This is a genomic window from Enterobacter sp. LM3 (assembly GCF_046622475.1).
Lineage (GTDB): Bacteria > Pseudomonadota > Gammaproteobacteria > Enterobacterales > Enterobacteriaceae > Enterobacter > Enterobacter cloacae_P.
This window is the reverse complement of record NZ_JBJURN010000006.1, coordinates 137,991-195,288: the sequence shown is the minus strand read 5'-3', so window position 1 is coordinate 195,288 and position 57,298 is coordinate 137,991. Positions and strand designations below refer to the sequence as shown.

The 57,298-nt window shown below is 50.5% G+C and carries 53 protein-coding genes and 3 pseudogenes (2 of these 56 only partly in view); 30 read left to right on the top strand and 26 right to left on the bottom strand.

Annotated elements, in window-relative coordinates; translation table 11 throughout:
* Positions 1–334, top strand: partial view of an HNH nuclease YajD gene (gene yajD, locus ACJ9N4_RS09835; protein ID WP_182271284.1) — the 3' portion only. Its footprint begins 14 nt before the window's first position; only the last 334 of its 348 coding nucleotides appear in the window; its start codon lies off the left edge, out of view; the stop codon is at positions 332–334.
* Positions 335–450: 116 nt separating this feature from the next.
* On the opposite strand, the gene catA is transcribed toward yajD, so the two are convergent.
* The 7 genes from catA to ACJ9N4_RS09800 all read right to left on the bottom strand — a co-directional run bounded on the left by catA (position 451) and on the right by ACJ9N4_RS09800 (position 8,736).
* On the bottom strand, positions 451–1,128 hold the full coding sequence (gene catA / locus ACJ9N4_RS09830; RefSeq protein WP_182271283.1) for a type A chloramphenicol O-acetyltransferase: 678 nt from the start codon (positions 1,126–1,128) through the stop codon (positions 451–453).
* A 182-nt stretch (positions 1,129–1,310) separates the two neighbouring features.
* Positions 1,311–3,242, bottom strand: coding sequence for a putative bifunctional diguanylate cyclase/phosphodiesterase (locus ACJ9N4_RS09825; protein WP_411500433.1), 1,932 nt, complete (start codon positions 3,240–3,242; stop codon positions 1,311–1,313).
* Positions 3,243–3,259: 17 nt separating this feature from the next.
* Positions 3,260–3,754 (bottom strand): molybdopterin-dependent oxidoreductase, encoded by a 495-nt coding sequence (locus ACJ9N4_RS09820; protein ID WP_182271281.1) that lies wholly within the window; start codon positions 3,752–3,754, stop codon positions 3,260–3,262.
* A 481-nt stretch (positions 3,755–4,235) separates the two neighbouring features.
* Complete coding sequence (locus ACJ9N4_RS09815; RefSeq protein ID WP_182918501.1) at positions 4,236–5,621, bottom strand: FAD-binding oxidoreductase; 1,386 nt, start codon at positions 5,619–5,621, stop codon at positions 4,236–4,238.
* A gap of 258 nt (positions 5,622–5,879) precedes the next feature.
* Positions 5,880–7,034, bottom strand: a complete 1,155-nt coding sequence (locus ACJ9N4_RS09810; RefSeq protein WP_182918502.1) for an NADH-dependent flavin oxidoreductase — start codon at positions 7,032–7,034, stop codon at positions 5,880–5,882.
* Positions 7,035–7,113: 79 nt separating this feature from the next.
* The gene (locus ACJ9N4_RS09805; protein WP_182918503.1) at positions 7,114–7,749 is read right to left on the bottom strand and encodes an SDR family oxidoreductase; all 636 of its coding nucleotides are present in this window, start codon (positions 7,747–7,749) and stop codon (positions 7,114–7,116) included.
* A 66-nt stretch (positions 7,750–7,815) separates the two neighbouring features.
* Entirely contained in the window at positions 7,816–8,736 is a 921-nt protein-coding gene (locus ACJ9N4_RS09800; protein WP_182918504.1) for an alpha/beta hydrolase, read from the bottom strand.
* Between the two features lie 161 nt (positions 8,737–8,897).
* Here ACJ9N4_RS09800 and ACJ9N4_RS09795 point away from each other — a divergent pair, with 161 nt between their 5' ends.
* Entirely contained in the window at positions 8,898–9,821 is a 924-nt protein-coding gene (locus ACJ9N4_RS09795) for a LysR family transcriptional regulator (protein WP_182271277.1), read from the top strand.
* A 127-nt stretch (positions 9,822–9,948) separates the two neighbouring features.
* Here ACJ9N4_RS09795 and ACJ9N4_RS09790 read toward each other — a convergent pair whose 3' ends face one another.
* From ACJ9N4_RS09790 to ACJ9N4_RS09780, 3 genes and pseudogenes are all read right to left on the bottom strand, one after another.
* The gene (locus ACJ9N4_RS09790; RefSeq protein WP_182918505.1) at positions 9,949–10,311 is read right to left on the bottom strand and encodes a cupin domain-containing protein; all 363 of its coding nucleotides are present in this window, start codon (positions 10,309–10,311) and stop codon (positions 9,949–9,951) included.
* A gap of 76 nt (positions 10,312–10,387) precedes the next feature.
* Positions 10,388–11,205: pseudogene (locus ACJ9N4_RS09785) on the bottom strand (AraC family transcriptional regulator).
* Positions 11,206–11,334: 129 nt separating this feature from the next.
* The gene (locus ACJ9N4_RS09780) at positions 11,335–11,817 is read right to left on the bottom strand and encodes a glutathione peroxidase (RefSeq protein WP_182918506.1); all 483 of its coding nucleotides are present in this window, start codon (positions 11,815–11,817) and stop codon (positions 11,335–11,337) included.
* Positions 11,818–12,485: 668 nt separating this feature from the next.
* On the opposite strand from ACJ9N4_RS09780, the gene ACJ9N4_RS09775 reads away from it, so the two are divergent.
* Together ACJ9N4_RS09775 and ACJ9N4_RS09770 are read left to right on the top strand one after the other, a co-directional pair.
* Complete coding sequence (locus ACJ9N4_RS09775) at positions 12,486–13,691, top strand: serine hydrolase domain-containing protein (protein WP_182274504.1); 1,206 nt, start codon at positions 12,486–12,488, stop codon at positions 13,689–13,691.
* Positions 13,692–13,858: 167 nt separating this feature from the next.
* A complete protein-coding gene (locus ACJ9N4_RS09770; RefSeq protein ID WP_182918507.1) occupies positions 13,859–14,128 on the top strand; it encodes a hypothetical protein in 270 nt (89 codons plus the stop codon).
* A gap of 59 nt (positions 14,129–14,187) precedes the next feature.
* Here the strand turns inward: ACJ9N4_RS09770 and ACJ9N4_RS09765 are convergent, their stop codons facing one another.
* Positions 14,188–15,054 carry an aldo/keto reductase family oxidoreductase gene (locus ACJ9N4_RS09765; RefSeq protein WP_182271272.1) on the bottom strand — a complete coding sequence of 289 codons (867 nt, stop codon included), beginning with the start codon at positions 15,052–15,054 and terminating at the stop codon, positions 14,188–14,190.
* 141 nt (positions 15,055–15,195) lie between these two features.
* On the opposite strand from ACJ9N4_RS09765, the gene tcp reads away from it, so the two are divergent.
* Positions 15,196–16,860: a methyl-accepting chemotaxis citrate transducer gene (gene tcp, locus ACJ9N4_RS09760; RefSeq protein WP_182918508.1), complete on the top strand. Its 1,665-nt coding sequence runs from the start codon at positions 15,196–15,198 to the stop codon at positions 16,858–16,860.
* 40 nt (positions 16,861–16,900) lie between these two features.
* Here the strand turns inward: tcp and smrA are convergent, their stop codons facing one another.
* The 5 genes from smrA to ACJ9N4_RS09735 form a co-directional block, all read right to left on the bottom strand.
* Positions 16,901–17,464, bottom strand: coding sequence for a DNA endonuclease SmrA (smrA, locus tag ACJ9N4_RS09755; RefSeq protein ID WP_182918509.1), 564 nt, complete (start codon positions 17,462–17,464; stop codon positions 16,901–16,903).
* 586 nt (positions 17,465–18,050) lie between these two features.
* Positions 18,051–19,043: a fimbrial protein gene (locus tag ACJ9N4_RS09750; protein WP_411500432.1), complete on the bottom strand. Its 993-nt coding sequence runs from the start codon at positions 19,041–19,043 to the stop codon at positions 18,051–18,053.
* Positions 19,040–21,544 carry a fimbria/pilus outer membrane usher protein gene (locus tag ACJ9N4_RS09745; protein ID WP_182918511.1) on the bottom strand — a complete coding sequence of 835 codons (2,505 nt, stop codon included), beginning with the start codon at positions 21,542–21,544 and terminating at the stop codon, positions 19,040–19,042. The genes ACJ9N4_RS09750 and ACJ9N4_RS09745 overlap by 4 nt, the downstream gene beginning before the upstream one ends.
* Positions 21,545–21,583: 39 nt before the next feature.
* Positions 21,584–22,294, bottom strand: coding sequence for a molecular chaperone (locus tag ACJ9N4_RS09740; protein ID WP_182918512.1), 711 nt, complete (start codon positions 22,292–22,294; stop codon positions 21,584–21,586).
* Positions 22,295–22,353: 59 nt separating this feature from the next.
* Complete coding sequence (locus ACJ9N4_RS09735) at positions 22,354–22,896, bottom strand: fimbrial protein (protein WP_182918513.1); 543 nt, start codon at positions 22,894–22,896, stop codon at positions 22,354–22,356.
* Between the two features lie 332 nt (positions 22,897–23,228).
* Here ACJ9N4_RS09735 and ACJ9N4_RS09730 point away from each other — a divergent pair, with 332 nt between their 5' ends.
* The 4 genes and pseudogenes from ACJ9N4_RS09730 (at position 23,229) to fnr (ending at position 24,994) form a co-directional block, all read left to right on the top strand.
* Entirely contained in the window at positions 23,229–23,366 is a 138-nt protein-coding gene (locus ACJ9N4_RS09730) for a hypothetical protein (RefSeq protein WP_182920087.1), read from the top strand.
* A pseudogene (locus ACJ9N4_RS09725) lies at positions 23,347–23,532 on the top strand (AbgT family transporter); the annotation flags it as partial. The gene ACJ9N4_RS09730 and the pseudogene ACJ9N4_RS09725, both read left to right, overlap by 20 nt.
* 10 nt (positions 23,533–23,542) lie before the next feature.
* Positions 23,543–24,058 carry a methylated-DNA--[protein]-cysteine S-methyltransferase gene (ogt, locus tag ACJ9N4_RS09720; protein ID WP_182271264.1) on the top strand — a complete coding sequence of 172 codons (516 nt, stop codon included), beginning with the start codon at positions 23,543–23,545 and terminating at the stop codon, positions 24,056–24,058.
* A 183-nt stretch (positions 24,059–24,241) separates the two neighbouring features.
* A complete protein-coding gene (gene fnr / locus ACJ9N4_RS09715; protein WP_182271263.1) occupies positions 24,242–24,994 on the top strand; it encodes a fumarate/nitrate reduction transcriptional regulator Fnr in 753 nt (250 codons plus the stop codon).
* A gap of 457 nt (positions 24,995–25,451) precedes the next feature.
* Here the strand turns inward: fnr and ACJ9N4_RS09710 are convergent, their stop codons facing one another.
* Positions 25,452–25,607 (bottom strand): hypothetical protein, encoded by a 156-nt coding sequence (locus ACJ9N4_RS09710; protein WP_182918515.1) that lies wholly within the window; start codon positions 25,605–25,607, stop codon positions 25,452–25,454.
* Positions 25,608–25,780: 173 nt separating this feature from the next.
* Between ACJ9N4_RS09710 and ACJ9N4_RS09705 the strand changes: the two genes are divergently transcribed.
* The 3 genes and pseudogenes from ACJ9N4_RS09705 to uspE all read left to right on the top strand — a co-directional run bounded on the left by ACJ9N4_RS09705 (position 25,781) and on the right by uspE (position 27,688).
* Positions 25,781–26,089, top strand: a complete 309-nt coding sequence (locus ACJ9N4_RS09705; protein ID WP_182271260.1) for a hypothetical protein — start codon at positions 25,781–25,783, stop codon at positions 26,087–26,089.
* Between the two features lie 239 nt (positions 26,090–26,328).
* Positions 26,329–26,601, top strand: a pseudogene (locus ACJ9N4_RS09700) (site-specific integrase); the annotation flags it as partial.
* A gap of 136 nt (positions 26,602–26,737) precedes the next feature.
* Positions 26,738–27,688: a universal stress protein UspE gene (uspE, locus tag ACJ9N4_RS09695; protein WP_182918517.1), complete on the top strand. Its 951-nt coding sequence runs from the start codon at positions 26,738–26,740 to the stop codon at positions 27,686–27,688.
* A gap of 69 nt (positions 27,689–27,757) precedes the next feature.
* Here uspE and pntB read toward each other — a convergent pair whose 3' ends face one another.
* Positions 27,758–29,146 carry a Re/Si-specific NAD(P)(+) transhydrogenase subunit beta gene (pntB, locus tag ACJ9N4_RS09690; RefSeq protein ID WP_182918518.1) on the bottom strand — a complete coding sequence of 463 codons (1,389 nt, stop codon included), beginning with the start codon at positions 29,144–29,146 and terminating at the stop codon, positions 27,758–27,760.
* Positions 29,147–29,156: 10 nt separating this feature from the next.
* Positions 29,157–30,686, bottom strand: a complete 1,530-nt coding sequence (gene pntA, locus ACJ9N4_RS09685) for a Re/Si-specific NAD(P)(+) transhydrogenase subunit alpha (RefSeq protein WP_182918519.1) — start codon at positions 30,684–30,686, stop codon at positions 29,157–29,159.
* A 535-nt stretch (positions 30,687–31,221) separates the two neighbouring features.
* Here pntA and ydgH point away from each other — a divergent pair.
* The 3 genes from ydgH (at position 31,222) to folM (ending at position 34,498) form a co-directional block, all read left to right on the top strand.
* Positions 31,222–32,166, top strand: a complete 945-nt coding sequence (ydgH, locus tag ACJ9N4_RS09680; RefSeq protein WP_182271255.1) for a DUF1471 family protein YdgH — start codon at positions 31,222–31,224, stop codon at positions 32,164–32,166.
* Between the two features lie 186 nt (positions 32,167–32,352).
* Complete coding sequence (locus tag ACJ9N4_RS09675) at positions 32,353–33,735, top strand: amino acid permease (protein WP_182271254.1); 1,383 nt, start codon at positions 32,353–32,355, stop codon at positions 33,733–33,735.
* Between the two features lie 40 nt (positions 33,736–33,775).
* Complete coding sequence (gene folM / locus ACJ9N4_RS09670; protein WP_182918520.1) at positions 33,776–34,498, top strand: dihydromonapterin reductase; 723 nt, start codon at positions 33,776–33,778, stop codon at positions 34,496–34,498.
* On the opposite strand, the gene ACJ9N4_RS09665 is transcribed toward folM, so the two are convergent.
* The gene (locus ACJ9N4_RS09665; protein WP_182271252.1) at positions 34,495–34,830 is read right to left on the bottom strand and encodes a GlpM family protein; all 336 of its coding nucleotides are present in this window, start codon (positions 34,828–34,830) and stop codon (positions 34,495–34,497) included. The two genes, folM and ACJ9N4_RS09665, sit on opposite strands and share 4 nt — an antisense overlap.
* Positions 34,831–34,959: 129 nt before the next feature.
* Between ACJ9N4_RS09665 and rstA the strand changes: the two genes are divergently transcribed.
* Complete coding sequence (rstA, locus tag ACJ9N4_RS09660; protein ID WP_182271251.1) at positions 34,960–35,676, top strand: two-component system response regulator RstA; 717 nt, start codon at positions 34,960–34,962, stop codon at positions 35,674–35,676.
* Between the two features lie 96 nt (positions 35,677–35,772).
* Here the strand turns inward: rstA and ACJ9N4_RS09655 are convergent, their stop codons facing one another.
* Entirely contained in the window at positions 35,773–36,231 is a 459-nt protein-coding gene (locus ACJ9N4_RS09655; protein ID WP_182918521.1) for a hypothetical protein, read from the bottom strand.
* Positions 36,232–36,506: 275 nt separating this feature from the next.
* Here ACJ9N4_RS09655 and ACJ9N4_RS09650 point away from each other — a divergent pair, with 275 nt between their 5' ends.
* The 3 genes from ACJ9N4_RS09650 to tus all read left to right on the top strand — a co-directional run bounded on the left by ACJ9N4_RS09650 (position 36,507) and on the right by tus (position 40,126).
* Entirely contained in the window at positions 36,507–37,391 is an 885-nt protein-coding gene (locus ACJ9N4_RS09650; protein WP_411500431.1) for a transcriptional regulator, read from the top strand.
* Positions 37,392–37,823: 432 nt separating this feature from the next.
* Complete coding sequence (gene rstB, locus ACJ9N4_RS09645) at positions 37,824–39,122, top strand: two-component system sensor histidine kinase RstB (RefSeq protein ID WP_182271248.1); 1,299 nt, start codon at positions 37,824–37,826, stop codon at positions 39,120–39,122.
* Positions 39,123–39,196: 74 nt separating this feature from the next.
* Complete coding sequence (gene tus, locus ACJ9N4_RS09640) at positions 39,197–40,126, top strand: DNA replication terminus site-binding protein (protein ID WP_182271247.1); 930 nt, start codon at positions 39,197–39,199, stop codon at positions 40,124–40,126.
* On the opposite strand, the gene fumC is transcribed toward tus, so the two are convergent.
* Complete coding sequence (fumC, locus tag ACJ9N4_RS09635; RefSeq protein WP_411500430.1) at positions 40,127–41,521, bottom strand: class II fumarate hydratase; 1,395 nt, start codon at positions 41,519–41,521, stop codon at positions 40,127–40,129. It lies immediately after the preceding gene.
* Between the two features lie 144 nt (positions 41,522–41,665).
* Positions 41,666–43,312, bottom strand: a complete 1,647-nt coding sequence (gene fumA / locus ACJ9N4_RS09630; protein ID WP_182271245.1) for a class I fumarate hydratase FumA — start codon at positions 43,310–43,312, stop codon at positions 41,666–41,668.
* 197 nt (positions 43,313–43,509) lie between these two features.
* Here fumA and manA point away from each other — a divergent pair, with 197 nt between their 5' ends.
* Together manA and ACJ9N4_RS09620 are read left to right on the top strand one after the other, a co-directional pair.
* Positions 43,510–44,685 carry a mannose-6-phosphate isomerase gene (manA, locus tag ACJ9N4_RS09625; protein ID WP_182918524.1) on the top strand — a complete coding sequence of 392 codons (1,176 nt, stop codon included), beginning with the start codon at positions 43,510–43,512 and terminating at the stop codon, positions 44,683–44,685.
* Between the two features lie 99 nt (positions 44,686–44,784).
* Positions 44,785–46,317, top strand: a complete 1,533-nt coding sequence (locus tag ACJ9N4_RS09620; protein WP_182918525.1) for a YdgA family protein — start codon at positions 44,785–44,787, stop codon at positions 46,315–46,317.
* A gap of 70 nt (positions 46,318–46,387) precedes the next feature.
* Here ACJ9N4_RS09620 and ACJ9N4_RS09615 read toward each other — a convergent pair whose 3' ends face one another.
* Both ACJ9N4_RS09615 and ACJ9N4_RS09610 read right to left on the bottom strand, forming a co-directional pair.
* On the bottom strand, positions 46,388–46,687 hold the full coding sequence (locus ACJ9N4_RS09615) for a DUF1889 family protein (RefSeq protein ID WP_182271242.1): 300 nt from the start codon (positions 46,685–46,687) through the stop codon (positions 46,388–46,390).
* Between the two features lie 172 nt (positions 46,688–46,859).
* Complete coding sequence (locus tag ACJ9N4_RS09610; protein WP_411500429.1) at positions 46,860–47,888, bottom strand: Mal regulon transcriptional regulator MalI; 1,029 nt, start codon at positions 47,886–47,888, stop codon at positions 46,860–46,862.
* A 178-nt stretch (positions 47,889–48,066) separates the two neighbouring features.
* Between ACJ9N4_RS09610 and malX the strand changes: the two genes are divergently transcribed.
* The 3 genes from malX to add all read left to right on the top strand — a co-directional run bounded on the left by malX (position 48,067) and on the right by add (position 51,978).
* Positions 48,067–49,659, top strand: a complete 1,593-nt coding sequence (gene malX, locus ACJ9N4_RS09605; RefSeq protein ID WP_182918526.1) for a maltose/glucose-specific PTS transporter subunit IIBC — start codon at positions 48,067–48,069, stop codon at positions 49,657–49,659.
* Between the two features lie 48 nt (positions 49,660–49,707).
* On the top strand, positions 49,708–50,880 hold the full coding sequence (locus ACJ9N4_RS09600) for a MalY/PatB family protein (RefSeq protein ID WP_411500428.1): 1,173 nt from the start codon (positions 49,708–49,710) through the stop codon (positions 50,878–50,880).
* A 96-nt stretch (positions 50,881–50,976) separates the two neighbouring features.
* Complete coding sequence (gene add / locus ACJ9N4_RS09595; protein WP_411500427.1) at positions 50,977–51,978, top strand: adenosine deaminase; 1,002 nt, start codon at positions 50,977–50,979, stop codon at positions 51,976–51,978.
* 43 nt (positions 51,979–52,021) lie between these two features.
* Here the strand turns inward: add and ACJ9N4_RS09590 are convergent, their stop codons facing one another.
* A complete protein-coding gene (locus ACJ9N4_RS09590; protein ID WP_182918529.1) occupies positions 52,022–53,062 on the bottom strand; it encodes an oxidoreductase in 1,041 nt (346 codons plus the stop codon).
* Between the two features lie 243 nt (positions 53,063–53,305).
* On the opposite strand from ACJ9N4_RS09590, the gene blr reads away from it, so the two are divergent.
* From blr to rsxC, 6 genes are all read left to right on the top strand, one after another.
* A complete protein-coding gene (gene blr, locus ACJ9N4_RS09585) occupies positions 53,306–53,431 on the top strand; it encodes a division septum protein Blr (RefSeq protein WP_168112406.1) in 126 nt (41 codons plus the stop codon).
* A gap of 232 nt (positions 53,432–53,663) precedes the next feature.
* The gene (ydgT, locus tag ACJ9N4_RS09580; RefSeq protein WP_013096896.1) at positions 53,664–53,879 is read left to right on the top strand and encodes a transcription modulator YdgT; all 216 of its coding nucleotides are present in this window, start codon (positions 53,664–53,666) and stop codon (positions 53,877–53,879) included.
* Positions 53,880–53,966: 87 nt separating this feature from the next.
* A complete protein-coding gene (locus tag ACJ9N4_RS09575; RefSeq protein WP_182271236.1) occupies positions 53,967–54,407 on the top strand; it encodes a DUF2569 domain-containing protein in 441 nt (146 codons plus the stop codon).
* Positions 54,408–54,483: 76 nt separating this feature from the next.
* A complete protein-coding gene (gene rsxA, locus ACJ9N4_RS09570; RefSeq protein ID WP_182271235.1) occupies positions 54,484–55,065 on the top strand; it encodes an electron transport complex subunit RsxA in 582 nt (193 codons plus the stop codon).
* Positions 55,065–55,643 (top strand): electron transport complex subunit RsxB, encoded by a 579-nt coding sequence (rsxB, locus tag ACJ9N4_RS09565; protein WP_182271234.1) that lies wholly within the window; start codon positions 55,065–55,067, stop codon positions 55,641–55,643. Before rsxA ends, rsxB begins: the two co-directional genes overlap by 1 nt.
* On the top strand, positions 55,636–57,298 hold the 5' portion of the coding sequence (gene rsxC / locus ACJ9N4_RS09560; RefSeq protein WP_182271233.1) for an electron transport complex subunit RsxC. It continues 359 nt past the right edge of the window; only the first 1,663 of its 2,022 coding nucleotides appear in the window; its start codon is at positions 55,636–55,638; the stop codon falls past the right edge of the window. Before rsxB ends, rsxC begins: the two co-directional genes overlap by 8 nt.

The window sequence follows — 57,298 nt, the reverse complement described above, 5'->3', positions numbered from 1 at the left end:
CAAAAACTACGCCCGACTGGAAAGCGGATACCGGGAAAAAGCACTAAAAATTTACCCCTGGGTATGTGGGCGCTGCTCGCGGGAATTTGTGTATTCCAATCTCCGTGAACTCACGGTTCACCATATCGATCACGATCATACCAACAACCCGGAAGATGGCAGCAACTGGGAGCTGTTGTGCCTGTATTGCCACGACCACGAGCACTCAAAATACACAGAGGCGGATCAGTACGGTACTACCGTTGTGGCCGGAGAGGACGCGCAGAAAGATGTGGGTACAGCAACGTATAATCCATTTGCTGATTTGAAATCGATGCTGAATAAGAAAAAATAACGTTAAAGGCTCCTGCTCATGGCATAACTGCCCGCGTCGGTTACATGGGCAGTGATGCGCTGTGCGTTCTACAATTCAATGGCCAATTTTGCCGGGATACTGACACTTCTGGCGCATCAGGCATTAAATTCCTCTGACTGATGCGGTAAGGCATCACACATCTCTTGTAACTCATTGAACAATCTTGCCACATGGAAACCATCGCACACGGAATGATGTACCTGAACGGCGAGAGGCAACAATATTTTTCCATCCTGTTCGTAGTATTTTCCGAGAGTGAACATGGGGGAAAAAAAGTTCTGCATGTTAGCAATGTTCATATTAAAACTGGTAAAACTTACCCAGGGAATAGCCGATACGAAAAACACATTCTCCCGAGACTCTTCCTTAGGCCAATAAGAAAGGTTATTTCCATAGCGTGCAACGTCTTCTGAATAAACGTTCTGGAAGTGATGGATATTGCCATCGTAGTGACTCCATAATGACGAAAAGGTCTCCGTTTCATTATGGAAAATTGTATAGCTTGGATGAATATCCTTCCATATAACAAGCTCATTGTCCTTCATGTTCATACGGAACTCCGAATGCCTGTTTACGATTTTAGAAAGGAGGAAAATAATAGTCGGGTAAAACTTCCAGCCAACCTCTTTTATATGTTTTAGCAGCGCGGTAATATCTACCAGGACAGTCTGGTTAATTGTACATTGAGCAAATGACTGAAACACTTCGAAATGCTCCTTCCGAGCCCAACGAGATAAGTCAACAGGTGTATATTCTGGGGTTGTTTTTTTCATTTGTTAACCTTTGCTTAGCAAACATATATTTGATAATAGAAAATTGAAGAGTCTTCGACGCTCAGGCTACCGTCTTTCTTAATACTTCCGGTGATCAACAGCTTAACCATCACGTCTCCAGTATAAACACCTTGCAGCCAGCCACACGTTGCTCAAAAAATGGTTTTGGGCCAGACACCATTTCAACCGCCTCGAATCTTTCTGTCAATCTCAGACTGTGGTTTTCCGAACAGGTATCCCTGTACGAGATCGCAGCCAAGCGCCTGAAGACGTTCAAGCTGTTCCTGGGTTTCAACACCTTCTGCAATAACCCTCATATTGAGGCTCTTTGCCATGCCGGTAATCAATTTAACGATATTAAGTGCATCATCTTTCGTGGATATAGGATTCACAAAGGATTTGTCTATTTTAATTTTATCAAAATTAAGTTCACTCAGCCTTGAGAGCGACGAATACCCCGTTCCGAAATCATCAATGGAAATTTTTACACCCAGCGATCTTAGCTTTTTGAGAATATTGATCGGTATGTTGCTATCACTGAAGAGCGAAGACTCTGTAACCTCTAACTCAAGACGGCTAGCCGGTAGTCCTGTCTCTTTCAGGATGGACTGCACCATCGTAGTAAACGATTTAGTGCCCAGCTGAACAGGTGAGACATTCACAGAGATCCTTGCCGGAACCGCCCAGGAAACCGCTTCCCTGCAGGCAAGTTCAAGCACTGTTTTGCCAATCCCATTGATCATCCCTGTTTTTTCAGCAACAGAAATAAAGTAATCCGGGGACAATATCCCCTTCACAGGGTGTATCCAGCGGATAAGCGCTTCGTAGCCGTAAACTTCATTGCTGAATGAATCGACAATAGGCTGGTAATAAACAACGAATTCATTGTTATCGATCGCCAGTGCCATATCATGTTCAAGGGTTCTGCTTTCCTGCAACCTTTGCAGCATCCACTGACGGAAGACTTTTATCTGTTGCGAACCTTCTTTTTTGGCTTCGTAGAGGGCCAGATCGGCAAATTTATAAAGATAATCAGAACGTCGTTCATTATCGGATAAAACAATACCCACACAGGTGGCAATTTTTATCAGTTGGTTATTAATCGTATAGGGTTGACTGATATAGTTACTGATTTCTTTGGCGTGTGAAACAGCCGCATTTTCGGTCAAGCCACTGGACAGAAGTGCAAACTCGTCTCCGCCCAAGCGGTAAAACGTATCTGAAACGCTGCTCATTGAGGTGAGTCGCCTGGATACCTGATTCAACAGTAAATCTCCGGTATCATGGCCATAGGTGTCGTTAACCTCTTTGAACCGGTCTAAATCAAATAACATCACGGTGACAGGAATGTGGTTTTTATCTGCCTGAAGAATAATTTCATTGAGGTCATCCCAGAAGTAAAGGCGGTTTTTCATGCCAGTGAGGGAATCATGATAAACATCATATTCCAGCTTCGAATTCTGAATCTGCAGTGTTTCTTTTGATAACTGAAGTTCGTCAGCAAGGCTTTTAACCTGCAGATGTGCTTTGAGAATATTTTTGTTCTGATAAATCATTAAAAAGCCCAGAATGAAGCTTAATATCACCAGGAGTAACGAAAGTGCAGAATAAATATAATAAAGAATTTGTGTTTTATTGTTGGCTTCATTAATCGTGTTAATGTTTTTCATTAACGCATTTGCAGAAAGTTGACTTAGCGGCGCATCGAGCATATGCATACTTTTAAGGTATGCTTGTAGCTCTGAATGGCTCATTTTTTCAAGATTACCATCCAGATAAGCAAGCATTTTCTCCAGACGTGCAGCGAGCACTTGATGCATTTTATCGTTTTCAATATAGCGACCTAAATCTCCCCCCTTCATTAAATCGCTCTGGCTTAGCATAATGTCGAGACGCATGCGGGCCTGGTCTATCGTAACGTTATCGGTATCGGTTGCGTATAGACCAAGCCATGATTCAAATCGGTAATACTCTGATACCAGTTGAGCCACGGACCAGGACTCAGTGTAGTGAGTCAGTTTTTGCAACTCTTGCTGTTGAGCATAAACAAGAAATGCAATATATCCTGTCGTGAGAAAAAGAGAAAAAATGATACCAACCAGTATCCTGTTCATTATGTTCTCCTGAACTGCTATTCAATTTTCATTTTGCTAACCTGCCATGCTGAACGCGAGTAATAAATCTGATTATTCAACTCAGGAAGACTGTCATAGGGGTATACAATGAATGATGGACCTTTATCGCGGATGCTCATATATTCGCCATTGATCTTTAAGGCAAGTATGGCGTTGTATTTTCTGAAATCACTGAAAGGTATGACGGTAGAGTAATCATTGAGCGCAATAACATTAACGACAGAACCCTTTGCACCAACATAATCCATGAGTTTGCTCATTGGAACACCCTCAAACTTAGTAAGTCCATTATACCAGGGGGACGTCGTCTGGAAACTCACCAGGCCTAGTTTTTCAAGGCTGGCGAGATCAAACACTGCTTTTCCATCTTCATTCGTGTTTTGTATATTACCGTAAATCGTTAAAATGGGTTTACCGACGGGTTTCGGCAGTTCGCCAGCCCAGGCTAAACTCTGTACCAGACAGCATAACAGCATTAGGGTTAGTCTCATTTTAGCCTCCACTTTTTACCAGAAGTATAAGAATTATAATTTAGATATCACACTAGTTTATGTATTTTGTTGGATAGTATGAGTTTTATAGCTTTCTTTTCATTAAATAATAGTATAATCAAGCAATTAGATGTTAGTGATGATAGGGTGTTTGATAGTCGAATGATGCTTCATTTTTTGAGACAAGCTAAAGTTGCCTGAATAATCTCTGTTACGTTTAAAAAATGATCGCCTTGATTGATATTGCCTCATGTAGGCATACCCGTTTTAGTTCCACGCACTTTTTGAGATTTCCGGGGCATTGTCGATAACATTACTACTCCAGATGAGGATGAAGCTGATATCCATCACAACCTCAAAATGGGTGCCGTCTGGCAACGACATGGTCAATAAAGATGCCTTGTTACTGCGCCTAACGTTTAACAACCGCAGTATGCGTAGCGTGTCGGCTACATACTGTTGTCAGGCGCAATACCTGGCCTTATACCGGTTTGATGTTCTGATTCATCCGGAAGAGGTTCGTTGGGTCGTACTGAGTCTTGAGCTCCACGAGTCGATGGTAGGTCGCACCGTAAGCGAAGGCAATACGATCAGCCTCCTCCTGAGTGAGGAAGTTGATGTATGCACCGCTGCTGGCAAATGGTTGTGATTTAGCGAAGAATTCACGCGCCCAGGCAATACAGTGTTCATCCTCGGCGGCCGACTCCCAGCGACCATGCACATTCATCACGTAATTAGCATCCCGGCTTGAGTAGGCCATTGCCTCAGGCGCGACCCTGGCCGTCTGGCCTCCAATTGTCCCGATGAATATCTCACACTGAGGTGACGGCAATCTGGCGGCGTACTCAATGATGGTATCAATAACGCCGTCACTGAGTTGCGAGAAGTTGTGCGACTTCCAGTAGTTACGTGCCCCTTTTGACAACAGGGGATCGAATGCCTGCTGCCAGGCGGTGTAGGGCTGAACGCCGATATGCTCGCCGAGCACCGTGCCAAACCCACGCAGTGGCTCGATAAGCTTCTCGCCCTCTTTAGGGTCGCCCACATAACACAAAGCGAGCGCGACCATCTCTTTCCCGTGAGCATCCTCTGGCAGGAAAGGTAGCGGAGGTGCTTTGCGCGTGACCATCCAGACATTCAGCTCTTCCGGCATCGTCTCGGTAAATCGGGCAAACTGCGTGATCACGAGCTTTGCCTGATCAAACGGAAAAACAATGAGCCCACTCAGTACGTTCGGCCCGACGGGATGGAGTTGGAATTCGAAACGAGTAACAACACCGAAGTTGCCACCCCCTCCCCGCAGCCCCCAAAACAGATCCGAATTTTCTGATTCGCTGGTGTGCAGCTGCCTGCCATCTGCCGTGACGACCTCCGCGGAGAGCAGGTTATCTATCGTCATACCGTACTTGCGACTCAGCCAGCCGAACCCGCCGCCGAGTGTCAGACCGGCCACACCGGTGGTCGAGTTGATGCCCAAGGGCGTGGCAAGGCCGTATGCCTGCACCACTTCATCAAAATCGCCAAGGGTGCAGCCAGGTTCAACGCTGGCCCTACCGGTTGCCAGGTCCACTTCCACTCTCTTCATCAGTGAGAGGTCGATCATCAAACCGCCGTCGCACACGGCATTGCCCGCGATATTGTGTCCACCCCCGCGGATCGAAATGAGGAGATTTTGCGTTCGCCCGAATTCGATGGCCTGAACGACATCATCAGGTGACGTGCAGCGGGCGATCAGCGCGGGCTTGCGGTCGATCATTGCGTTCCAGATCTGGCGTACCTCGTCGTAGCCTGCCTCGTCTGGAAGAATCACTTCCCCCTGGAAGTGCGTTTTGAAATCGTCGATATGTACCTTGAGTAACTCCTTCATGATTATCCCCTACCATTGAATACCCCTATTAATTATGATGGATTTCACAAATTTTGATGGTTTGAAGGGTATTTAATGGAAAGTTTGTTGGCTGTGGCCACAAGCAGGTTCAACGGTTCAGTAATATCAATGGTATTACAGTGGCTGATGATCCGAACTCATCGTTAATCTTGAGATTAACGATGTCTGTTTAGGGCGAGGAGTAGCGCTGGCACTGTAGCGTGGGGGAATGATGAGAAGGTCACAATCCCCGGGTTCTTAAATTTCTTTTTCATCGCTTAAAGGAAACCACCCTGTTCCTTTAGATGCCAGAATAACATTCCAGAGTTTGTCGGGTATGGTCAGTTCTTTCACGGCTCTGGGATTAAGCGATGTCTGGATTTCATTTATACGACCAGCTTTCACTAAAGCAACCCATTCAGGGTTAATGACCAGCCCTTTACCTATTGCTACAAGTGGAAGTCCACGTGAAAGTGCTTCCTGTGCCTGTTCAGGTGTGCGTAGTTTTCCCGCAGCAATCACCGGTATTCTTTCAGCAATATGATTTAAAATTAAATCAATAGTTTCTGGCCCATTTGGGGACTCGACAGGGTAGCTGTTGTTAACACTTACCAGAGAAGTATGTATATACGAAATACCCGATGATATCAGTCGGTCCAACAGCTTATAGGTATCCTCAATCCTCAACCCCCCTTCTGCAGACTCTTCTGGCGAGATCCTGTAGCCGATAACAAAGGGTTTCGTTGCACATTCATACACTGCATTTTTAACTTCCTGCAATACGGCGAGGGGAAAACGCATACGGTTTTCGAGATCCCCACCCCACCGATCAACACGTTTATTAAACAGCGGAGAAAAGAAATTCTGTAGCAGGAAACCATGCGCACCATGAAGTTCCACACCATCAAAACCCGCTTTAATTGCTCTTCTTGTGACAGCACCAAATGCCCGAATTGTTGTCTGTATTTCGCTCTCAGTCATTGCCCTGCTTTGTATCGCTTCACTATTAATATCACCGGCCTTAACATATGACATACTGGCGCTGACGACATCACCATTGGGTATAAGCTCAGGAAGGGCCTTATTACCCGCATGGAAAATCTGAAGTATGGCGGTAGCACCGCCACTCTTTGCCGCAGATGCCAGTTTTTCAAGACTGTTTATAAAGCGATCGTCATAAGCGGCGAACTCATCTGTGAATCCAATGCCTTCAGGCGTTACGAAGGTGCACCCCGTAATTACCAGACCGACATCCCGAGCCCGGCGTTGATAAAATGCCAGTTCTTGATCTGATATAGTGCCATCCGGGTTAGCTGACCAGGTCGTCATTGGAGCCATGACAATACGATTACGTAACGCTATATATCTGGTAAGCATATAGGGTGAAAAGAGTGAAGAAAATTTATTTTGCATAATATGGTTCCGGCAAGTTTTATAACGCAATGCATTTACGAATTCAGCGAATTAATGTCATCGTCATTTCAAAAAAACATCACATAAAGGCAGGTTTAGGACCGTCGGTGTCTGGTTTATTTAAACCAATATTTTTATTAACCATCTCTGATGGATTATTTATGATTTTGACCACCTGTGTCGCTACACTTTTTCTTGAAACTTCAGTACCTTTAAATGGTTCATCCTTTTGAGTGACTTCATAATCCACTTCATCATAATCCGTCAACCAGGCTGCTCTGATGATAGTGTAATCAAGCCCAGAACATTCAAGGATATCTGCACATTTTCTGTAAGGTGGGAAATACTCACCAATGGTTTGGTTATTCCACTCGCCGAATTCACCCGGTACTTCATTGTATATACCCAGGGTATTAATACTGACAATTCGTTGAACGTTATTCTTTTTCATTGCCGAAATGATGACTTTCATCTGCTCATCAACCTCTCCGGCAAGATTTGCATAAACAATATCTTTTCCTGCCATAAGTTGATCCATGAATGCCTGATCCGATGCATCACCAATAACAATCTCTGAATTTACGGGCTCTTCACCATTAAGTTTACTGGGGTTACGAACCAGAAGCGTCATTTTTACATCAGTCTGACAGGCAAGCATATGTATAGCCCAGGAAGCAATTTGCCCACTGGCACCTAATATCAGTACATTTTTCACTTTTTTTCCCGAGAAATTAAGAAAAGGACAGTGGGGAAACCTTTTGTTCTCCCCACGGTAATTTAATTACAGATGCGTTTTGTAGAAAGGGATAAGTTTATCAAGAGCTTGTTTTACAGGCTCGGGCTTATCATATAGATCGTAATGTGACCAGCCTTCAACGACGACCAGTTCTTTGTCTTTGGACGCCGCCCGGCCAATAATTTCACATCCATCGCGGTATGCACCAAATGCCCCGACTTTATCACCCACCACGACCATTAACGGCTGTGTTAAGAGCACCTCTGCAAGATGAAATGCATCCCAACCCACGGCAACACTCTGGTGAGAAAACAGTGCCCGGTTAACCCCATTTGGAGCATATCCGCGTGGTGAACGATAATATTCCGTCGCCCCAAACAGGTCGGTTTCCGTCAGCCCTGCCGCGATAGCCGCTTCTGGAGACGGTGGCAATAAATCATCAACACGAAGCCCGGTACCGCGGGCTTCAGCCGTTCTCTGTTGCGCCATTGTTTCAAGTGCGCCAACAGGATCGAAAGCTGTAAATCCTTCACGCATCAGGCGACCATAGTTTGCACCAGTGATTGTGCCAATCGCTTTAATTCGACGCTCTGTCATTGCCGCATTAATTGAGTAGCCACCACCGCCACAAATACCCAGCACACCAATGCGCGCTTCATCGACATATGGCAGGGTTACAAGGTAATCCACGACCACACTGAAGTCTTTAACGCGCATGGTTGGATCCTCCAGGTAGCGAGGCTCTCCACCACTCGCCCCCTGAAAACTCGCGTCAAAAGCGATCACGACGAAACCCGCTTTTGCCAGTGCGGCACCATAAACACTCCCGGAGGTTTGCTCTTTACAGCTTCCAATCGGATGGGCACTGATAATTGCCGGATATTTTTTAGTCTCATCAAAATCGTCCGGAAAATACAGGTCAGCAGCTATGTTCCAGTAGGTATGTTTTATCGCAACAGTCTTCATATGGGCCTCCGGGGAATGTAACCCTGGTCAGTAAAAAGTTTATGCCGTTTTTCCGCGCTTCACTCGTGGCTGCACTGCGGATTGCGTTAATAGTAGAACTTGCATTGGTTATCATCAATAACCTAATATCTATCACAGTGTTAAGTATGAGTTTACAATAAATGAAACTAGAACCTTCTGTTCTGCCTTCGCTTGCCTGGTTTGCGTTGATTGCACGCTCCGGCAGCTTTGCCAAAGCCGCTTCTGAAATGGGGATCACACGTGCGGCACTCTCCCAAAACCTGAAGACACTTGAAGAGCGTTTGAATACGAAGCTTATCTATCGAACCACACGTAATATGTCCTTAACCGAGGAGGGTTTGCGCCTGTATGAGGTTCTGGAGGTGGCTTTAGGTCAGATAGATGATGCGCTAAAAGATGTGGGTGATACCCAGCTTGAACCCACCGGATTACTGAGGATAAATTCATCGCGGGTGGCAGCCAGAATGCTCATTGAACCTGTCATCAGTGAATTCCTGAACCGGTATCCAAAAATTCAGATAGAGCTCATTATGGATGATGGTTTGTCTAACATCATTGCCGAAGGTTGCGATGCAGGTATTCGCCTTGGACAGAGCCTGGCAGAGCATATGACGGCTGTTCCTGTCTCACCCCGTATCAAACTGATTACCGTTGCCTCACCAGACTATTTAAGCAGGCACGGAATTCCGGAGTCACCTGAGGAATTACGCAATCATAATTGTGTGCGGCTGCGACACAGAAGTAGCGGTGCTCTCCCGCCGTGGGAGTTTTATCGTGTCGGGAGTAAGAATGAAGAGTTCGAACTTGAAGTCTCGGGTGGGTATATTACAAATGATGATGAGAGCATGATTCGTGTGGCAGTTAATGGTACAGGGATCATTCAGCACCTGGACTTTGCGATATCCGATTTTATCAATAAAGGGCTTTTACAACCTATTCTCCAGGACTGGAGTATTTCATTTCCCGGGTTTTATCTCTATGTATCATCAAGAGTAAGAATGCCATCTAAAGTTCGTGCTTTCATAGACTTTATGGTAGAGAAGCGCCTGAACACGACGGGATAACCGGGACAACAAACTGAATATTTATTGTCCTCTACTGGCTGTGAGTTCAACGGGTCTGCTGCGATCGAGGAGTAATGCCGGCGCTATTTCAAACCAGTCCGGCCGACTGGCTTGAAATTACCCCAGGTTAGATCCAGATATCGTTTTCTGCGGTGCGTTCCCCACCTTCATGACCAGTGTTCAGGACACCACAGGGTTCTATCATCATCATTTTTACCACCGTCTCAGCGGACGTTTTATGCTCAATGCCTTTTGGTACAACATACATTTCCCCCGGATTGACGAGGACATGCCCGTCGCGAAAATCAACACATAACACGCCCTCGACCACGATAAAGGCTTCGTCGGTTTCAGGATGAGAGTGCCAGATAAAATCACCCGCTATTTTCACGATTTTAAACTGGTAGTCGTTCATCTGCGCGATGACTTTGGGCTGCCAGTGAGCGTCGAAGAGAGAGAATTTTTGTTCCAGATTTACAGGGAAATACATGGTGACATTCCTTTAATGGCTAAGAAACGTCGAGGATAAATAATGTCGCTACATCAGTCTTGAACGATCGTGCAACTCAGGCACGGTGACGTTGAATAAATTTTTGCCAACGGCCCGGTGAAATGCCGAATGTTTTTATAAACTGGCGCGCCATATGACTCTGATCTGAAAACCCCGCCTCTACAGCAGACTCTGCAAGCGACAGGCCCGTCTGAATCAGATGGCGACAGTAGGCGAGACGACGCATCGTTACATAGCGATAAGGACTCGTTCCGTAAAGTGCACGAAAATCCCGGCTCAGGCTCCAGCGATCTTTACCACTTACGGCGGATAACGTATCCAGCGTAATATTCTGGCTGAATTCTGTTTGTATATATTCCCGCGCTCTCTCTGCAGACTGATAATCCACCAGGCATCGGCGAAAACGTTGCCCGCCGACGACGGCCAGAGTCCTGGCCAGATCGTAGATCGCATCCTCCTCTTCCAGCATATCGATAGCATCTTCTGGCGCTTTCAACAACGACCCGGCGGCGGCAAAAAGTCGGGGATCAGATGAGATCCCGCCAGGAATAAATGGCAACGGCTTTCCGCCCAATATTTTCTGGATTAACGCAGGTTCGATATAGACCATTCGATACTGAAATCCCTCAGTCGTTCCCGCCTCTCCATCATGAATTTCATCCGGGTGTAAGACCATCGTCCCACCGGGTAAGCTGTGTTGTTTACTGTCACGATAACGAAAAGATTGCACACCTGATAATGTCCTGCCGATCGCATAGGTATCATGACGATGAGGTTCATAACCATGCCCGCTGAAATACGCCTCCAGGCGTTCTATTTCCCCGGCGTGTGTGCAAGTTTGACCCAGTCTTTGTTCTCTTGTGCACTCGACATGTGTAACACCTGTTTCCCGTTGTAGGAGGATCCTCACTCTGCCTGGAGCGCAGAATGGGTGGTTATCATCTCCCGGAGATGAATTTTTCGTAAGCGCTCTAAAGTGAATAGTTCCAACTACCGAAACACTTAGATTTCCAGTGCAGCAAGAATTGCTGCTTCTATTTTCTCGGGGGTGGTCATCGGTGCAAAACGCTTAAGTGGTTTACCGTTGCGTCCGATCAGGAACTTAGTAAAGTTCCACTTAATCCGCCCCCCCAGCACGCCGGGCAATTCTTTTTTCAGATAACGGAATACCGGGTGCGCTGCGGCTCCATTTACCTCTACTTTCTCGAACATCGGGAAACTTACACCGTAGTTAATGTAACAGGTTCTGGAAATTTCGTCGGCTCCGCCGGGTTCCTGTTTACCAAACTGGTTACAGGGGAAGCCAAGCACCACGAATCCCTGAGCGGCATATTTCTTGTAAAGCGCTTCAAGGCCACCGTATTGTGGTGTGAAGCCACATTGGCTGGCAGTATTAACGACCAAAACCACCTTACCAGCGTAGTCGACCATAGAGATAAGCTGCCCATCCTGGCTGGTGGCAGTCAGTTGGTAAAAGCGAGTCATACTGGTGCCCTCACGTAAAATCTGTCCGACGTAGCACCTGTTCTGCTAAGTTCGATGAGTGGATACTCTAATGATAGTATTGCCAAATGGCTTTTTCATTAGCGAAAAACATCATATGATCAGTTTTAGTTATTTGTCACGCATACAACTGACACGTATTGCATCGCGGAAAAACAATGATGTTATTATTAATAATAAATAGCCCTGGTGATAAATTCAGCGCATACGTAGATAGTATTTAAAATCAATCTTAGATTACTTTTAAATACGGGAACGTCTGCATCGTCCGCTAATACAAAAAACATTCGCAATCCAGTTCCAATTCATCCGACAATCTATGATCTCAAAATCAGTAAAATGCATTTCCGACCACAGGAGATCTGCACTGAGCCAGGGATAGTGGTGAAAGGTATCCATCGCAATGCTAAATCTGTCTCCTTCGATAACATCGAAATCGCTGCGTTACCGCTTTGTTTTCCCAAACCCAAACTTTCTGCGCGTGCCAGAGTTCAGTCGTAGTGATATTCACCGCCGGTATTCCTGGCAAGAAGTATGCCGGATAAATCACGGTGACACCAACATGGCGACCAAAACGTATAAATATTGCGTTGAAGCAGGCTAAGTGTGATACATTCCTGGCGCGCCAATGACCACCACACATGACGGATATGCAGAACATCACTCAACAATTTCGCTGGCTTCTGCTTGTTATCCCGTCACTCAGCGGTTGCGGCACGCTCTCGCAAATGTCCTCCCCGGCAGGTACTCAGGAACTCCTCACCCATGAATCGCTGGATGGCGACGTTGATAGCGTGGTGCGTCACTATATGGCACAAAAATCCGTCCCCGGGATGACGGTCGCGGTGATCCATAATCGCAGCTCACCGCAGTTTTACACCTGGGGTGTAACTGATGCGGTCCATCGCTACCCGGTGAGACCCGATACCCTGTTTGCCCTCGGTTCGCTCAGCAAAGGGATTACGGCGGAAGTAGTGGCTTGTCTGGTGAAGGAAGGGCGACTGAGCTGGGACGATAACCTGGCGACATTGCTACCACCGGGTACGCCGCTTAGCGCGGATGCACAAAAAATTACCCTACTGGAACTGGTGACCCACAGCTCCGGCCTGCCACGGCAGAATATGGATGTTCCAATGCTGGGGAAATTCATCAGCTATTTAAGCAGTGGTGATAATTTTTATGGCGAGCTGGACAGCGATAACGTGCTGCGTTATCTCGCCAACTGGCGCGCGCCGAAGCATAAAATACCGCAATATTCCAATACCGGCTACGCCCTGATCGGCTATATCCTGAAACATAAAACCGGCGAAGATATTCAGAGTTTAGCCTCGCGCTATATTTTTCGACCGCTGCAAATGTCAAACAGTAGCTTTACTCCCCAGAAGTTAAATGGTTACCCACAGCGTGCGCTTGGCCACGCTGGCGATCAGCCTAAATTTATCCCGCGCGGGCAGTTAACTCCGGACTGGCATTTTTCCAACAACATGGTGGCGGCAGCGAGTTTATACAGTAACGCCGAAGATCTGGCAGCCTATGCCCGTTATCACGTGTCGACGACCAACAATAGCTTACTGGATAGCGTCTTTGCCGAAGTCCGTAATACCAATATTCAACGCCCCGACGGTGTACAGGGTATTGCCTGGACCACCGACTTTATCGGTCTGGAAAAAATTACTTATCAGGTAGGTTATATTGGCGGTTACTCCAGCTTTATCGGTTTTGATAAAGAAAGAGGCAATGCCGTGGTGGTGCTGCAAAATACGTTTAACTGGAGCAATTATATTGGCATCGCGCTATTGATGGATATGGCGAAAAACGACAGCCTTATCCCTGGCAACCGTTTCGCGAAAAATTAGACGTCTTTAACTCTTTTAGCGGCAATATCTCACACTGGCGGCCCCTCTGCGCGCTGATGTTCCGTCTTTCCTGCACCGTTCATTCCAGATTTTCTGCAAATCACATGCATTTTTGAATCAGAATGAATATATTATTCCTGTTGTATCCTTCTCTTTCAGGAGCCTTTATGCCGGATTACTGTTTTTTCCAAAAAGATAAGCAAATCATTGTGCTAGAGAGAACAGACGTCAACAATGCCTCTCAGTTGCTGGAGCAGGGTTTTAAAAAGCAATTTGAGGAGGTTAGCGCCATGAATGAAGAAAGTGCGCTTACCCGTTTTGCAGATATTCGTAAAAATAATCAAATAGATCGCAGCAACTTTCTGGCAGGTGCCGGAACGATGCCACTAATAGGCGTGCTGAGGGCTGCAGCAACCGCTCTGTTTCAGAAAAAATAGCACACGATAATCTCTGCCATGCCACCGGCAAATACGCCGGTGGCAACATCTCACTCAGGTTAATCCACCAGCACATTCAGTTCATCAATCGCCTCTGGCGGTAATTCCAGATCTGCCGCTGCCAGATTTTGCCGCAGATGCGCCACGGAAGATGTCCCTGGGATCAGCAGGATATTGGGCGAACGTTGCAGTAACCACGCCAGCGCGACCTGCATCGCCGTTGCGCCCAGCGAATCGGCGACCACCTGTAACCCGGAAGATTGCAATGGCGTAAAACCGCCCAGCGGGAAGAACGGTACATACGCAATACCCTGCCGTGCCAGCGTATCCACCAGCGCATCGTCACCACGGTTCACAATGTTGTACATGTTTTGCACGCACACCACGGGCACCATCTTTTGCGCTTCCTCAACCTGGGTGGCCGTGACGTTACTCAACCCAATATGGCGAATCAGCCCCTGTTGCTGTAGCTCCGCAAGCGTGGTCAGGGGTTCGGTAATCGATCCCTCCGCTGGCCCGTGAGCACTAAACATAATGCGCAGGTTAACCACGTCCAGCACATCCAGCTTCAGGTTACGCAGGTTATCATGCACCGCCTGCGTCAGCTCCTGCGCGGAAAATGCAGGCAGCCATGAGGCATCCTCACCACGGCGGGCACCAATTTTAGTCACGATAGTCAGATCGTCCCGGTATGGATGGAGCGCCTCGCGGATAAGCTGGTTGGTAACATGAGGGCCGTAAAAATCGCTGGTATCAATGTGATTCACCCCGGCAGCCACCACCTCGCGGAGCACCTCCAGTGCGGTATGTTTGTCCTTTGGCGGGCCAAACACTCCCGGTCCGGCGAGCTGCATCGCACCATAGCCTACTCGTTTAACCGTTCGCGTCCCAAGCGTATACGCGCCGCTTTTATCAATGCTGCTCATGTTGACCTTCCTCATAAAAATGATCCGGATTTACAACAGGTTCCGCTATGGAACCATTAGTTAAGCAATAGTTAAATTAAAGTTTAATTTCTCTACGACGATAGTAGTTATGTAACCCTGCATCTCTAACGGACGACCGCTATGCTGAAAAATCTGCACGTGATTACCGGTATTATCTTTGCCCTCACCATATTCTGTCTGCTGCAAGTTGTCACGGGAGGGTTGTTCTACTCCGCCGTCAGCAACGATCGTCATAACTTCCAGAACTCCGGGATACTTAATGCCCAGCAGGAAAGCCTGAGCGACAGCGTGAACACGCTGGTGAAAACACGCGTCACCGTCACGCGCGTGGCGATCCGCTACCTGAAAAACCAGCGTGACCCGGCTTCCCTTGCGGCGATCAACAAACTGCTGGGTACCGCGAGTGATTCACTGGGCAAAGCTGAAGCGTATTACAGCACCTGGCAAAAAATGCCGCAGGTTAACGGTCAAAACGCAGCGTTAACGGAGGAGATGCAAAAATCCTGGAACCAGATGCACGAAGTGATGCGCCTGTCGATTGAGTATCTGCGTGCCGACAACTATCAGGCCTATGGCGATCTGGATGCCCAACAGGCACAGGACGATATGGAAGCGGTCTACAACCGCTGGCGCGCGGAGAACAACACGTTGCTCAAGGCTGCGACAGAAGAGAACCAGAGTAGCTTTACCCATATGCAATGGACACTGGCAGGCATTTTCCTGGCCGTGATTGTCGTGCTGGTGGTGATCTGGCAGGGCCTGCAACACCTGCTGTTAAAACCGCTGAAAGTCATTATGAACCATATTCGTACCATTGCAGGCGGTGATCTGACACATGACATTGCCCTGGGGAGCCGTAACGAAATGGGCCAGTTGGCTGTCGGCCTGCATGAGATGCAGCAATCGCTGGTGAGCACGGTCAGCGCCGTACGTGGCAGCACCGATTCCATCTACACTGGTGCAGGTGAAATTGCCGCCGGGAGCAATGACCTCTCCGCCCGCACCGAACAGCAGGCCGCTTCGCTGGAAGAGACTGCCGCCAGCATGGAAGAGTTAACCGCCACGGTCAAACAGAACTCCGACAACGCCCGTCAGGCCACGTTGCTGGCGAAAAATGCATCGGAAACCGCTGCCCGCGGTGGTCACGTGGTGGATAACGTTGTCCGTACCATGACCGAGATTGCCGACAGCTCGCAGCAAATCGCGCACATTACCGGCGTGATTGACAGTATTGCCTTCCAGACCAACATTCTGGCCCTCAACGCTGCGGTAGAAGCGGCCCGCGCAGGGGAACAGGGGCGTGGGTTTGCGGTGGTTGCAGGTGAAGTACGCACGCTGGCCAGCCGCAGCGCGCAGGCGGCAAAAGAGATCAAAGGGCTTATTGATAACTCCGTCAGCCGGGTCAATACCGGTTCTGACCAGGTCAGTGAAGCGGGCGCAACCATGAAAGAGATTGTCGCAGCCGTTACCCGTGTGACCGATATTATGGGTGAGATTTCATCCGCATCCGATGAGCAGAGTCGCGGTATTGAACAGGTGAGTCTTGCGGTTTCGCAGATGGACAGCGTCACACAGCAAAACGCCGCGCTGGTACAAGAGTCCGCTACGGCGGCAGCGGCGCTGGAAGATCAGTCCGAGCAGCTTCGCCTTGCTGTGGCAGCATTTCGTCTGAACGGAAAAGAAAAAGCTGCCGCACCTCGCCCGACAAATGTAAAAACGCCACAGCTATTGCGCCCGGCAACGGCAAGTACACATTCCACCGACAGCAACTGGGAAACCTTCTGAGTCTGACGCGGGCGATCGCATCGCCCGCAATCATCATTCATTAGCGGCTGCGCTTGGCGTGACGTTCCCAGTTATCTTGTTTTGCTTCATCAGATTTTCGTAGTGAGACATAACATGCCCCGCTACCACCGTGGTGGGGCTGCGCCACACAAAAAGCGAGAACATCGTCGAACTCGGGTAACCAGCGTGCCAGATAGCTGCGTACCACATTGGGGTGTGAGTTCTGCTCGCGCCCCTTTCCATGAATGATAACCAGATTGCGTAATCCGTCACGTCCGGCCTGGCGGATAAAAGCAAACAGCATCTGACGGCAGCGCTCTGCAGGCTGATGTAACAGGTTTAAGCTGGCCTGGCGGGAGTATTTACCTGAGCGTAGTTTATCAATAACGCCCTGCTGAACCCCTTCCCGCTGAAACGCCAGCGGCTCCTCAATCGGCAGAAGTTCCAGAAACCCCAGCGTTAAGAAGTTATCGAGCTGCTCGGTATCCACCTCCTGACGCACCCGCGTGTTACGGCTCTGTTGCCAGTGAATATCCGTGCAGCGTTTCAGAGGCTGGACATCCTCTACGGCATCAAGAAAAAGTGATTTGTCGTCAGGGCTCATGGAAATCCTCCGGCTACATCTGAGCCTGTACTATACCTGTGCCGGACGTGGGCCTCAATAACAGGTACCTCTGCAGAGAGGTTGCACAAATATTAACCTGATGAATATATAAAATAATCAGGATTAATATTTAAACCAAACTTAACTAAAATTTCAGCAGACATTAAATGGGAGAATTTAAGTTAAAATTTCGTGAAATCAATCACTCTGCGTCCTTTCATTTTGAAGAAAAGCTGTTATAACTTATTAAACCTACCTCAGGAATAAAACATGTGGGACCCGTAAAGGACGTACTGCTGTGTGTACTATAGAGTCTGCCTGATGTCGGGCAGACTCCGTTTTTTTATTATTTAAATCTTACGCTAATATTATTTTTCTGCCCTCTCTTCTGAACCGTGTTATTAACAATTCAGTGAGCGATGGCTAAACCTCTCTTCTGGCTGCTTATAATAACTGCCCCGCGGAGCAGAGTGAGATCACGCGTGCTTTTTAACCAAAAGAACGCTTCGTAACGCGTTAGAAAACGCATAAGAAGGTTATGAAACTGAGGAAGATACATGGCCTGGCTGTCGACAGGCCGAATGACTTAACGGTAGTATATTTCAAACGTCGCCACCGCGTTGACATCACCACCTTTCACGGTGCCTGTCTGTATATAGCGTGCTTTTAGCGGAATAGAAACCGACTGATTTTTTGTCGTTTGCGCCGCCGCCTCATATTCAGTGTCAAATTGCACCACCGTGTTGTTACTATCCAGAATCTGAATCCCTACGCCTTCTGCCGCGCCGGATCCGCTCGCAATGCTCAGGATATTGCTATTGCTGACGCCGGTAGAGCCTGAAGTGGTAAATTTATAATCCACTTTAATCCCGGCTTCGCATTTATCTAACTGAATACGAAAACTATCATCCGAAACCACCGCCGAAAGCTTATTGTCAAAATCATCCGTCGAAATGGGCATTAATGGTACGGTGATATTCTTTTCGGCCAATGTACACGTATTCGCCTGCACATTAACACTGGACGCGCTAAAACGTAATTTGCCAACAACCAGATTGTCGTATTTCCAGTCGGCTACCAGTCGGGAAGTATCTAATGTGCCAGAAGATACTGGGCCAGTCACCACAACCTGTATCGCCGCATTGAGTGTAAAGTTATACCCCATAGCACCCACCGTCGAAGTGCCTTTATGCCAGGGCGTCAGCAGGTTGCCGGGATCGAGAGCACCTCCGTCATTTGCCCACCCCGAACGGATACCTATTCCGGGGACATTCGTCGCATAAGTATTTGCCGCTGGCGCATTCGTCACATGATCGGCATCAGTTAACACCGTATACCCTTGATAAATATCACCAATTGCATTGCAGCGCAAATAAACGTTAGGCATCGTTATATCTTGCGAATACAGGATTGTGCCAATCGCTGCATCGCTATTCACGACTAACGGGGGAATAGAAAAATCAGCGTCAGAAATTACCCCTGTGTAGACTTCACAGATAGCCCACGCCGATTGACTAAACCAGGCACCTATTACCCACACTATATGATAAAGATAAAATGCCGATTTTCTCTTTTTCATGATTCATCCCTGAATGATTGACACGTCGTCGCAATAAGCAGGATTCGAGCGCTAGCCTCTTCAGGTACCTGCACCTGTCCTTCACATTGCGTATCTGGTGAGTTTCCCCACTGCACGGAAAACGACTGTGCCCCTTTCAAACCGGTAACATACACTTCGCCATCGTCCCCGACGATGGACGTCGTCCCCGCCATGCTTAATATCGCGCCAAACGGCACAAAACCCTGACCACGTTTAAGCGTCAGCAACACCCGTTTGCCGCTCCGTGCGGTGAAATTGGCCGCCACTGCCGCGCCTTTGGTCGGCACGACATCCAGAGAAGGCTCCTGAATATCCAGATCGCTACGCTCCTGCGTGTTGACCACCACCGAATTATGGCGATAGTTGGTTAATGTCGGCACTATTGCATTGCCCCAGCGGTCGGTATAAATCCCTTGCCCACCCTGAATTTTGACATTCGCGCCATCGTTAATATGCACCACAGCAAAGGCATCCTGCAGTGAGCGCCCCAGCGTGATCCCGTTAGGATGCGCGACAATTGACCCTTGTGCGCTGTAGTTCCACTGACGGTTATCCCCCTGATAGCTATAACCAGAACTGAACTCCCCGACAGAGGCACGGTAACGACCTGAAAGATAGCCGCCATAGCCAATATTATTATCGGTATAGCTCTGCTGCAGGTTATAGCTCAGATTATTGTCCGCCAGCGCCGTCCCGTTGATCCCTACCTGATGCGATGTATTGCTATTCTTCGAGCTGTTCAGGCTATAGGTTGCCCAGGCATCGGGTAGCCAACGAGAAAGAGGAATATTCAACGTTAAAGAGAGCTGATGGTCGTCATCCGTTGAGGGCGTTTTCGTCAGGCTATAGTTGATTGACCAGTTGGTGCCTGCCCAGGTCGTGCTATATCCCATGCTTACACTCCGCTCATGCCCCTCCATATACCAGTAATCTTGTTGGTAGGCATTCATATACACGGACCCCCACTCCCCAACCGACTGTGATAAATTCACCTGCAAACGACTGCGACGGTTATTGGTGTTCCGATAGCTGTAAATGCTGTCATCATCGTCATACTGTTTGTTGTCGCGTCGGTCGATCGCCTCCTGGAAGGTGTAGAACCCGGAAGTTGAATAGCGGTAGCTCGCCAGTGTCACCGTGGTGTTGGTAATGGGGAAATCCTTTGCATACTGCGCACGCCATGATAGCCCTTGCGAGTCGCCCTCATCGCCTAATGACGCTTTCGCCGCAGTCACATCCATTGAGACAGAGCCTAAGTTGTGTAAATCCGCACCGATCCCCACAAGGCCCGAGCGATACATTGATGCGCCGAGTAAACCACTGTAGACGGTAATGCCGTAAGGCAGGCCGTAAATCACCGTCGCCTGCGCAAAGTCCGGCTCCTCGCCACCATCGACATCGCGGTAACGTCCCGCCGCGATGCTGTATTTCAGCGCCCCTTCACGCTGCAGTACCGGTACGGACGAACTGGCCTGAATAAAACTATGCTCTGAACCATCGGCTTCCTGAACGGTAACCTCCAGATCCGCGCCAGCGGTTACCTGGCTTAAATCACGGATCTCAAAAGGCCCGGAGGAAACATAGGTCTGGTAAATAGTGTAACCATTTTGCTTGATCGTCACCTTCGCGTCGCTGTTCGCAATACCGCGCACCACAGGCGCAAAACCCTGCTGACTACTGGGCAACATACTGATGTCGGTTTCTATCTTCGCGCCTGTCATCTGCACGCTGTCGAACAACTCGCCGTCGGTATAAGTCTGGCCCAACTCAAACTGGCTTTTCAGCGCTTTAATATCGCGCTGTAACACGGTGCTGATTGACTCCCAGCCATTGCTATTTTCCCAGGTACTGTTGTTACGCAGCCGCCACGGCCCTATATTCAGACCAGAGTTCGCACTCATCCATTGCGAATTATCCGTATTACTGCCGTTTTTTTGGCGAGAACCGGAAATATAGTAACTCGACCATAGCACCGGTATACCCTCATCCCACTCTTGCGGGTCCACTTCACCCACTGCGGCGACATTACGATAAATTTGCGGAATGCGTAAATGCAGGGTTTGCGTATCAGGACTAAAATCATAGCTGGCTTCGGGAAGATAATCGGCGATATCCCCGATGACGTCATTATCCGCGAACGAAGCGAATGTTTTGACCGTATCGACTTTCACACCAAACTGGCGCAATTCACCTTTGGTGAGTTGTGGAATTAATTTCTTTTTATCCGGCGATAAAACATACGTCAGATTTTTTTTGGCAATCTTATCTTGATCCCAGATAATACTTGTCAGATAACGCCCTGGTGTCAGACCATTATTTTTCAAATAGGATTCAATGGCACCAGTATTTTCAAGCGGAGAATCGGTTTCCAGAACGCTAAGATTGAAATAGTCCTCAGCGAATACTGAGCTACAGACTGAATATAAACTGAATACAATAGCATTCAGGACCCATGTTCGAACTGGTCGCGATGCAGGCATGATAAAATTCTCTTATTAAATTCCATTTATTTCATCCAATTACAATGACTGCTTATGAGATACTGTTTCTGTGCCAAAATCGTTGATGGCAGTCCACTCAGCATTGCCGGTACTACCCGCTAATAAAGTAAAATGCTGTTCACTTAATGGTGCCACCATCATACTGATAGCCGATGGTGTGTTTTTTTCATCCGACGGAACAACGGCTTTGCCACCTACAGTCAACTGACCAAACGTGATATAATAAGGTGTTGGGTTTTTCGCTATCAGTTGATTACCCTGGCGGTGAAACTGGATTTTTTCCCAGGCGGTTTTCGCATCGTAGCCATTTAATTTTCCTGGACGCCAAAACAGCTTAACGCGTGTTTTTATGGCAAACTGTAATGTGTTTTTATTTTTCAGTGATTCTGGAATAGCCGATACTGATTTCACATTTACCAGGAAGAGCGATTCGCGATCCTGTGGTAACGCGCTGCCGTTACCGGTATAGACCACATGTAATAATGTTTGACGCCCCTCTTCTAGCTTATAAATCGGAGGCGTAATAACGAAGGGGGCTTTGCTGTCATCAACATTGCTCACCCAACTTTGAACTAAATAGCGTTCATCGTTATCTTTATTTTTTAAAGATATCTGGACTTCTGCCTGATCGGCAGGATAGATAACCCGGGTGCCACCGAGCACAACACCAGCCTGGGCCGAACTGGCGAATAAAATAACACCAGCAATGGCTGCAATATTCCACTTCATAAATGGTTCCCGGTCATCAGGAATATCTGACTGGATATCAGCCAGATACTTACAATACTTTAACGATAAAGCAGCGTATAAGTTGCCTGCGCGGTATAATCACCGGCAGTCGGTTTAACCGACCCTACCTGTACGACCTTCGCCGTATAAGTGAAGGTCGCCGCTCCGGTGCCTTTCACGGTTTTATCCGATGTTGATGCAGGCTCTGAATTGTCAAACAGAACATCGGCCCCCGCCCAGTTAACCAGACGGACCCCCACATTAGTGGCGACTCCTGTTGTTTTCAGCACGCTCGTCTTACTGGTGACGGTTGTACCATTAAACTTCAGATTGATTTTGTCGATATTGGTATCACAACCCGTCAACGCAATATCGAATGTTTGGGAATCGCCAACAGAATCATCAGCAGTAAATGCCGAAGGATAGACGTCTTTAAACGTAACGGTACCGTTAGCGTCCGTACTGTTTACGGTGACATCACAAGTATCGTCAATAATCTTCCCGTTAAAAGTGACTGTCCCCGTATCTGTTGCGAAAGCGGATGACATGCCCCCCGCGAGCAGACTGCCAATAAACAACGCGCAAAGCGACTTTTTACACATAATGCATTCCTTATTTATGTTTATTCATCACCAGATAAATGTTTTTATTAACGAAAGGGAAGTAAAGAAAAACAGCAAGCAACCACGCAGATAAAATTTTCCGAGCCCTATACTCACCATAGAAAATCAGACTGTTTTCTCATGCCTCATTCGATTTATTAATATTAAATTAATATGCCACCACTCATGATGCGGCACAATTTAAATATAATTAAACGTCAATTAAATTATATTAAATTTAAAAAAATTAATATAAAAATAAAATACGCAAAGTATCTGAACAGAGCAAGATTGATCAGGGACATGGCCGCATTGAAGTCCATCAATCGTACGTGCTTGACAGTTCAGAACTGGAAGGTGATTTTCCACGCTGGAAAAACCTGAAAGGTGTTGTCCTGATTGAAGATTTTCGTCCTGAAAAAGGTCAGATTGCGTTCCTGTTGCCGGGTACCCTTCCCGATAGTTTTTAGTTTAGGTTTCCTGCAACGCGATAAACCCGAAGCAAAACGGGGTACCTACTATTCGCTGCTCTTGCCCTATCCGCTTATCTTTTTAGGGGTATGGCTGATAATGCGGGTGACATGGTATCTTGTCGGCCTGCCGACTGGACCGGGGATATACCCGGGGCTGCACTAAAGGAATATTGATGCTGAGATTACTCGAAGACAAAATTGCGACGCCGCTTGGGCCGCTGTGGGTTATCGCGGACGAGCAGTTCAGCCTGCGCGCTGTCGAATGGGAAGAGCACAGCAACCGCATGGAAGAGCTGCTCGATATTCATTATCGTACTCAGGGCTATGAGCGCATCAGCGCCACCAATCCGGGTGGACTGAGCGATAAGCTCACGGCGTATTTTGAGGGCGACCTCAGCATCATCGACACCCTGCCAACCGCCACGGCGGGAACCCCCTTCCAGCGTGAGGTATGGCAGGCACTGCGCAGCATTCCCTGCGGGCATGTCATGCACTATGGCCAGCTCGCCGAGCAGTTAGGTCGCGCAGGTGCGGCGCGCGCGGTGGGTGCCGCGAATGGTTCCAACCCCGTCAGTATCGTCGTGCCCTGCCATCGCGTTATTGGCCGTAACGGCACCATGACGGGCTATGCCGGTGGCGTGCAGCGGAAAGAGTGGTTGCTGCGCCACGAAGGGTATCTTCTGCTGTAGACTCCAGGCTTTTTGTGCTTAATTTTCTTCCAGTTAGGCTAAAAATCCATAATCAAGCTGTGGAATTTCAAGAAGATGGCAACACGTTGTCGTCTCTTGTTCTTATTGGTGGTTTGTCAGGCTTACGTACTTACCAAAAAGATGTTAAAATTGACTAATATCAATTAAGGCTTGAGCAAACCTATGATCCCAGAAAAGCGAATTATACGACGCATTCAGTCTGGCGGTTGTGCTATCCATTGTCAGGATTGCAGCATCAGCCAGCTCTGTATCCCGTTTACCCTGAATGAGCATGAACTCGATCAGCTTGATAATATCATCGAGCGCAAAAAGCCTATTCAGAAAGGGCAGACGCTGTTTAAAGCGGGAGACGAACTGAAATCGCTCTATGCTATCCGTTCTGGCACCATTAAAAGCTACACCATCACTGAACAAGGTGATGAGCAAATCACCGGCTTCCATCTGGCGGGCGACCTGGTCGGCTTTGACGCCATCGGTACTGGCCATCACCCGAGCTTTGCTCAGGCGCTGGAAACCTCAATGGTTTGCGAGATCCCGTTTGAAACGCTGGATGACCTGTCCGGAAAAATGCCTAACCTGCGCCAGCAGATGATGCGTTTGATGAGCGGTGAGATCAAAGGCGATCAGGACATGATCCTGCTGCTTTCCAAAAAGAATGCAGAAGAGCGACTGGCTGCGTTTATCTATAACCTCTCCCGCCGTTTCGCCGAGCGTGGTTTCTCCCCGCGTGAGTTCCGCCTGACCATGACGCGTGGCGATATTGGTAACTACCTGGGCCTGACCGTTGAAACCATCAGCCGTCTGCTGGGTCGTTTCCAGAAAAGCGGCATGCTGGCCGTTAAAGGTAAATACATCACCATCGAAAACGGTGAAGCGCTGGCGGTACTCGCCGGAAACTCCCGCAACGTGGCATAAAACCACCGCATGACTGATGCCAGATTGATAAATTTCAGTAATTTATTGATCTGGCTTTTTTATCCATCAATATTCAATAAATTATTGTAATATCAACGACATGATAAATCCATTACCAGACAATAGCGGAGTATATCAGTTCATTTAACACCCCTAAAACCACGCCCATTTTTCGTAGCTCCCACGCCTCTCTCCAGTTTCACAATTCCCGGATTCGTCGCAGCAATTAAGCACGACATAATCGTCAAACTCACCTGCCAGCGCATCGTCCCCTTGAAGGTTTTGGTGTAGACACCTCGTCGCAAAAAGATAATCGATTGAACAAACATAAAGGGGCAGGTCAGAAAAATTGCACATACCGTGAACCAATATTGAAATCCCATCACCTGTCATTCCCGTTAATTTTTGGGTCATTATTACACAGGTTTGTCAGATTCCCGTCAGAATGGCGTAATGATCAGCCGCCGAGCACCATGAACAGGCCGACACTATTACTGGCGCTGATCGGCAGGATCATCTTCGCGATGCACTCGTCATACCCAACACCATCGGGGCATGGGATAGCGTTCCACTGCTCGGGGCTGTAGGCAGCACCAGTGGTTATTTTTTCCATGCGATGTATGCTCTCACCTCGCTGAGCACGGGTGCTGTGTTGAGAAATAAAAAAGGTCGCCAATTGGCAACCCTAAGAAAAAACCTGCAGAGCGAGTCCATAAAAAAATTTGATTAAATCTCCTGCTAAACAGGCCGATAAGATCGCTATCTAAACTATCACGAGGAAATTTTATGGCTATTAAACATGCAGGCATTTGCGGTCATTGCCGTGAGACTGTTAGCCCATTCATCATCGAAGAAAACACTTTCCAGCGTGATAAATGTGAGTGCCCGGAATGTCATGGGATTCTTTATGCTTGCCGGACACCTGGCTGCGATGATTATGCTAAAGGCGGAAAAGCATACGATGAAGAATTATGTCCTGGATGCACAAAGGCAATAGCTGAAAACGCTGGAACAATTGTAAAATCTATTGCTGGTGTGGCTCTTACGATCGGCACAACAGTTGCTACAAACCACTTCACTGACAAGAAGAAATAATAATATCAAGCGATCGTAAAACTAATCCATAAATGAAAAGCCCAAAGCGTTGACCTCGGGCTTGAATTCTTTGTGTCGACAATCAAAGCTATGGACGACGATATTATATTTACATGAAATGTATGCTGTTTAATTGACCTTTGCAATGCCCTGCTGCAAAAAGGTCGCCTTTTGTTGTGATCGTGTTCTCATAGTGCAGGAAAGTGGGTTATTTTTCCAAAAACGCTATATCCTATGGATGGAAGCAGGGTTTACGCCGAGCGGGAATTCGCGAACGTCACCCATACCAGTCCAGGCACACTTATGCATGCTGGTCTCTTTCGGCAGGGGCCAACCCTTCCTTTATTGCTACTCAAATGGGTCATGAGGATTCCAGGAGGGTTTACGTAGTTTATGCCAAATGGATCGGCGATATGGACAAGGACCAGGTGACTATCATAACCAACAGAATTACGACCGGTTTGCCCCCATCACGCCCCCAGAGCGTTACGAACACGAAGAAATGCCTTTGAAATCAGTGCAACTCAAGAATTACCAATAAATTTTAGTGATTTATTGATCTGGCAAAAACTTCCCCCCTGTTTGATTCAAGATATATAGGTTACTCTTTTACTTACAGACTGTGGTGACAGTTGTAAGGAGACCTGTATGGCAAAGTATCAAAATATGCTGGTGGCCATCGATCCTAACCAGGACGATCAACCCGCGTTACGGCGTGCTGTGTATTTACATCAACGGATTGGTGGCAAAATCAAAGCGTTTTTGCCGATCTATGACTTCTCATACGAGATGACCACCCTTCTGTCGCCTGACGAGCGTACGGCTATGCGTCAGGGAGTGATCAGTCAACGTACTGCGTGGATCCGCGAGCAGGCGAAATACTACCTCGAAGCGGGTGTCCCTATCGATATTAAAGTGGTCTGGCACAACCGACCTTTCGAAGCCATTATTCAGGAAATTATTGCCGATAGGCACGACCTGCTGCTGAAAATGGCGCACCAGCACGACAAACTGGAATCCGTAATTTTCACGCCTACCGACTGGCACCTGTTGCGTAAATGCCCATGCCCGGTCTGGATGGTGAAAGACCAGCCGTGGCCTGAAGGGGGTAAAGCCGTCGTGGCTGTAAACCTGGCGAGCGAAGAGGATTATCATAATTCACTGAACGAAAAGCTGGTGAAAGAGACACTGCAGCTTGCCGAACAGGTTAACCACACCGAAGTGCATCTGGTGGGGGCTTATCCGGTCACCCCGATCAATATTGCGATTGAACTGCCTGAATTTGATCCGAGCGTCTATAACGATGCGATCCGTGGTCAGCACCTGCTGGCGATGAAAGCGTTGCGCCAGAAATTCGGTATTGATGAAAAAATGACGCACGTGGAAAAAGGGTTGCCTGAAGAAGTGATCCCGGATTTAGCAGAACACCTGCAGGCCGGGATTGTGGTACTGGGTACCATTGGCCGCACCGGTATTTCCGCCGCCTTCCTGGGGAATACTGCCGAACAGGTAATCGACCATCTGCGCTGCGACCTGCTGGTCATCAAGCCGGATCAATACCAGACTCCGGTTGAACTGGACGATCCAGAGGACGATTGAGCCATAACGTCCGGTAGCCGCCAGTAAAAAAAGCCGCCAAATCTGGCGGCTTTTTCACATCGACACAACTTACAGCGCTTTCAGAATCGCATCCACGCTGGCTTTGGCATCGCCAAACAGCATGTGAGTGTTCTCTTTGAAGAACAGCGGGTTCTGAACCCCTGCATAACCGGTGTTCATGGAGCGTTTGAAGACAATCACGTTCTGCGCCTTCCACACTTCCAGAACCGGCATACCAGCGATTGGGCTGCGCGGATCGTCCTGTGCCGCCGGGTTAACGGTGTCGTTGGCACCAATAACCAGTACGGTGTCGGTATCGGTGAAATCATCGTTGATTTCATCCATCTCCAGCACGATGTCGTAAGGCACTTTCGCTTCAGCCAGCAGTACGTTCATGTGACCAGGCAGACGACCTGCAACCGGGTGAATACCAAAGCGAACCTTGATACCCCGCGCACGCAGTTTCTCGGTGATTTCCGCTACCGGGTACTGAGCCTGCGCCACCGCCATGCCGTAGCCTGGGGTGATGATGACGGTGTGTGAGTTTTTCAGCATATCCGCAGTATCTTCGGCGTTGATCTCACGGTGTTCGCCCACTTCGTCATCAGAACCGGTAGAAGAACCATCAGAACCGAAACCGCCGGCAATAACGCTGATAAACGAACGGTTCATCGCTTTACACATGATGTAAGACAGGATCGCACCGGAAGAACCCACCAGCGCACCGGTGACGATCAGCAGGTCGTTGCTCAGCATAAAACCTGCCGCTGCTGCCGCCCAACCGGAGTAGGAGTTCAGCATTGAGACCACCACTGGCATATCTGCACCACCAATGGAAGCCACCAGGTGCCAGCCAAACGCCAGCGCAATAATGGTCATCACCAGCAATGCCAGCACCTGAGTACCTACGCTTTCGGTACGCACGAAGATCACCAGCAGTACAAATGATACGACCAGCGCCGCCAGGTTCAGCTTATGACGGTTTGGCAGCATCAGCGGTTTAGACGAGATTTTCCCGCGCAGTTTGCCGAATGCAACAATCGAACCGGTGAAGGTCACGGCACCGATAAAGATGCCGAGGAACACTTCGGTCAGATGAATGTTGACCAGAATCTGCTCCATGCCCGCTTCGTGATACAGATAGCTGTTGAAGCCCACCAGTACCGCCGCCAGACCCACGAAGCTGTGCAGGATCGCCACCAGCTCCGGCATCTCGGTCATCTCAACGCGTTTCGCCAGACGAATACCAATTGCGCCACCGATGATCATCGCCACCAGGATCCACGCAACGTTACCGGTGTCCGGCCCGAAGATAGTGGCAATCAGCGCAATCGCCATCCCGGCGATACCAAAGTTATTACCCTGCTGAGACGTTTCGTGTTTGGAAAGTCCCGCCAGACTGAAAATAAACAGGATTGCAGCAACAATGTATGCGGCTGTGACTAATCCTCCAGACATATGCTACCCCTTAGCCTTTACGAAACATTTTCAGCATGCGCTGAGTCACGGTGAAACCACCGAAAATATTGATACTGGCGATCAGCACCGCGACAAAACTCAGGAAGCTAATCCAGCCGCCGTGCCCAATTTGCAGCAACGCACCCACCACGATAATCCCCGAGATGGCGTTGGTGACCGACATCAGCGGCGTATGCAGCGCATGGGACACGTTCCACACGACGTAGTAACCCACCACGCAGGAGAGCGCGAAGACGGTAAAGTGACCGAGGAACTCTTTCGGCGCGACATTGGCCAGCCAGCCAAACAGAATAATCACCAGCGCCATGATTGCGTATTTACGCCACGGAGAAGCTGGCTTAGCGGGCTCTTTTGGCTCTGGAGCCGCTTTTGGTGCAGCCTGAGGCTGAGCTGAAACCTGAATAGGTGGTGCAGGCCAGGTAATTTCACCTTCGCGCACAACCGTGACGCCACGCACCACGACATCGTCAAAATCAACAACGACATTACCGTCTTTCTCTTTGCAGAGCAGTTTCAGCAGGTTAACGAGGTTGGTACCGTACAGCTGAGAAGACTGCGTTGGCAGACGGCCAGGCAGGTCGGTATAACCGATCACCTTGACACCGTTGGCGGTGGTGGTCACCTGGTTCGGTACGGTGTATTCACAGTTACCACCGTTTTGCGCCGCCAGATCAACAATCACGCTTCCCGGGTTCATGGAGTCAACCATTTCACGAGTGATCAGCTTCGGTGCCGGTTTACCTGGGATAAGCGCCGTGGTGACAATAATGTCGACCTCTTTTGCCTGTGCGGCAAAGAGTTCCATTTCCGCTTTGATAAAGGCTTCGGACATCACCTTCGCGTAGCCATCACCGCTGCCCGCTTCTTCCTTGAAGTCCAGTTCAAGGAACTCAGCACCCATACTTTGCACTTGTTCCTTCACTTCCGGACGGGTATCAAATGCACGAACAATAGCGCCCAGGCTGTTTGCCGCGCCAATCGCTGCAAGACCTGCCACGCCCGCACCAATCACCATCACTTTCGCCGGAGGTACTTTACCCGCAGCGGTGATTTGACCGGTAAAGAAGCGGCCAAACTCATGTGCCGCCTCAACAATAGCGCGGTAACCCGCGATGTTTGCCATTGAGCTCAGGGCATCCAGAGACTGTGCGCGCGAAATACGCGGTACAGAGTCCATCGCCATCACGGTCACACCGCGTGCCGCCAGCTTCTCCATCAGCTCAGGATTTTGCGCAGGCCAGATGAAGCTCACAAGCGTCGTGCCTGGATTCAGCAGTTCAATCTCACTCTCTTCCGGTGCATTCACCTTCAGAATGACGGGAGACAGCCAGACTTCAGCACCGTCCACCACTTCCGCACCCGCCTGAATAAAGGCCTCGTCGTCAAAACTCGCCAGTTTGCCCGCGCCGCTTTCAACTGCGACGGTAAAACCCAGTTTAAGCAGTTGCTCCACCGTTTTCGGTGTTGCCGCTACGCGGGTTTCATTGGCAAACCGTTCTTTTGGTACCCCAATACGCATAGTTTTCCCTTCCATCGGTTTTTGATGATGGTTTGTCGATAAACGCCCGTGGTTTGTATCAATTTTCGCCAGCATGAGAGCGACGACACATGATTAACCCCGGAAAATAAAACAGTAACAAACTTTCTATAACCTACTGAAAATAGCGCCCGTGATCTACCGCCAGAAAACACTATTTCTTACTTTATCTGTGAAAAATAAGTGATCGGCGTCGCTGACAGAGATATTTACCTTAAATTCAGCGCTGGAACCGATAAAACGTGCAAGCGAAGCGGTAAAAACATGATATAGCGCCATAAGAGATCAACTTATTAACATTAAATTAACTTGTAAAAGTCATAAGCTTTATCAGTTTTACTTGTCAAACGTCTGTTTTTTCAACATATCACCAAATGTTATCGAATCTTGTCATCCGGTAAGCACTGGCTGTGAAAAATGGCGCAGACAGCGACGGGTTTTAAATGCCATAATCGGGACCGTCTCAAATAAACAACAATACCAGTACATGGTTTGCGCAAGGCGAAGGATTATTTTTATGAAGCTTAAGAACACACTCCTGGCGTCCGCACTTCTTTCTGCGACCGCCCTGTCTGCGAATGCCGCGACAGAGTTAACGCCGGAGCAAGCGGCAGCGTTAAAACCTTTTGACCATACGGTCATTGTGGGTCGTTATAACTCCATTGGCGATGCCGTCGCCGCCGCATCAAAAGCCGCCGATAAAAATGGTGCGGCCTCGTTTTACGTCGTTGACCAGTCTGATTATGGCAACAGCGGTAACCAGCGTGTCACCATCGCGCTGTTTAAAGACAATGCGCCAAAAGCTGATGCGCCGAAAAATCGTGTGATTAACGGCATCGTTGAGCTGCCAAAAGATCAGGCGATTGAACTGGAACCATACGATACCGTTACCGTTCAGGGTTTCTATCGCAGCCAGCCTGAAGTGAACGATGCCATCACCAAAGCCGCGAAAGAGAAAGGGGCTTACTCTTTCTACATCGTGCGCCAGGTCGATGCTAACCAGGGCGGCAACCAGCGTATTACCGCGTTCGTCTATAAAGAAGATGCGAAAAAACGCGTTCTGCAAAGCCCGGATGCCATCCCGGCTGACTCTGATGCAGGCCGCGCGGCAATAGCGAAAGGCGGCGAAGAAGCGAAGAAAGTTGAAATTCCTGGCGTAGCAACCTCTGCAGCACCAAGTGCTGAAGTGGGCCGTTTCTTTGAAACACAATCCACTAAAGGTGGTCGCTACTCTGTTACCCTGCCAGACGGTACCAAAATTGAAGAGCTGAACAAAACCACAGCGGCTCAGATGGTACCATTCGACAGCATCAAGTTTACCGGCAACTACGGTAACATGACGGAAGTCTCTTACCAGGTGGCGAAGCGTGCTGCGAAGAAAGGGGCTAAATATTACCACATCACCCGCCAATGGCAGGAACGTGGTAACAACGTCACCATCAGTGCCGATCTGTACAAGTAATAAAACCATTTAACGAAGGCGGCGCAATGCCGCCTTTTTTTGTAACTTTTCTTTGAATTTCTGCCGCACGTCATTGCATGCTTTCGTGACACTCCGTAAAATCCCGCGCCTTAGTGTGATCCACCATTTTTATGCGCCTGTGCGAAATAATTATTCTGGATTTGGACTTTTCATAACAGGAAGCCAATGGAAAAGAAACTTGGCCTGAGTGCTTTAACTGCACTCGTTTTAAGCTCAATGCTGGGTGCAGGTGTATTCAGTTTGCCGCAGAATATGGCGGCAGTCGCAAGCCCTGCTGCGTTACTCATTGGCTGGGGCATCACGGGGGCCGGAATATTGCTGCTGGCATTCGCCATGCTGCTGCTCACCCGCATTCGCCCGGATCTGGATGGCGGTATTTTCACCTATGCCCGTGAAGGCTTCGGGGAACTGATTGGCTTCTGTTCCGCATGGGGATACTGGCTATGCGCGGTGATCGCTAACGTCTCCTACCTGGTGATCGTTTTCTCGGCGCTCAGTTTCTTTACCGATACCCCTGAACTGCGTTTTTTCGGTGATGGTAATACCTGGCAGTCTATTGTGGGTGCCTCGGTACTCCTGTGGGTCGTTCACTGGCTGGTTTTACGCGGTGTCCAGACGGCCGCCAGCATCAACCTGGTGGCAACACTGGCTAAGCTGGTTCCTCTCGGTCTGTTTATCGTGCTGGCGTTTATTGCGTTCCGTCTTGACGTGTTTAAGCTTGATTTCACCGGTATCGCGCTGGGTGTACCCGTCTGGGAGCAGGTGAAAAACACGATGCTGATTACCCTGTGGGTGTTCATCGGCGTTGAAGGTGCGGTCGTGGTTTCCGCGCGCGCACGCAACAAGCGCGATGTGGGTCGTGCCACCCTGCTGGCCGTACTGGCGGCACTGGGCGTTTATCTGCTGGTGACGCTGCTGTCGCTGGGTGTGGTTGCACGTCCTGAGCTGGCAGAAATGCGTAACCCGTCGATGGCTGGATTGATGGTGAAAATGCTCGGCTCCTGGGGCGATGTGGTGATTGCTGCCGGGCTGATTGTTTCCGTCAGCGGAGCATATCTGAGCTGGACAATTATGGCCGCAGAAGTGCCATACCTTGCCGCCACGCATAAAGCGTTTCCGCGCTTATTTGCGCGTCAGAATAAAAACAGTGCGCCATCTGCGTCACTCTGGCTGACCAACATCAGCGTTCAGGTCTGTCTGGTGCTGATCTGGCTCACAGGTTCAGACTATAACACCCTGCTGACCATCGCCTCTGAGATGATTCTGGTACCCTATTTCCTGGTGGGTGCGTATTTGTTAAAAATCGCCACGCGCCCTGAGCACTATGCCGTTGGTGTCGGAGCCTGTATTTACGGGCTATGGTTGTTGTATGCTTCCGGCCCTATGCACCTGCTGCTGTCGGTGGTGCTGTACGCGCCGGGTCTGCTGGTGTTTATCTATGCACGCCGCACACATCAGCTGGAGAACGCGCTCAAGCGCCGTGAAATGGCTTTTATCGGACTGTTGCTGGCTGCTGCCGTACCGGCCACGTGGATGTTAATGGGATAGCACTGTCTTTCCCATTGTTGAACTGAAAAAGGAGAATACGATGGGAAACGATAAGCAACGCCCAATACTGATTACGGGTGCAGGCCGTCGCATCGGCCTCGCCCTCGCCCATCACTTTCTTAACCTTCGCCATCCGGTAATCATCAGTTACCGCCGGGAATATCCTTCTATTGAAGGGCTACGAAAAGCCGGCGCTGTCTGCATTCAGGCTGATTTTTCAACCGATGAAGGCATTCTGGCCTTCGCCGAAAAGGTGAAATCCACGACCGATGGTCTGCGGGCAATCATCCATAACGCCAGCGCATGGCAGGCGGAACAGCCCGGTATACCGCTCAGCGAAACGCTCTCCAGCATGCTGCAGATCCACGTTAACGCCCCGTATCTGCTGAACCATGCCCTGCAGGATCTGCTGCGCGGCCACGGCCATGCCGCTGGTGATATTATCCATTTCACCGATTATGTCGTAGAGCGAGGAAGCGACAAGCACATCGCCTATGCAGCCAGTAAAGCCGCGCTGGATAATATGACGCGCTCATTTGCCCGCAAGCTGGCACCCGAGGTCAAAGTGAACGCCATCGCCCCGGCGATGATTTTATTCAACGAGAATGATGACGCTGAGTATCGCCAGCAGGCGCTGAACAAATCGCTGATGAAAATCGCTCCCGGCGAAAAAGAGGTGATCGATCTTGTCGATTACCTGCTCACCAGCTGCTACGTCACCGGCAGAACATTCGCGGTGGACGGTGGACGCCCACTGCGCTAGTGGAAACGGCTCCAGAAAAAGATCAACACCCAGGCGCTGAGGCTCCAGCACACGACCGCCCCGCCCAGCGCCAGAGGGAGACGCAGAAACCCGGTGAAATACCACAGCGACAGCAGATAGAGAAAGTAAGGGATGATTGACCACATGCCGAATACAATGGTGGCACGCAGCGCTTCCGTTCCCCGTTCAGAAGCCACAATATAGTGCGCAATCAGCGCAAAGGTCGGGAACAGGGGGATCAGCCCGGCAATATAGTAGTTTTTCGTTTTTGCCAGAACACCAATCAGTAACACCACCAGCGCCCCCAGCGCGGCTTTAATCACCAGTCCCATGCTTTTTCCCATAACAATCAAATAACAATATGAACCCAGAATAGCGGAATTGACGTTAATTTTGAAAGATTAATGGAAGGTTAAGGTTGTGCGGTGTATGTTGGATTTTTTCGCGATAACAGATGCTGTATGAATAAGATTGTTTATGTTGAAGATGAACCCGAAGTCGGGCAATTGATCGCCGCCTATCTGGGTAAGCATGATATGGACGTTATCGTTGAGCCTCGCGGCGATCGCGCTGAAGAGGTGGTGGTACGAGAAAACCCGGATCTGGTGCTGCTGGATATCATGCTGCCCGGTAAAGATGGTATGACGCTTTGCCGCGATTTGCGCAGCCAGTGGGATGGCCCGATTGTGTTGCTGACCTCTCTGGACAGCGATATGAACCATATCCTGTCTCTGGAAATGGGTGCCAGCGACTACATTTTGAAAACCACGCCTCCTGCCGTGCTGCTTGCCCGTTTGCGTCTTCATTTGCGTCAACGTGCCAGCATTGAGCGTGAAGCGCCTGCTCCGTCTCTGACACCGCATAAAGCCATGCGTTTTGGTACGTTGTCCATCGATCCAATCAACCGTCAGGTACTGCTTTCCGGAGAACTTATTGCCCTCTCCACGGCTGATTTTGACCTGCTATGGGAGCTGGCGACCCATGCCGGGCAAATTATGGACAGGGATGCTCTGCTGAAGAACCTGCGTGGAGTCAGTTACGACGGGATGGATCGCAGCGTTGACGTCGCTATTTCGCGCCTGCGCAAGAAGCTGCTGGATAACGCCACGGAGCCGTACCGCATTAAAACCGTGCGTAACAAGGGTTATCTGTTCGCCCCCCACGCCTGGGAAACCTGATGACGTTGTTATCCGAAACCGTTTAAGCGTACGGCGTCTTCCTGACGCCATCAAAACTGGGGGTTCCCCTGGTTTCAAAGGGTTAGCATTGGATGATCACCGGACACAGAAGCGCGGGTACGCACTTTTTCGTGCCCCTGATCCAATGATATTTAGCGCACTTTTCATGCTGACGTTTTTCCCGGTTATGTGTTTTGCCGCTTCTTTCAGGGCCATGTTCATGGCTGTTGCGGTCACGGGTTTTACATTCCCCTTAACTCGATTTGATTTGCTTTGAAACACATAAATATCATCAGGATATCTTTCTTTTCTACGCTGAATTAAATTACGAACAACATCATTCAGTTTAACGATCCTTTTCGCAAATTTTGGGGTTGCGGACAAATGTAAAAGGTTATTCTCAATATCACTGTACTTTATACATATGACCCTTTTACATTCAGCCTTCAACATAAAGAGTGCAATCCATAAATCAGCCCACGTTGTTGAGCTTTCGTTTAATTTATTGTGTATCCACATGAATTCTAAAAGAGTAACGTGATCAGCTTTAGCCATTAGTACAATACCAATCCACTAATTGACAGTGTTTATTATTACATCAGATCATTTCGTTTTCATCAACACCACTTGCGACAAAAGCTAAATCGTTTATTTTTAACTCAAACTCAGGGAACTTTTTCAATGAAATACAGTCTGGCAACGAACGAATATATAGCATGCTAAGTTTTTGTTTGCATCGACTCTTAAACACATTATAAACAACCCTCATTTGTTGATTTACTTGTTGCATCATTTATCAGAGTATAAATACATCTTTCTCAGGGTAACATTTGGATAAGACAGTGAGACGCTACATTTTTGGATGGGAAGAGTGTGACCTTAATACTTACAGCCATGCTTACTCTATATATGGAGGGAGTGTATGCACACATCCAGACGTACTGACTTATCTGGCCGCTAAACAAGAAAAAAAGATTAAGTTTTTCTGCAAAAGAAAAAATGGCGCAGTGGTTTCGTCAACTTACTCTGTTAACGATTCCCTGAGTCTCTACTCAAAATCATATCCGTTTGTTTTTGAAGACATTATATTGCCAAGCGCACCAGATTGTAAATTGGCCTTGCCATTTAAAACAAAAAAGCTATCCCCATTGCAGAAAAATTCGTTCATTAACTCCTTTGGCAACAAAATATTAAATGATGAAATATGTCATATGAAGCCAGAGTTCTCCAAAAAAACCATCAGGAAAAGAAATGGTGAACGAAACCGTTTTCTGAAACTTGGCGGAGAAATAATAGACATACAAAGTCTTTCATCAGAGATGATCAGCGACGCATATATAAAGTTATTTAATGCACGCTGGAGTGGAAAAATCCGACCATTCCCCAGGAAAAATTTGCTTGATGCCATTGAAAAATTCAGACCTATGATTTTTGGCTCCGCCCTTTCCATCAATAAAGAAATCATAGCAATTGACTTAATTCTTAAGTCTGAATGCCCCGAGTGGATTTATTTCGATGACATAAACGGAGGGTATGACCCTCAATACAATGAAATAGGGGCAGGAAGTATTTTGCTCTGGGAGAACTACACCCGAGCCAAAGAGATCTGTCAGAGCGAAAATAAAAAAATCATATTCTCCCTTGGGAAGTTATTTAAGGGCATGGAGTATAAAAGACAATGGTGCGACGTTCTGCCATTAAGACGCGTATTTTAAACATATAAATACCCGCTCGAAGAGTTAGCTGAAGTGATGTCATGCCGCACGGCATCACTAAAACGTTCATTGATTGCAAATCACCGTGCTATGCCCCCGGAATACTCAACTGCGCCACTCCTCATGGTCATATCTTCGTGATCACTCATTTACCTCTCCAGATAACGTGTAAAATATTCATTCGCTTCTTTCTTCCTGCGCGATTTATGTCATACGTCCGCGTGCTGAATGTTGTCACCCGGAGTAAACCCTGTTTTCATAGCGACATGGAAACGCCGGGGTAGTTTTCACGTATACTCAGCCTGGATAATGCCCTGGATGGCGATCAGGTCTCGTTCCTGAGCCTGCGCGCTGGTGGAGATGTCAATCCACCATCGTGCCCCTTAAGGTAAGAGCCATGTAGTTAACAAATTGATTGTTCGGTGGTTTTTAATGAAAAAGCTGTTTATCCAGTTTTATCTTTTGCTGTTTGTCTGCTTCCTGGTGATGACGATGCTGGTTGGGCTGGTCTATAAATTCACCGCCGAACGAGCGGGCAGACAGTCGCTGGATGATTTGATGAAAAGCTCGCTTTACCTGATGCGAAGCGAACTACGTGAAATTCCGCCGCACGAATGGGCCAAAACCTTAAAAGAACTGGATCTCAATCTGTCCTTTGATTTGCGCATTGAGCCGATGAAGGATTTCGATTTAGCGCCGCGAGCCATGCAGCGTCTGAGTGACGGCGACATTGTGGCGCTGGACGAGAAATATACCTTCATCCAGCGCATTCCGCGCAGCCACTACGTGCTGGCCGTGGGGCCGGTGCCCTATCTTTATTATCTGCACCAGATGCGCCTGCTGGACATGGCGTTGATGGCATTTATTGCCATTTCGCTGGCTTTCCCGGTCTTTATCTGGATGAGACCGCACTGGCAGGACATGCTGAAACTGGAATCGGCTGCACAGCGTTTCGGTGAGGGGCATCTTACCGAACGCATTCACTTCGACAGCGGTTCCAGCTTTGACCGGCTTGGGGTGGCCTTTAACCAGATGGCCGATAACATTAATGCGTTGATTGCCAGTAAGAAGCAACTGATCGACGGCATTGCCCACGAGCTACGCACCCCGCTGGTACGCCTGCGCTACCGCCTGGAGATGAGCGAGAACCTGACTGAGGCAGAGTCTCAGGCGCTGAACCGCGATATCGGCCAGCTTGAAGCACTGATTGAAGAACTGCTGACCTATGCCCGCCTCGATCGGCCGCAAAACGAGCTGAATCTCAGCACACCGGATTTGCCCGTCTGGCTGCAAACCCATATTGATGATGTACAAAGCGTGAACCCGCAACGCGCGCTGATGACGACGATCACGCCTGGCGATTATGGCGCGCTGGATATGCGTCTGATGGAGCGCGTGCTGGATAACCTGATGAACAACGCCATGCGCTATAGCGAAAGCACGCTGCATATTGGTCTGGATTTGCAGGGGAATCAGGCCAGCCTGACGGTTGATGATGACGGCCCTGGTATCGCTCCGGAAGAACGTGAAACTATTTTCGAGCCGTTTGTACGCCTTGATCCCAGCCGCGATCGCGCGACGGGAGGATGTGGCCTGGGGCTGGCAATCGTCTACTCAATCGCTCAGGCGATGGGCGGCACGGTTCACTGTGAAGCAAGCGAACTCGGCGGTGCGCGCTTCTGTTTTAGCTGGCCGGTGTACCATAACATTACGCTTCCCGTTCCTGCCTGACCTTAACCGCACGCTGGTCGGACCCGGCGTGCTGTGTTATACCGTAAGTATGTTGTAACTAATGAGAGGCTAACATGGCAACGTACGATCTCATCGAAAGGCTGAACACCACTTTCCGGGAAACAGAACACAACCTGCTTACCCTGACAGAGCGTTTGCAGACCTGTCGTCTGTTAGCCGCACGCGTCTTTACCCTGCCCGATGTGGTAAAAGGCGCTGAGCACGATCCGCTGGAAACCATTGCGGTGAAGCAGCATATCGGCAACGCGGCGATGGAACTGGTGATGCAACACTATCGTCACCTGTTTATCCAGCAGCAGTCAGAAAACCGCAGCAGCAAGGCAGCCGTGCGCTTGCCTGGTGTTATCTGCCTGCAAACCGACGTTGCAACGCGCGAAGCGCTGGAAGCCCACATTGCGCATATCAACACGCTAAAAGCGACGTTTGAAAAGATTGTCACCGAAGAGTCAGGCCTCGCCCCAGCCGCCCGTTTTGAATGGGTACACCGCCAGCTTCCGGGCTTAATCACCCTCAATGCCTATCGCACCCTGACGGTACTGCACCACCCTGCCACGCTTCGTTTTGGCTGGGCGAACAAGCACATCATTAAAAACTTCACCCGCGATGAGATCCTGGCACAACTGGAAAAAAGCCTGAAAGCCCCACGAACGGTGGCTCCGTGGTCGCGTGAGCAGTGGATTGAGCGTCTGGAGCAGGAGTATCACAGCATCGCCTCGTTACCGGCGAAAACGCGTCTCAAGATAAAGCGTCCGGTGAAGGTGCAGCCTATCGCCCGCGTCTGGTATTCCGGGCAGCAAAAGCAGGTGCAGTATGCCTGCCCGACGCCGTTAATTGCGCTTTATGATGACGACCGGGGGGCGGTGGTACCGGACATTGGTGAACTGTTGAATTACGATGCTGAAAACGTCCAGCATCGCTATAAACCTCAGGCGCAGCCGCTGCAGCTGATTATTCCCCGGCTGCACCTGTATGTTGCAGAGTGATTACGTCAGGCTTCCGACCATTGCTTCCGGGCGTACCCAGGCATCAAATTCGGCGTCTGTCAGGTAGCCCAGCGCCAGCGCAGACGCTTTTAGCGTAAGCCCCTCTTTGTGCGCTTTTTTGGCAATCTCGGCGGCTTTGTCGTAACCGATATGGGTATTGAGCGCCGTCACCAGCATCAGGGATTCGTTGAGCAACTGACTGATGCGCTCGCGATTCGGCCCAATACCCACCGCACAGTGCTCATTGAAGCTCTCCATTCCGTCCGCCAGCAAGCGTACTGACTGCAGCACGTTGTGGATCACCATTGGGCGGTAGACATTCAACTCAAAGTTACCGGATGCCCCGCCCATATTGACGGCCACATCGTTGCCCATCACCTGACAGCAGAGCATGGTCATGGCTTCACACTGGGTCGGGTTCACTTTCCCGGGCATGATGGAGCTACCCGGTTCATTTTCCGGAATGCTGATTTCGCCAATACCGCAGCGCGGGCCAGAGGCCAGCCAGCGCACGTCGTTAGCAATTTTCATCAGCGAGGCTGCCAGCCCTTTTAACGCACCGTGGGTATGAACCAGCGCATCACAGGTCGCCAGCGCTTCGAATTTATTCGGCGCGGTGACAAACGGCTGCCCGGTGATTTTTGCCAGCTCTGCGGCAACGCGCACGGCGTACTCCGGATGGGTGTTTAACCCGGTACCCACTGCCGTACCGCCCAGAGCCAGTTCCGCCAGATGTGGCAGGCTGTAATCAATGTGCTTCAGGTTGTGTTCGAGCATGGCAACCCAGCCGGAAATCTCCTGGCCGAGCGTCAGAGGGGTGGCATCCTGCAGGTGCGTGCGGCCGATTTTAACGATATCGCGAAAGGTCAGCGCTTTCTCGTTAAGCGTGGTCTTAAGCACGTTCAGTTGCGGGATCAGCTGTTCACGGATAGCAATCACCGCTGCCACGTGCATCGCCGTCGGGAACACATCGTTAGAACTTTGGCTCTTGTTGACGTCATCGTTCGGGTGAACCTTGCGCTCCATACCGCGCACACCGCCCAGCAGTTCGCTTGCCCGGTTCGCCAGCACTTCGTTCATGTTCATGTTGCTCTGAGTACCAGAGCCGGTCTGCCAGATGGCAAGGGGGAATTCGTCGCCGTGTTTGCCTGCCAGCACTTCGTCGGCGGCATTGATGATGGCGGTGGCTTTGTCTGCCGACAGCAGGCCTAAATCCTGATTCACTTTGGCTGCAGCGCGTTTGGTCAGCGCCAGCGCCTGAATCAACGAGACGGGCATTTTCTCAGTCGAAATACGGAAATGCTCCAGCGAACGCTGGGTTTGCGCGCCCCATAGCTTGTCAGCCGGGACGTCGATTGCGCCCATTGAGTCTTTCTCACGGCGTATCGTTGTCATTACTTTCTCCTTGATAACAATGAAGTTGGGAACATTGCTCACATGCTTAAGAGATAAGTATTGATGGCTTTTGAATTACTGTATGGCGCTTTGTGCGCTCTTTAATGTACCGGGTGGCGTTAGCACCACCCGGTATTTGTCAAACTACTTCACGCACGCCGAACACTGCGAAGACTGGATCTGTTTGAAGAAGTCATTGCCTTTGTCATCCACCAGGATAAACGCCGGGAAGTCTTCCACTTCAATTTTCCAGATAGCTTCCATACCCAGTTCCGGGTATTCCACGCACTCCAGGCTCTTGATACTGCCCTGTGCCAGCACCGCTGCCGGGCCGCCGATGCTGCCCAGATAGAAGCCGCCATGCTTATGGCACGCATCCGTGACCTGCTGGCTACGGTTACCTTTCGCGAGCATGATCATGCTGCCGCCGTTGGCCTGAAGCTGGTCAACGTAAGAGTCCATACGACCTGCGGTGGTTGGGCCTAACGAACCAGAGGCATAACCTTCCGGGGTTTTCGCCGGGCCTGCATAATAGATTGGGTGATCTTTAATGTACTGCGGCAGACCTTCACCGTTATCCAGACGCTCTTTCAGCTTCGCATGCGCAATGTCGCGCCCCACGATAATCGTCCCGTTCAGGGAGAGTCGTGTCGAAACCGGATACTGAGAAAGCTGCGCCAGAATGTCACTCATCGGACGGTTCAGGTCGACGCGCACTGCTTCGCCCTCACCCGCTTTACGCAGTGCTTCAGGAATATACTTGCCCGGGTTGTTCTCCAGTTTTTCGATCCAGACGCCTTCGCGGTTGATCTTCGCCTTGATGTTACGATCCGCTGAGCAAGAGACGCCCATCCCTACCGGACAGGATGCGCCGTGGCGCGGCAGACGAACAACGCGGATATCGTGGGCGAAGTATTTACCGCCAAACTGCGCGCCAAGCCCCAGATTCTGCGCTTCCTGTAACAGTTCCTGTTCGAGCTGAACATCGCGGAACGCCTGACCGTGCTCGTTCCCTTCCGTTGGCAGGCCGTCGTAATATTTGGTCGAGGCCAGCTTCACCGTTTTCAGGGTGCTTTCTGCTGACGTACCGCCAATCACAAACGCGATATGGTACGGCGGGCACGCCGCAGTGCCGAGGGTGCGCATTTTCTCAACCAGATAGCTCTTCAGCTTGCCCGGCGTGAGCAGCGCTTTGGTTTCCTGGTAGAGGTAAGTTTTGTTAGCTGAACCGCCACCTTTGGCGATGCAGAGGAATTTGTATTCGTCACCGTCAACGCTGTAGAGATCAATCTGCGCTGGCAGGTTGGTGCCGGTGTTAACCTCTTTGTACATGTCCAGCGCCGCGTTCTGAGAGTAGCGCAGGTTGTCTTCGGTGTAGGTGTTGTAAACACCGTGCGCCAGCGCCGCTTCATCGCCGCCGCCCGTCCAGACGCGCTGGCCTTTTTTACCGACGATGATCGCCGTGCCGGTGTCCTGGCAGGTTGGCAGAATGCCTTTTGCCGCGATATCGGAGTTACGCAGGAACTGCAGGGCCACGTACTTGTCGTTTTCGCTGGCCTGCGGGTCACTCAGGATATCAGCAACCTGCTGCTGGTGTGCGGGGCGGAGCATAAACGAGGCATCGTGGAAAGCGTGCTGCGCCAGTAACGTCAGCGCTTGCGGATCCACTTTGAGGATCTCCTGTCCTTCGAACTCAGAAACAGAAACGTGATCGCGGGTTAACAGGTAATACTCGGTATGATCCTTACTGAGGGGGAAAGGATCCTGATAATAAAAGGGTTTGGTCGACATTGTTCTCTCACTTACTGCTTCAGTCTGATTATTTGGGCAGATGTTCCGCTGCCCGCTTAAAAGCGAGTTAGCTTATCCTACACAATTTTTTAACAAAAACTGAGACTAGTACGACTTTTTACATGCGCAGGTTACTTCCGTGCGGTTTATTGCTTTAATACCCGAAGTTTATTTCACATTTGAATCAGGGCTTGATAATGCAAAAACTCATCAACTCAGTGCAAAACTACGCCTGGGGAAGTAAAACTGCGTTAACGGATCTCTACGGGATCGCGAATCCAGGCAATCTGCCGATGGCAGAGCTGTGGATGGGCGCACACCCGAAGAGCAGCTCAAAAATTGAGGACGCAAACGGCCAGGTACAAAGTCTGCGTGACGTGATTGATGCTGACAAAGCTACACTCCTGGGCAGCAAGGTTGCCAGCCGTTTTGGCGAACTGCCGTTCCTGTTTAAAGTGCTGTGCGCCGACCAGCCGCTCTCCATCCAGGTACATCCAAACAAAAAAGCGTCTGAAATGGGTTTTGCGAAAGAGAACGCAGCGGGTATCCCGTTAGACGCCGCCGAGCGAAACTACAAAGATCCGAACCATAAACCGGAACTGGTCTTCGCCCTCACCCCCTTCCTGGCGATGAACGCGTTCCGCGAATTCTCAGAGATTATCACTCTGCTGCAGCCGGTTTCAGGTGCCAACAGCGCTATTTCGCACTTCCTCGAAAACCCGAATGCAGAAAGTCTGAGCCAACTGTTCGCCAGCCTGCTTAACATGCAGGGTGAGGAAAAAACTCACGCGCTGGCAGTGCTGAAAGCAGCCCTCAACAGCCAACAGGGTGAGCCGTGGGATACCATTCGTGTCATTTCTGAGTTCTACCCGGACGACAGCGGCCTGTTCTCCCCGCTGCTGCTGAACGTGGTGAAGCTGAACCCGGGCGAAGCAATGTTCCTGTTTGCCGAGACTCCGCACGCCTACCTGCAGGGTGTGGCGCTGGAGGTGATGGCTAACTCTGATAACGTCCTGCGCGCGGGTCTGACGCCAAAATACATCGACATCCCTGAACTGGTGGCTAACGTCAAGTTCGTGGCAAAACCTGCTGCTGAGCTGCTGACCCAGCCGGTCAAAAATGGTACAGAGCTGGACTTCCCGATCCCGGTGGATGATTTTGCCTTCTCGCTGCACGATCTGAGCGCAACAGAAACACCGGTTGCTCAGGAGAGCGCTGCTATTCTGTTCTGCGTGGAGGGCGAAGCGGTATTGCATAAGGGAGAACAACGCCTGGTGCTGAAACCGGGCGAGTCGGCATTTGTTGCGGCAAATGAATCTCCGATCGGCATTAGTGGCACTGGCCGTCTGGCGCGTGTTTTCAATAAGCTATAAGCACTTACTGAATTTCTTAACAACTCTTGCTAAGCTAGTTGCAGACTTTATATCACCAGGCGGTCTCTACCGCCTGGTTTCATTTTAGGGATAGTCGCAATGAAAAAATCGGTCGTAGCGGTTGGAGTGATTGTTGCTTTAGGTGTGGTCTGGTCGGGAGCCTCCTGGTTTACCGGTAAACAACTGGAAACCCGCCTGGCAGAGATGGTGGCGCAGGCTAACGGCGAAATTAAGCGTAGCGCGCCGGAGTCAGGTGTCGAGCTAAGCTATCAGAATTATCAGCGTGGCGTGTTTAGCAGCCATATGCAGGTCGTTGTGAAGCCCGTTGCCGGTAACGCAAATGCCTGGCTGAAGCCTGGCCAAAGCGTCGTGCTGGATGAAACGGTAAGCCACGGCCCGTTCCCGCTGGCGCAGTTAAAATCCTTTAACCTGATCCCGTCGATGGCGTCGGTTCATACCGTACTGGTGAATAACGATTTAACGAAGCCGTTGTTCGACCTGGCAAAAAATGAATCTCCTTTCGATATTAATACCCGCATCAGCTATTCCGGTGACACCAGTTCTGATATTGCCCTGAAAGCGCTGAACTATGAAAACGGTAACGAGAAGGTCACCTTCAGCGGCGGTAACTTCAATGTGGGTGCTGACCGCGATGGAAATGTGTTCTCACTGACAGGTGAGGCGCAAAGCGGTCAGGTTAATGCCGTCAACGAATACGATCAAAAGGTTCAACTCACCTTCAATAGCCTGAAAGCCGACGGCAACAGCCGGATGACTGATTTTAAAGAGCGCATCGGCGACCAGAAAATCTCTGTCGATAAGATCGCTATCGCAGTTGAAGGCAAAGAGCTGGCTGTCCTGGAAGGGATGGATCTGGACGGTAAATCCGACGTTTCTAAAGACGGTAAGAGTATCAATACTCAGCTCGACTACACCCTGAAAAGCCTGAAAGTACAGAACCAGGATCTGGGTACCGGCAAGTTGTCGCTGAAAATCGGCAATATCGACGGCCAGGCGTGGCATGAGTTTAGTCAGAAATACAGCAAAGAGAGCCAGGCGTTGCTGACTGATACCGCCCTGCAGCAAAACCCGGAGGTTTATCAGCAACAGGTGATCGCGGTGTTGTTCAACAATCTGCCAATCCTGCTGAAAGGTGAACCGACGATCACCGTCGCTCCTCTGAGCTGGAAAAACAGCAAAGGCGAAACCAACTTTAACCTGTCTCTGCTCCTGAAAGACCCGGCAACCGTAACCGGTGAGCCGCAAACGCTGGCAGAAGAAGTGGATCGCACCGTGAAGTCTCTCGACAGCAAGCTGACCATCCCGATGGACATGGCGACCGAGTTGATGACTCAGGTCGCGAAGCTTGAAGGTTACGGTGATGAAGATGCCGGTAAGCTGGCAAACCAACAGGTGAAAGGCCTGGCGGCAATGGGCCAGATGTTCCGCATCACGAAGCTGGAAAACAACACCATTTCAGCCAGCCTGCAGTATGCCAACGGCCAGGTGACGCTCAACGGCGATAAAATGCCGCTGGATGAGTTTGTCGGGATGTTTGGTATGCCAGCTCTGGATGTCCCGGATCAGGCTGCACCGGATGCACCTGCAGAACCGGTTGCACCACAGCAGTAATCTGAAAAACCCCTCTTTGAGGGGTTTTTTATTGCCGGGTGGTAATTAATACGAATCCAACCCCCTGCGTTCACACCAGTGCACGCAGTTCTTCCTTCATATAGGACGAAAAGTACTCAGGGTTTTTAATAATGACACGCTCACCGGACTCAATTCGTTCTGCCCATCCCGCTAATGTTTTCGTAAACCCGGGGTTCCAGCCTTCCTGAGCGCCCCGGGCAAAAACATCAGCTGCACTGGCCGGAGCCCCTAACTCATTAAGATACTTGAAAATGCCCTTAGCCGTACTTTCATCCATCGGGTGAGGCGCTGAAGATGATGTATTCATTCCATTAATAAAATCCAGTGCTTTATCAATTACCGCTGGCATATTCTTATCCTTAAATTATCCATGATATGTACAAGGCTATAATATGGACTGAATTTTGCTTAGCAATCAAAAGGTTTTTCCATTCAGTGCATATTTAGTTGGTCAAATGTGAGCTATGTACGAATGACAGATTTTTTCTACCGCCCTGCGGAATGGGGCAATTGGCCGGACGCTATTTCACCGTCACCAGCCGTGCCGCTACAATCTGGTGTCCGGCCAGGACATCTGTTTTCTCGATACGCTGCATGATCCTGTCGGCCAGCGTGTAACCCATCTCGCGTGCAGGCGTGATAGCCCAGACGATTGGCAGATCGTCCAGCGCATTTTCACCAACATCGGCAAATGCGCCCAGCGCAACCTGATGGCCGAAGAACGTTTCAACACCGCCCTCACCGCTCTGACGCCCGGCGCGGATCAAGCCAAACCAGGCCCCCATCGCAATCACGTCGTTATAGCAAATCACGGCACTTATCGTCGGGCTGCTACGTAATAATGTGCTCATCGCTTCTGCCGCTTTTTTCTGGCTGGATTCGCATTCCACCACCCATTCGCTGTGGAACGGTAGCCCGTATTTGATTAACGTTGCGCAGTAACCGCCCACCCGTTCGGCGCGCGTAAGGGACGAGCTTTTACCCCCAAGCCAGGCAATGCGTTGATGACCGCGTCGAATAAGATGCTCGGTCAACATTTGTGCGGTCTGCATATTGTCCGGACGCAGCGTATCGGCCTCGTCCAGATAACTGGCGCGCGAAGCAAACACCAGCGGAACCCCTTTCTGGGCGGCGCGCTCACACAACTCGCTCCCCACACCCGACGCCCCGGCGATGATCACTCCGTCAACGCCCTGTGTCAGCAGCATATCCAGACGCTGAAGCAGTTGATCGGGCTCACGCCCACCGTGCAGTAAAAAGACCATTCGCCCCTGCGCTTCAAGCGCTTCCGTCAACCCGGCGGTCAGTTCTGCGTAAAACGGAGAAGTCAGGTCACGGACGATCAAACCAATCACGCCACTTTGCCCGCCGCGCAGTGCCGATGCCTGACGGTTACGCACAAAGCCCAGTTGCTCAACGGCCTCGTTAACCCGCTGACCGGTCGCGGGAGAGATGCGCCCTTTCCCGCTCAGCACCAGTGAAACGGTGCTAACAGAAACGCCCGCCGCCAGCGCGACATCGTTGATGGTTATCTTTTTCGCTACAGCCATGTGGTGGCGTGACTCCCTGATAATGAGATCGGTAAAACGTTTTATCAAAACGTTATCTTTATACTACCAGTCAAAGCCTGAGAATGTGATTTAGCGCGCACTAAACTTTGATAAAACGTTTTATCTTCTCGCAGCATTGAAGCAGATAAACCGATTTTAACAATAAAGGAGTCGTTTTATGACGGCAAAAGCGGCACAAAAAATATCGCTGTGGGAGTTTTTCCAGCAACTGGGTAAAACCTTTATGCTGCCCGTGGCACTACTCTCTTTCTGCGGGATCATGCTCGGGATCGGCAGTTCGCTGAGCAGTAATGATGTCATCACGCTGATCCCATTCCTTGGCAACCCTGTGCTGCAGGCGATTTTTATCTGGATGAGTAAAGTCGGCTCCTTTGCGTTTAGCTTCCTGCCGGTCATGTTCTGTATCGCTATCCCATTGGGTCTGGCACGTGAAAACAAAGGCGTGGCCGCATTTGCCGGCTTCGTCGGTTACGCGGTCATGAACCTTGCGGTCAACTTCTGGCTGACCGCGAAAGGCATTCTGCCAACGACCGATGCTGCCATCCTGAAAGCCAACAACATCCAGAGCGTGATTGGTATTCAGTCCATTGATACCGGGATCCTCGGTGCCGTGATCGCAGGAGTGATCATCTGGATGCTGCACGAGCGTTTCCACAACATCCGTCTGCCTGATGCGCTGGCATTCTTTGGCGGCACCCGCTTTGTTCCGATCATCACGCTCGTCGTAATGGGGCTGTTTGGTCTGATCATCCCCCTGATTTGGCCGGTCTTCGCGCTGGGTATCAACGGTATTGGTCGCATCATTAACGGTGCCGGTGATTTTGGCCCGATGATCTTCGGTACCGGCGAGCGCCTGCTGTTGCCATTCGGTCTGCAACATATTCTGGTGGCCCTGATTCGCTTTACCGAAGCAGGCGGAACGATGGATGTGTGTGGACACGATGTGAGCGGTGCGCTGACCATCTTCCAGGCTCAGCTCAGCTGTCCGACAACGCACGGCTTCTCCGAGAGTGCGACCCGCTTCCTGTCTCAGGGTAAAATGCCAGCCTTCCTGGGCGGTCTGCCGGGTGCCGCGCTGGCAATGTACCACTGTGCCCGCCCGGAAAACCGTCATAAAATTAAAGGTCTGCTGATTTCCGGTGTGATCGCCTGCGTCGTGGGCGGCACCACGGAGCCAATCGAATTCCTGTTCCTGTTCGTCGCGCCAGTGCTGTACCTCATCCACGCCGTGTTGACCGGTCTGGGCTTTACCACGATGGCCATCCTGGGCGTGACTATCGGTAATACTGACGGCAACGTGATTGACTTCGTGGTGTTCGGGATCCTGCACGGCCTCTCCACCAAATGGTACCTGGTACCGGTGGTGGCCGCTATCTGGTTCGCGGTGTACTACGCTATCTTCCGCTTCGCCATCACCCGCTTTAACCTGAAAACGCCGGGCCGTGATACCGACTCCGCCACCAGCGTTGAACAGGCGGTTGCAGGTACGGTGGGCAAATCGGGCTATAACACCCCTGCTATCCTCGCGGCGCTGGGCGGTGCGGATAACATTACCTCGCTGGACAACTGCATCACCCGTCTGCGTTTGTCGGTGGCAGATATGTCCAAAGTTGATACCAATGCCCTGAAAGCCAACCGGGCCATCGGCGTGGTACAGTTAAATCAGCATAATTTGCAGGTGGTCATCGGCCCGCAGGTACAGTCAGTGAAAGACGAACTGACCACCCTGATGCGTACAGTAGAAGCCTGATACCTTCCCCCCTCAGCACGAGGGGGTTTTACTTTAAGGACTAAAGTCATGTTTGATTTTTCATCCGTGGTGGATCGTCACGGTACCTGGTGTACCCAGTGGGATTATGTCGCTGACCGCTTTGGAGCCGCAGACCTGCTGCCTTTCACCATCTCCGATATGGATTTCGCCACCGCCCCCTGCATTACCGACGCGCTGCACCAGCGAATCAATCACGGCGTGTTTGGCTATAGCCGCTGGAAAAACGATGAGTTTCTGGCCGCCGTCGCGCACTGGTTCCGTCAACGCTTTAACAGCCGTATCAATACCGATACTGTCGTTTACGGGCCTTCCGTTATCTATATGGTGTCCGAACTGATTCGTCTCTGGTCAAAACCCGGCGACGGTGTCGTCGTTCATACCCCGGCGTATGATGCTTTTTATAAAGCCATCGAGGGTAATGCACGTAATGTGGTTGCAGTTGCGATGGAGAAACAGGCTACCGGCTGGCAGGGTAATATGGCCGCGCTTGAGGCCGCACTGGCAAAACCGGAAAACAAAATCCTGCTGCTGTGCAGCCCACAAAACCCGACGGGCAAGGTATGGACGCGCGATGAACTGACCCTCATGGCAGATCTTTGCGCACGTTATGATGTGGCGGTGATCAGCGATGAAATTCATATGGACATGGTGTGGGGAGAGCATCGTCATACCCCGTGGAACGAGGTTGCCCGTGGCAAATGGGCACTGCTGACTTCCGGCTCCAAGAGTTTTAATATTCCGGCGTTGACGGGCGCATACGGCCTTATTGGCGATGACGACAGCCGTCATGGCTACCTGAGTGCGCTAAAAGGCCGTGACGGGCTCTCTTCCCCTTCCGTGCTGGCGCTGACCGCGCATATTGCCGCCTATCAACAGGGTGAGCCGTGGCTGGATGCATTGCGGGCTTACCTGGAAGAGAATTTGCGTTATATCGCTCATGAATTGAACAGTGCTTTTCCGAAATTAAACTGGCAGCCACCTGAGGCCACCTATCTTGCGTGGATTGATTTACGCCCGTTAAACATTGATGAGCAGGCGCTGCAAAACGTGCTGATTGAGCAGGAAAAAGTCGCCATCATGCCGGGATATACCTATGGAAAAGAGGGTAACGGTTTTATTCGCCTCAATGCGGGTTGCCCGCGCAGTAAGCTGGAAAAAGGGGTGAAGCGGCTTATTTCCGGGGTGAACACCCTTCTGTAACGCATTTGCGCAACGGAATATTCCATTGCGCAAATGGATTTTTACCCCGTTTTGTTTTTATAATATGACGCACTTTAACCAGAAAAGAGTGCGACCATGATTGATACAAGCCTTCCTTTAACTGATATTCATCGTCACCTTGACGGTAACATTCGTGCCCAAACCATTCTCGATCTTGGCCGCCAGTTCAATTTAACTCTTCCTGCTCAAACGCTTGAAACCTTGATCCCTCACGTTCAGGTCACCTCAAATGAACCGGATCTGGTCAGTTTTCTGAGCAAGCTCGACTGGGGCGTGAAAATGCTGGCCTCGCTGGACGCCTGCCGCCGTGTCGCCTTTGAGAACATTGAAGATGCTGCCCGTAACGGCCTGCATTATGTCGAACTGCGCTTCTCGCCAGGTTATATGGCAATGAACCACAACCTGCCGGTTGCAGGTGTGGTGGAAGCCGTGATTGAAGGCGTGCGCGAAGGGTGCAAAGCCTTCGATGTACAGGCGCGTCTGATTGGCATTATGAGCCGTACGTTCGGTGAAGCGGCCTGCCTGCAGGAACTGGAAGCGCTGCTGGCACATCGTGACCAGATCACCGCCGTCGATCTGGCCGGTGACGAGCTGGGCTTCCCGGGTCATCTGTTCCTCTCTCATTTCAACCGCGCACGCGATGCAGGCTGGCATATCACCGTTCATGCAGGCGAAGCGGCAGGCCCGGAAAGTATCTGGCAGGCGATCCGTGAACTGGGTGCCGAGCGTATTGGCCACGGCGTGAAGGCAGTAGAAGATCGCGCGCTGATGGATTTCCTTGCAGAACAGCGCATTGGCATTGAATCTTGCCTGACCTCCAACATCCAGACCAGCACGGTGCCAACGCTGGCGCAGCATCCGCTGAAAACGTTCCTGGAGCATGGCGTTCTGGCCTCGCTGAACACCGACGATCCGGCCGTTCAGGGGGTGGATATTATCCACGAATACAACATCTCTGCACCGCAGGCGGGGCTGAGCCGCGAGCAGATCCGTCAGGCACAAATTAACGGGCTGGAAAGTGCCTTCTTAACACCAGCGGAGAAACAGGCGCTACGCGAGAAGGTCGCTCAGAAGTAACATTATTGCCGGGTCGCACTGCGCGTACCCGGCCTGCAAGGATCTACGCCAGACAAAGCGTCGCGCGATGTTTGGCGGATTCAATCCCCAGTTCGATCAGCTCCATAATCTGGATAGCCTGACTGGCCGGAATCGGGTTTTCCCCGACACCGTTCAGCGCATCACGGACAGAGGCATAAAACGCGGGATAGTTACCCGGCAGAGTCAGCAGCGTTTCCTCAACCACCTCCTCACCTTCAACACGCGTCACTACGCCATCCCGCATGTCGTAACCCCAGTCTTCCTGCGGTAAACGCTCCCCGTTTTTCAGACGGTCTTCCTGCGGATCCAGACCAAACTTCACGTAGCTCCCCCGCGTACCGTGGAGGATATACCGCGCAGATTCTGCGGCGGCCAGCATCGTTCCGTGAAGCACGACACGGCGCTGCGGGTAACTTAAGATTGCGTGAAAGTAATCCGTCGTTTGTGCGCCAGGCCTGAGCTGAGCCAGATCAACCGTCATGCTTACCGGCAGGCCAAACAGATTCACGGTCTGGTCGAGCAGATGCGGGGCTAAATCGTACCAGATACCGCTACCCGGCCCCGCCAGTTCCCGCCAGCGGTTACGCACCTGGGGACGGAAACGGTCAAAATGCGATTCAAAATAAACAATTTCCCCCAGTGTCCCCTCGCTGAGGAGCGCTTTTACCGTCAGAAAATCGCTGTCCCAGCGTCGGTTGTGGAATACCGACAGCAGTCTGCCAGAACTTCTTGCCAGCGCATCCAGTTCACGCGCCTGTGACAACGTCACGGTAAAGGGTTTATCGACAACCACATGCTTAGCGGCTTCCAGTGCGGCCTTCGCCAGCGGAAAGTGCGTGTCGTTCGGGGTGGGGATAACAATTAAATCAATATCTGGATCGTTGAAAAGATGTTTGGGCTCAGAGACCACCGGAACGGTGGGCCAGTCTGCATGCACTTTGGTTGCATCGCTGCTTGAAACCGCCGCCAGCGTCATTCCCGGCGTTCCGGCAATCAGAGGCGCGTGAAATGTTTTACTTGCATACCCGTAACCAATAAGCCCGACACGGATGCTATCACTCATAGTGTTGCCCTCTCATGTGATGTTCTTATTTCACACTGGCTATCCTGGTGTCACTACAGATTAATAATGTGCCATATGACTTAGAATAGCATCCTGTGCCGGTTGTTTTTGTTACATTAATGTAACCTTCTGATTTTGCTTAGGGGAAACGTTCCCAAAGCGCTTGCCGTGACAGAAACTGCACTGTAACATTTGCAATCTGTATTTATGGATAAATTACAAACACGAATCATGACGTCAATTATTAATAGAATCATTGAATTAGCGGGATGGATTGTTCTTGGGGTTTCGGTCATTTTGCTCGGCGTTGCCAGTCATATCGATAACTACCAGCCGCCGGAGCCTGTCACTGTCGCGCAACCGAAGTAGCCCGGGCTGCAATAAAGAGTGACATAATATGTCAGTTACTTATTGCCAGTCGTGTTGAACACGGTTAACCTTCTCTTCCAGGCATCAGTCGATGCCTGAATCTTTCAGCAAAGAAAACTCCTAATTTCGTCGCGTTACCTGAGTGGGCTGTTTACGTCTTTATTAATCCGTTTATTATTCGAACGAATTACCTTTAATGGTATTACTCACTTTTATATGGAAACTTATTAACATGACAGTTCAGGACTATTTATTAAAATTTCGCAAGATCAATTCCCTTGAGAGCCTGGAAAAACTGTTTGACCATCTGAACTACACGCTGTCGGATAATCAGGACATCATTAATATGTATCGCGCCGCTGACCATCGCCGTGCGGAGCTTGTCTCTGGTGGCCGTTTGTTCAACGTCGGTGAAGTGCCTAAATCTGTATGGCGTTACGTTTTATAAGAAAGTAGCCATCCGCGCGAAATGTTATATACTCTCCGCCCTGCAAACTGGCTGTACAACATTTCGCGCAGACTTATGGGAGAGTTCATGACCGCAACGCCTGGAGAAAGAATTGGAGGCTGGTTAATCGCCCCACTGGCATGGCTGCTGGTTGCTTTATTAAGCGCCTCACTTGCGCTGTTGCTTTACACTACAGCACTGATTACACCTCATGCAATCCAGACCCTGATGTCGCAAAGCGTGCTTAATATTGCGATGTGGTTTGTGTCTTTCGTTTTCGCGATCGCCATGTGGTACTACACGCTGTGGCTCACCATTGCGTTCTTTAAGCGCCGCAAGAGTGTACCGAAACACTACATTATCTGGCTGCTCATTTCGGTGCTGCTGGCGGTAAAGGCGTTTGCTTTTTCACCTGTTTCCGACGCTCTGGCCGTTCGTCAGCTGCTCTTCCCGCTGCTGGCGGCTGCGCTGCTGGTGCCTTACTTCAAGCGTTCGACGCGGGTGAAAAAAACCTTCGTCAACCCGTAATAACCTTACAGTTAACCTGTTGTCGCCTGTTGTGGTTTATCCGATAATAGGCGGCTTTTTTATTTCAGGCTGAATAATGACCGATTACTTACTGCTCTTTGTCGGGACTGTGCTGGTTAACAACTTCGTTCTGGTGAAGTTTCTTGGCCTGTGCCCGTTTATGGGAGTTTCCAAAAAGCTGGAAACTGCAATGGGCATGGGGCTGGCGACAACCTTCGTCATGACGCTGGCCTCTGTCTGCGCGTGGTGGATTGATACCTGGATCCTCATCCCACTGGGGTTAACCTATCTCCGCACGCTGGCTTTTATCCTGGTTATCGCGGTTGTTGTGCAATTTACCGAAATGGTGGTGCGCAAAACCAGCCCTGCGCTGTATCGCCTGCTGGGCATCTTTTTGCCGCTGATCACCACCAACTGCGCCGTACTTGGCGTGGCACTGCTGAACATCAACCTCGGGCATAACTTCATGCAATCGGCGCTGTATGGCTTCTCTGCCGCCGTCGGTTTCTCGCTGGTGATGGTGCTGTTTGCCTCTATTCGTGAACGCCTGGCGGCTGCGGACATCCCTGCGCCCTTTCGCGGGAATGCGATTGCACTGGTGACCGCAGGTTTAATGTCTTTGGCCTTTATGGGCTTTAGTGGGCTGGTGAAGTTGTAATGAATGCTATCTGGATTGCCATCGCCTCCATCAGCGTCCTGGGGTTGATGTTTGGCCTGATTCTGGGTTACGCCTCCCGTCGGTTTGCGGTCGAGGACGATCCGGTTGTAGAAAAAATTGATGAGCTCCTGCCGCAAAGCCAGTGTGGGCAATGTGGTTACCCTGGCTGTCGCCCCTATGCAGAAGCCGTCGGTATTCAGGGTGAGAAAATCAACCGCTGTGCGCCAGGTGGCGAAGCGGTGATGCTGAAAATAGCGGCCCTGCTTAACGTTGATCCGCAGCCTGTTGATGGTGATGCGGAGGTACAGGAGCCGGTTCGGGCCCTTGCCGTGATCGACGAAGCAAACTGTATTGGCTGTACCAAATGTATTCAGGCCTGCCCTGTCGACGCCATTGTTGGCGCAACCCGCGCCATGCATACCGTAGTGGCAGATCTGTGCACCGGCTGTAATCTCTGCGTGGCCCCCTGCCCGACACAGTGCATAGAATTGCGTCCGGTCGAAACGACTACCGAAAGCTGGAAGTGGGATCTTCAAACCATTCCGGTTCGCATCATTCCTGTGGAACAACATGCTTAAGTTATTTTCTGCGTTCAGAAAAGAGAAGATTTGGGACTTTGACGGCGGTATTCATCCGCCAGAGATGAAAACCCAGTCCAACGGTACGCCGCTGCGTCAAATTCCGCTGGCCACCCGTTACGTCATGCCGCTGAAACAACATATCGGCGCGGAAGGTGAACTGTGCGTAAAAGAAGGTGACATTGTCCTTCGCGGCCAGCCGCTGACCTTTGGTCGCGGACGTATGCTGCCGATACACGCCCCAACGTCCGGCAAAGTGGTGTCGATTGCGCCCCATACCGTTGCCCACCCTTCTGCACTGTCTGAACTGAGCGTCGTTATTGAAGCCGACGGTGAAGATCGCTGGATAGACCGTGACGGCTGGAGCGACTACCGCACCCAGAGTCGTGAAGCACTTATCGAACGCATTCATCAGTTCGGCGTTGCCGGTCTGGGTGGTGCAGGGTTCCCGACGGGCACCAAACTGCGCGGCGGCGGCGATAAAATTCAGACGCTGATCATCAATGCCGCCGAGTGCGAGCCATATATCACCGCCGATGACCGTCTGATGCAGGACTGTGCTGCACAGGTGGTGGAAGGTATCCGTATCCTCGCGCACATCCTGCAGCCGCGCGACGTGCTGATTGGTATTGAAGATAACAAACCGCAGGCCATTTCCATGCTGCGCGCAGTACTGGCAGGCTGTCATGATATCAGCCTGCGCGTTATCCCGACTAAATACCCGTCAGGTGGCGCGAAACAGCTGACACAAATTTTGACCGGTAAACAGGTTCCGCACGGCGGACGCTCCTCCGATATTGGCGTGCTGATGCAAAACGTCGGTACCGCCTATGCCGTGAAGCGTGCAGTGATTGACGGTGAACCGCTGACCGAGCGCGTGGTGACGCTGACCGGGGAGTCAGTTTCCCGGCCTGGCAACGTCTGGGCGCGTCTGGGTACGCCAGTGCGTCATCTTCTGGATCAGGCCGGGTTCTGCCCTGGCAGTGACCAGATGGTGATTATGGGGGGCCCTCTGATGGGCTTTACCCTGCCGTGGCTGGATGTCCCGGTCGTGAAGATCACCAACTGCCTGCTCGCCCCTTCCCCGACGGAAATGGGCGAAGAGCAGGAAGAGAAAGGCTGTATTCGTTGTAGCGCCTGCGCCGACGCCTGCCCGGCGGATCTGCTCCCGCAGCAGTTGTACTGGTACAGCAAAGGTCAGCTGCACGATAAAGCTAAAGCACACAACCTTGCCGACTGTATAGAATGCGGTGCCTGCGCCTGGGTGTGTCCAAGCAACATCCCGCTGGTGCAATATTTCCGTCAGGAGAAGGCTGAAATTTATGCCATCTCCCAGGAAGAGAAACGCGCTGCCGACGCAAAAGCCCGTTTTGAAGCCCGTCAGGCACGACTCGAACGCGAGAAAATGGCCCGTCAGGAGCGCCATAAGCAGGCAGCCGTCCAGCCTGGAGAGAAAGATCAGGATGCGATAAACGCCGCGCTGGCTCGCGTGCGGGAGAAAAAAGCTACCGCCGCACAAACCGTGGTGATCCCGGCAGGCGAGAAACCGGATAACAGCGAAGCTATTGCCGCCCGTGAAGCGCGTAAGGCCGCAGCACGCGCACGTCAGGCAGAGAAAGCACAAGACGTACAGCCGGAAGTGAACGCCGATCCGC

Excerpts from the sequence above, each read along its gene's own strand:
- ACJ9N4_RS09810 (WP_182918502.1), bottom strand. The coding sequence starts at position 7,034 with ATGCAAAATAAATTTTCTTCACTCTTTTCACCCTATATGCTTACCAGA.
- fnr (WP_182271263.1), top strand. The coding sequence starts at position 24,242 with ATGATCCCAGAAAAGCGAATTATACGACGCATTCAGTCTGGCGGTTGT.
- catA (WP_182271283.1), bottom strand. The coding sequence starts at position 1,128 with ATGAAAAAAACAACCCCAGAATATACACCTGTTGACTTATCTCGTTGG.
- ACJ9N4_RS09655 (WP_182918521.1), bottom strand. The coding sequence starts at position 36,231 with ATGGCTAAAGCTGATCACGTTACTCTTTTAGAATTCATGTGGATACAC.
- ACJ9N4_RS09770 (WP_182918507.1), top strand. The coding sequence starts at position 13,859 with ATGCCGGATTACTGTTTTTTCCAAAAAGATAAGCAAATCATTGTGCTA.
- ACJ9N4_RS09780 (WP_182918506.1), bottom strand. The coding sequence starts at position 11,817 with ATGACTCGCTTTTACCAACTGACTGCCACCAGCCAGGATGGGCAGCTT.
- manA (WP_182918524.1), top strand. The coding sequence starts at position 43,510 with ATGCAAAAACTCATCAACTCAGTGCAAAACTACGCCTGGGGAAGTAAA.
- ACJ9N4_RS09750 (WP_411500432.1), bottom strand. The coding sequence starts at position 19,043 with ATGAAAAAGAGAAAATCGGCATTTTATCTTTATCATATAGTGTGGGTA.
- smrA (WP_182918509.1), bottom strand. The coding sequence starts at position 17,464 with ATGAGCCCTGACGACAAATCACTTTTTCTTGATGCCGTAGAGGATGTC.
- tus (WP_182271247.1), top strand. The coding sequence starts at position 39,197 with ATGGCAACGTACGATCTCATCGAAAGGCTGAACACCACTTTCCGGGAA.
- pntA (WP_182918519.1), bottom strand. The coding sequence starts at position 30,686 with ATGCGTATTGGGGTACCAAAAGAACGGTTTGCCAATGAAACCCGCGTA.
- folM (WP_182918520.1), top strand. The coding sequence starts at position 33,776 with ATGGGAAACGATAAGCAACGCCCAATACTGATTACGGGTGCAGGCCGT.
- uspE (WP_182918517.1), top strand. The coding sequence starts at position 26,738 with ATGGCAAAGTATCAAAATATGCTGGTGGCCATCGATCCTAACCAGGAC.
- tcp (WP_182918508.1), top strand. The coding sequence starts at position 15,196 with ATGCTGAAAAATCTGCACGTGATTACCGGTATTATCTTTGCCCTCACC.
- ACJ9N4_RS09775 (WP_182274504.1), top strand. The coding sequence starts at position 12,486 with ATGCAGAACATCACTCAACAATTTCGCTGGCTTCTGCTTGTTATCCCG.
- pntB (WP_182918518.1), bottom strand. The coding sequence starts at position 29,146 with ATGTCTGGAGGATTAGTCACAGCCGCATACATTGTTGCTGCAATCCTG.
- ACJ9N4_RS09590 (WP_182918529.1), bottom strand. The coding sequence starts at position 53,062 with ATGAGTGATAGCATCCGTGTCGGGCTTATTGGTTACGGGTATGCAAGT.
- ogt (WP_182271264.1), top strand. The coding sequence starts at position 23,543 with ATGCTGAGATTACTCGAAGACAAAATTGCGACGCCGCTTGGGCCGCTG.
- fumA (WP_182271245.1), bottom strand. The coding sequence starts at position 43,312 with ATGTCGACCAAACCCTTTTATTATCAGGATCCTTTCCCCCTCAGTAAG.
- rstA (WP_182271251.1), top strand. The coding sequence starts at position 34,960 with ATGAATAAGATTGTTTATGTTGAAGATGAACCCGAAGTCGGGCAATTG.
- ACJ9N4_RS09615 (WP_182271242.1), bottom strand. The coding sequence starts at position 46,687 with ATGCCAGCGGTAATTGATAAAGCACTGGATTTTATTAATGGAATGAAT.
- malX (WP_182918526.1), top strand. The coding sequence starts at position 48,067 with ATGACGGCAAAAGCGGCACAAAAAATATCGCTGTGGGAGTTTTTCCAG.
- ACJ9N4_RS09735 (WP_182918513.1), bottom strand. The coding sequence starts at position 22,896 with ATGTGTAAAAAGTCGCTTTGCGCGTTGTTTATTGGCAGTCTGCTCGCG.
- ACJ9N4_RS09675 (WP_182271254.1), top strand. The coding sequence starts at position 32,353 with ATGGAAAAGAAACTTGGCCTGAGTGCTTTAACTGCACTCGTTTTAAGC.
- rstB (WP_182271248.1), top strand. The coding sequence starts at position 37,824 with ATGAAAAAGCTGTTTATCCAGTTTTATCTTTTGCTGTTTGTCTGCTTC.
- rsxA (WP_182271235.1), top strand. The coding sequence starts at position 54,484 with ATGACCGATTACTTACTGCTCTTTGTCGGGACTGTGCTGGTTAACAAC.
- ACJ9N4_RS09705 (WP_182271260.1), top strand. The coding sequence starts at position 25,781 with ATGGCTATTAAACATGCAGGCATTTGCGGTCATTGCCGTGAGACTGTT.
- ACJ9N4_RS09795 (WP_182271277.1), top strand. The coding sequence starts at position 8,898 with ATGAAACTAGAACCTTCTGTTCTGCCTTCGCTTGCCTGGTTTGCGTTG.
- add (WP_411500427.1), top strand. The coding sequence starts at position 50,977 with ATGATTGATACAAGCCTTCCTTTAACTGATATTCATCGTCACCTTGAC.
- ACJ9N4_RS09815 (WP_182918501.1), bottom strand. The coding sequence starts at position 5,621 with ATGAAGGAGTTACTCAAGGTACATATCGACGATTTCAAAACGCACTTC.
- fumC (WP_411500430.1), bottom strand. The coding sequence starts at position 41,521 with ATGACAACGATACGCCGTGAGAAAGACTCAATGGGCGCAATCGACGTC.
- ACJ9N4_RS09600 (WP_411500428.1), top strand. The coding sequence starts at position 49,708 with ATGTTTGATTTTTCATCCGTGGTGGATCGTCACGGTACCTGGTGTACC.
- ACJ9N4_RS09710 (WP_182918515.1), bottom strand. The coding sequence starts at position 25,607 with ATGGAAAAAATAACCACTGGTGCTGCCTACAGCCCCGAGCAGTGGAAC.
- ACJ9N4_RS09610 (WP_411500429.1), bottom strand. The coding sequence starts at position 47,888 with ATGGCTGTAGCGAAAAAGATAACCATCAACGATGTCGCGCTGGCGGCG.
- ACJ9N4_RS09825 (WP_411500433.1), bottom strand. The coding sequence starts at position 3,242 with ATGAACAGGATACTGGTTGGTATCATTTTTTCTCTTTTTCTCACGACA.
- ACJ9N4_RS09745 (WP_182918511.1), bottom strand. The coding sequence starts at position 21,544 with ATGCCTGCATCGCGACCAGTTCGAACATGGGTCCTGAATGCTATTGTA.
- ydgT (WP_013096896.1), top strand. The coding sequence starts at position 53,664 with ATGACAGTTCAGGACTATTTATTAAAATTTCGCAAGATCAATTCCCTT.
- ydgH (WP_182271255.1), top strand. The coding sequence starts at position 31,222 with ATGAAGCTTAAGAACACACTCCTGGCGTCCGCACTTCTTTCTGCGACC.
- ACJ9N4_RS09740 (WP_182918512.1), bottom strand. The coding sequence starts at position 22,294 with ATGAAGTGGAATATTGCAGCCATTGCTGGTGTTATTTTATTCGCCAGT.
- ACJ9N4_RS09790 (WP_182918505.1), bottom strand. The coding sequence starts at position 10,311 with ATGTATTTCCCTGTAAATCTGGAACAAAAATTCTCTCTCTTCGACGCT.
- ACJ9N4_RS09820 (WP_182271281.1), bottom strand. The coding sequence starts at position 3,754 with ATGAGACTAACCCTAATGCTGTTATGCTGTCTGGTACAGAGTTTAGCC.
- ACJ9N4_RS09575 (WP_182271236.1), top strand. The coding sequence starts at position 53,967 with ATGACCGCAACGCCTGGAGAAAGAATTGGAGGCTGGTTAATCGCCCCA.
- ACJ9N4_RS09765 (WP_182271272.1), bottom strand. The coding sequence starts at position 15,054 with ATGAGCAGCATTGATAAAAGCGGCGCGTATACGCTTGGGACGCGAACG.
- ACJ9N4_RS09620 (WP_182918525.1), top strand. The coding sequence starts at position 44,785 with ATGAAAAAATCGGTCGTAGCGGTTGGAGTGATTGTTGCTTTAGGTGTG.
- ACJ9N4_RS09665 (WP_182271252.1), bottom strand. The coding sequence starts at position 34,830 with ATGGGACTGGTGATTAAAGCCGCGCTGGGGGCGCTGGTGGTGTTACTG.
- rsxB (WP_182271234.1), top strand. The coding sequence starts at position 55,065 with ATGAATGCTATCTGGATTGCCATCGCCTCCATCAGCGTCCTGGGGTTG.
- ACJ9N4_RS09800 (WP_182918504.1), bottom strand. The coding sequence starts at position 8,736 with ATGAAGACTGTTGCGATAAAACATACCTACTGGAACATAGCTGCTGAC.